Genomic DNA, 56,508 nt, shown 5'->3' with positions numbered 1-56,508 from the left:
CGTGTTCAATTCCAGCTTCATCCAGCCGGACATCGCCAGCGCCGCCGGCCTGGTACGCAGCAAGACCCAGGGCGTGGTCAATATCGCCGTACTCAAGGCCGGCAAGGCCAGCACCGCGCAGGTCAGCGGCCAGGTGAAGAACCTGCTGGGGCAGAGCAGCGCACTGACCTTCAGGCAGGTCACCGAGAGCGGCGCCATCTACTACCTGGCGCAGTTCCCCTTCTCCAGCCGAGAGATTCTCAGTTTCACCCTCGATGTGCGCCAGGGCGACGACGCGCACCGCATCACCTTCAACCAGGAAATGTTCCCGGATGACTGATGCCGCAGGCGCTGCCGGCATCTTTGCGTAGGCGCCCCGCCCCAGGGCGAAGCTTTCAGGGCGCTGCCGTCCTGGTTCGCGGCGGGGCGCCGCTCCTACAGATTCTGTAATTCAACGTACAACTGACAGGCAATATCCGCATGATCGACCTCAAGGAACTGGTACTGGCCAGCCATAACGCCGGCAAGCTCAAAGAGTTGCAGGCCATGCTCGGCGATGCGGTACGCGTGCGCTCGATCGGCGAGTTCTCCAGCGTCGAACCGGAAGAGACCGGCCTGTCGTTCGTCGAGAACGCCATCCTCAAGGCACGCAACGCCGCGCGCATCTCCGGCCTGCCGGCGCTGGCCGACGATTCCGGCCTGGCGGTGGATTTTCTCGGCGGCGCGCCCGGCATCTACTCGGCGCGCTATGCCGATGGCCAGGGCGACGCAGCGAACAACGCCAAGCTGCTCGCTGCCCTGAAAGACGTGCCGGACGCAGAGCGCGGCGCCCAGTTCGTCTGCGCCCTGGCGCTGGTGCGGCACGCCGACGATCCGCTGCCGATCCTCTGTGAAGGCCTGTGGCACGGGCACATCCTGCACGAAGCCCGTGGCGAGCAAGGCTTCGGCTACGACCCGCTGTTCTGGGTGCCGGAAACCAGCTGCTCCAGTGCCGAACTGCCTGCCGAACAGAAGAATCGCCTCAGCCACCGCGCCCGCGCCATGGCCCTGCTCAAGCAGCGTCTGGGGCTGGCATGAGCAATACCGCTGGCGGGAGTTTCCTGCTCCCGCCCCTGGCGCTCTATATCCACATCCCGTGGTGTGTGCGCAAATGCCCTTACTGCGACTTCAACTCCCATGCCGCCGGGCCGACGCTGCCTGAAGAGGAATACGTCGACGCGCTGCTGGCCGATCTCGATGCCGACCTGCAGCACGTCCATGGCCGGCCACTGACTTCGATCTTCTTCGGTGGCGGCACGCCCAGCCTGTTCTCCGACCGCGCCCTGGGCCGTTTGCTGGAAGGCGTCGAGCGGCGTGTGGCCTTCGCTGGTGACATCGAGATCACCCTGGAAGCCAACCCCGGCACTTTCGAGCAGGCCAAGTTCAAGGGCTACCGCAGCCTCGGCATCAACCGTCTGTCCATCGGTGTGCAGAGTTTCCAGCAGACCAAGCTCAAGGCACTGGGGCGTATCCACGATGGCGACGAGGCCATTCGCGCCGCCGACATGGCCCGCGCTGCCGGCTTCGACAATTTCAACCTTGACCTGATGCACGGCCTACCCGAGCAGAGCATCGAGGACGCCCTGTTCGACCTGCGCACGGCCATCAGCCAGGGGCCGACACACCTGTCCTGGTACCAGCTGACCATGGAGCCGAATACGGTGTTCTGGAGCCAGCCACCCGAGCTGCCCGAAGACGATCTGCTGTGGGACATCCAGGAAGCCGGCCAGGCGCTGCTCGCCGCCGAGGGCTACGCGCAGTACGAGGTGTCCGCCTACACCCAGGCCGGCAAACAGGCGCGGCACAACCTCAACTACTGGACCTTCGGCGACTTTCTCGGCATCGGTGCTGGCGCCCACGCCAAGCTGAGCACACCCGCAGGGCGCATCCAGCGCACCTGGAAAACCCGCCTGCCGAAGGACTACCTCGACCCGGCCAAGGCATTCCAGGCCGGCGAACGCCTGCTGGCAGCCGACGAGTTGCCCTTCGAATTTCTGATGAACGTGCTGCGCCTGAGCGAAGGCGCGCCAGCCGAGCTGTTCAGCCAGCGCACCGGCCTGCCGTTGCAGCAACTCGAACAGGCGCGCCGCGAAGCCGAACGCCAGGGCCTGCTGCAAGCCGATGAAACTCGACTGGTCGCCACGGCCAAGGGCCAGCTGTTTCTCAATGATCTGCTGCAGCAGTTCCTGGCCTAGTTCACCCACAGCGCGGCATGAATCCGGTAGGCTAACGCGCCATTCGCGCGGCCATCGCTCACGTCGCGCTGTACTGAAGGAGCCTGCATGGATCTGCTACTGGACCTGATCGTCACCCTCTCGCGCTGGAGCCGCAGCCACCTCGGCGATATCTCCCTGGCCATCATGGCCACTTTGCTGGTGCTGTTCGGCCCAGCCATCAACGCCTGGGTTCAACGCACCATCGGCAACCTCAATTTCGTCCTGCGCACCCTACTGTTCGTGGTGTTCTGCGCGGTCGGCTATGGCCTGGCGATCGTCTTCCTCACGCCCTGGCTGGCCAAGGGGCTGGCGCAGTTCAACAACTTCACCCTGGCGCCAGTACTGATCCTGATCTTCGTGGTAATCGGCATCCTCGCCGACCGCAACTAGATCGTCCTGCGCGTCATCAGCGACGCGCAGGACGAAGGCTTCAGAATGGCTTGATCGCCACCTTGAGTACGCCGTCGCGCTGATTGGCGAACAGGTCGTAGGCCTCGACGATGTTCTCCAAGCGATACTGGTGAGTGACCAACGCGCCGAGGTCGACGCGCTCGGAGGCCACCACATTGAGCAAACGGCGCATGCGTTCCTTGCCCCCCGGGCACAGCGAGGTAACGATACGGTGGTCGCCCAGCCCGGCGTGGAAGGCACCCAGTGGAATGGTCAGGTCGCTGGAGTAAACCCCCAGACTGGACAGCGTGCCGCCCGGCTTGAGCACCCGCAACGCCTGTTCGAAGGTGCTCTGCAGGCCCAGCGCCTCGATCGAGGCATCCACGCCACGGCCGCCGGTGAGCTTGAAGATCTCGTCCACCACGTCCACTTCGCGGAAATTCAGGGTGACGTCGGCGCCGAGCTGGCGGGCAATACGCAGGCGTTCGTCGACACCATCGATGGCGATGATCGTGCTGGCCCCGCGCAACTTGGCTCCGGCGGTGGCGCACAGGCCAATCGGCCCCTGGGCGAACACCGCCACCACATCGCCGATCTTGATATTGGCCGCCTCGGCACCGGCAAAACCGGTGGACATGATGTCCGGACACATCAGCACCTGCTCGTCGCTCAGGCCATCCGGTACCGGCGCCAGATTGGCCTGGGCGTCGGGAACCAGCACATATTCGGCCTGGGTGCCGTCGATGCTGTTGCCGAAGCGCCAGCCGCCCATGGGTTTGTAACCGTGGCACTGGCAGCCACCATCCTGGGCCGGATAACCATCCTGGCAGGCGTAGGAGGTGAAGCTGGGACAGATGGCGCCGGCGATGACCCGCTGGCCTTCCTGATAGCCCTGCACATTGGCGCCCAGCTTCTCGATCACCCCCACCGGCTCGTGACCCACGGTCAGCCCACTGGCCACCGGGTACTCCCCCTTGAGAATGTGTACGTCGGTGCCGCAGATGGTGGTAGTGGTGATACGCACCAGCGCATCGTTGGCCCCGACTGGTGGAATCGGTTTGTCCACCAGTTCGATACGCCCGGGTTCGATAAACACAGCCGCTTTCATCAGGCTCATGGCCTTGCCCTCATTAGAGTCCGAGATATCTGACTCTAGCCCAACGGGCGGCGGCGGTATTGCCACGGATCAAACAGCGGAGCAGCACAGCACAGGCCGCCAGTGCAGCCCGTGGCTCAGTTGCCTTCGCGGCGCAGGGCCTGCGGGGTGAAGTCGCGCGGGCTCAGCCGGGCATTGAAGTCGTACATCTTCTCGTTGTTGTCCAGACCATCGGCGAAGTAGCGCCCGCCCTTGAAGTCATAGACGGTTTCAAGCGTGGAACCGAACATGGGCACGTCGTAATAGCTGATCGGATGCGCTTCCTGCAGGCCAATCAGATTGCCGCTGCGGTCGTACAGGTCGACGGCAAGAATCTGCCAGCTGTCTTCGTCCAGGTAAAAGCGGCGCTTGGCATATGGATGGCTGAAGCCCGTGCGCAGATCCGCCTCCACCACCCAAACGCGGTGCAATTCATAGCGCAGCAGCGCGGGGTTGATGTGCCGGGCCTGAAGAATATCGGCGTAGGGGATGCCCTGCTGGTGCACGGCATAACTGTTGTACGGCACCAGCATCTCGCGCTTGCCCAGCAGTTGCCATGCGTAGCGATCCGGTGCGCCGTTGTAGGCGTCCACCTGGTCGGCCGTGGCCATGCCGTTGGTATCGGGCTGCAGGGTGTCGTAGGCAAGCATCGGCAGACGGCGCACACGGCGCTCACCACGATTGAAGCGCCAGGCCTTGCGAATCGCCAGCACCTGGTCGAGGGTCTCCTGCACCACCAGCGCCGAACCGGCCAGCTTGGCCGGCGCCACCACCTTGTACTTGTAGTAGAACAGAGTGTTGTCCAGATCCTGCGGGGCCACACCTTCGCGACCGTAGAGGAAATAGATGTCGCGCTCGAGCTTGAGCAAGTTGTAGCCGCCGTTGGCGAGCACCGCTGCCTGGTTGGTGACCATGCTGATCTGGTCGCCACGGTAGCGCATGATGTGGTTCCAGATGGCCTCCTGGCCATTCTGCGGTATCGGAAACGGCACACCGGCCGCAGCGCCCTGAACACCGTTACCGCCAGAAATCAGCTCGGCATTCAGTGCATTGAAGCGGGTGGCGTCGTAGATGCGCTGCGGCGCAGCTGCACTGCGGCGAGTCGGGAATACGCGCAAATAGAAGCTTGGGTTCTGCTGCAGCAGCGTCTTGAGGCCGACCGGCAACTGTTGCTCGTACTGCGCCAGATTCTGGCTGTCGACGCGATACAACAGGTTGTCATCCGCGTAAGGATCCGGGTGGTGCATACCCGGCTGGTAGTTGGCCGGCGGCGTGGCCAGGCCACCCGTCCAGGCTGGGATGGTGCCACTGGCATTGGCAGCGCGCTCGCCGCCCAGCGGGGTCAGTTCCTGACCCAGACGTGCAGCCTGGCTGGCATCGACGCTGGCCTGGGCCTGAAACGCCAGGGCGCTCAGCAGAAGTAGGGAAACCGATCTCAACGCAATGCTCTCCTCGCGACGACATGACAGCGGCGCCGCTATTGTCCGCGCACCTTGCAGGTGCGCTTGTCTTTGTTGTGTTCTGAGAGCCTGCTCACGATCTCGCGAGCTAGAGCGATACAACACCGATGGCGGCCCCGCAAAAACAAGCGAGGAACGGTCGGAGTCGCGCTCGACTTTACGAGTGGTAAATGAGCATTCCGAGCTTGTTTTTAACGCAGTAGCGCCGACGCGCAGCAGATCGTGAGCAGGTTCTGAGGTGAGGCGCCGTCCTGGCCGTCGGGTTATCCCGATCTAATCGTGCATCCTGCCGGTTCTATATACGGGCGATCCCTACGGACAGGATCGTTCGGCAATCACTCCTGACGCTGAAACTTCAGATCCCACACGCCATGGCCGAGACGCTCGCCACGACGTTCGAACTTGGTCACCGGACGCTCCTCGGGACGCGGCACGTAGGTGCCATCGGCCGCCAGGTTGCGATAGCCCGGCGCTGCATTCATCACTTCGAGCATGTGCTCGGCGTAGTTCTCCCAATCGGTAGCCATGTGCAGCACACCACCGATCTTCAACTTGCTGCGCACCAGCTCGGCAAAAGCCGGCTGGACGATGCGGCGCTTGTGGTGGCGCGACTTGTGCCAGGGGTCGGGGAAGAACAGCAGCACGCGATCGAGGCTGGCGTCGGCCACGCAGTCACGCAGCACCTCCAGCGCATCGCAGCTGTAGACCCGCAGGTTGCTGAGGCCCTGCGTCATCGCACCGTTGAGCAGCGCACCCACGCCAGGCTTGTGTACCTCGACACCGATGAAATCCTGTTCAGGCGCAGCAGCAGCCATCTCCAGGGTGGAGTGGCCCATACCGAAGCCGATCTCGAAGGTGCGCGGCGCACTGCGACCGAACACTTGGTCGAAGTCGCGCAGACCATCTTCCAGCTCCAGGCCGAACAACGGCCAGCCCTTGTCGATGCCGCGCTGCTGGCCCTCGGTCATGCGCCCGGCACGCATCACGAAGCTCTTGATGGTACGGCGCTGGCGACCGTCTTCGGTCAGTTCGGGCTGTTGGGTATCGGTCATGCTGGACTCTTGTAGATTGCGTTACGACTGGCGCGCCGGCGGACCGGCACGCAGCCAATCGTCATCCTTAGTTGATCAGGCCAGTCAGCGGCGACGACGCACTGGCATAGAGTTTCTTCGGCATGCGACCGGCCAGGTAGGCCAGGCGGCCAGCCTCGACGGCATACTGCATGGCGCGCGCCATCAGCACCGGATTCTGCGCTTCGGCGATGGCGCTGTTCATCAGCACGGCCTCGCAGCCCAGTTCCATGGCGATGGTGGCGTCGGAGGCCGTGCCCACGCCGGCATCGACCAGCACCGGCACCTTCGACTCCTCGAGGATGATGCGCAGGTTGTAGGGGTTGCAGATACCCAGGCCCGAGCCGATCAGGCCGGCCAGCGGCATCACCGCGATGCAGCCGATCTCGGCCAGTTGGCGGGCGATGATCGGGTCGTCACTGGTGTAGACCATGACGTCGAAACCGTCCTTGACCAGCACTTCGGCGGCCTTGATGGTTTCGATGACGTTGGGGAACAGGGTTTTCTGGTCGGCCAGCACTTCCAGCTTGACCAGGTTGCGGCCATCGAGCAGCTCACGCGCCAGGCGGCAGGTGCGCACGGCCTCGACAGCGTCATAGCAGCCGGCGGTATTGGGCAGGATGGTGTACTGGTCCGGGCTGATCACGTCGAGCAGGTTCGGTTCACCGGGGTTCTGGCCGATGTTGGTGCGACGCACGGCCACGGTGACGATCTCGGCACCGGAAGCCGCGATGGCGTCACGGGTCTCGTCCATATCCTTGTACTTGCCGGTACCGACCAGCAGGCGCGACTGGAACGTACGACCGGCCAGGGTGAAGGGCTTGTCGCTGCGAACTTGGCTCATGGAATACTCCTCGTGAGGTCAGCCGCCGCCGATGGCGTGCACCACTTCCACCTGATCGCCCTCGGCGAGCTGAGTGCTGTCGTGCTGGCTGCGTGGAACGATGTCCAGATTGAGCTCGACCGCCACACGGCGCCCGGTCAGGTCGAGGCGAACCAACAGGTCGGCGACGCTCTGGTTATCCGGCAGTTCGAAGGGTTCACCATTCAACTGGATACGCATGACGACTCGGTCACAACTGGAAAGAGGGCCGGCATTCTAGCCCGTTAACTGGCCACGACCAAGGCTAAAAGGCGCCATTCGTCCTCATTTCTGACGCCAGGGTCAGGCCAGTCTCCAGGCCGCCAAACCCAGGCATAGCCAGCCGATCAGGAAGGCAACGCCGCCGAACGGGGTGATCATGCCAAGCTTGCCGATACCGCTGAGCGTCAGCAGGTAGAGGCTGCCAGAGAACAGCAGGATACCCACGGCGAAAGCGCCACCGGCCAGGTTTACCAAGCGTCCGGGCATATGCAGCGCCAGCAGACCGACACCGAACAGAGCCAGCGCATGGATGAGCTGATAGTGCGTACCGGTCTGGAACACCGCCAGATACTCGGGCGTCAGGCGGCTCTTCAGACCGTGAGCGGCAAAGGCGCCCAGAGCGACACCGGTAAAGCCGGCAAAAGCGGATAGCAACAGCCAGAGACGAGCCATGGAAACTCCTGGATAGATCGACCAGAGCGCAGTTTAACCACTGGCTCGTGTGGCGAGATGGTCGTTATTGTCACACCGGCGCCCAAGCCTGTGGTGTCGCGGAAATGTACAAGCCGATGTCAAAAATCGCTGCCGGCGATTTTTTGCTACCTGCCATCCCTGGCGGTAACCCTAGCGGGCCGTCGGCAGAGCCGACGTCAAAAATCGCTCCCGGCGATTTTTTGCTGCCTGCCATCCCTGGCGGCAACCCTGTGGGCCGTCGGCAGAGCCGACGTCAAAAATCGCTCCCGGCGATTTTTTGTTTTAATAGCGCCACGCCCAATCATTGCGAGACCCCATGCTTCGAGCCCTGACCCGCCGCCTGCTGAAACTGCTGCTCTGGCTGATGCTGGCCAGCGCCTTGCTGGTGCTCGTGTTGCGCTGGGTGCCGCCGCCCGGCACGGCCTTGATGATCGAGCGCAAGATCGAATCCTGGGGCAGCGAACAGCCCATCGAGCTGAAGCGCCAGTGGCGCCCCTGGAAAGAACTCCCGGATCACCTGAAGATGGCGGTGATCGCCGCTGAAGACCAGAAATTCGCCGAACACTGGGGGTTCGATGTCGGCGCGATTCAGGCGGCGCTGGCGCATAACCAGAGCGGCGGCTCACTAAGAGGCGCCAGCACCCTCAGCCAGCAGGTGGCGAAGAACCTGTTTCTCTGGTCCGGACGCAGTTGGCTGCGCAAAGGGCTGGAAGCCTGGTTCACCGCACTGATCGAAGTGCTCTGGTCGAAAGAACGCATCCTTGAGGTGTACCTCAATAGCGTCGAGTGGGGCGATGGCATCTTTGGCGCCGAAGCCGCGGCACAACACCATTTCGGTGTCGGCGCGCCTTATCTCAATCGCCAGCAGGCCAGCCAGCTGGCAGCGGTGCTACCTAACCCGCTGCGTTGGAGCGCAGGCCGACCGGACGCCTACGTCAATCGCCGCGCAGCCTGGATTCGCCAGCAAATGAATCAGTTGGGGGGCAGCCACTACCTCAATCAACTCAAGCCGCAGCGCCCCGATTGGTGGCCGCGCTGGCTGTAAGCTAGCGGGTAGCGCGAAAAGCCTTGCGCGGGACGGCGTGCAACAGCTCGACCTCGTCGCCCTGCAGATGCACGGTCAGCCCCCATTGTGGATAGACCCAGGCCTGGCCTTCGGCCAGCTCCAACGTCAAGCGTGGCTGCCCGAGACTGGCAGCCAGGCGGTCGCTGGCCAGCGCTTGCGGGGCACTCAGATTGAGGCTGGCGATGGAAAAACCAGCCATCTGATCGACCAGTGATTGACCAAGGGCCAACTCGGCATCACCGGCCTGAAGGCCCTGCGCCGCCATCAGACTGTTGCGCTGCTCAAGGCTTAACCTAACCTCCGCCTCGAGCAACCAGTCGCCCTCTTCCCCGTCGAGCGACGCACGATAGAAAAGCCGTGCGCAGTCCAGGCGCGGCGCCAGCCACAGCTCGCCTGGCGCTGACGCCTGCACCTCACGCAGCATCAACTCGTCTTCGGCCAGCGGCTGCAACAGCACATCACGCCACTGCTGCAGATTGGCCACCGGCTCAACCTCGGTACTGCGCATCAGCCAGGCACCCCAGGCGAAGAACAGCGCGGCGACGAGCGCGAATATCAGCCAGTGCTGCGCTTTCAGTGGGGCTTTGTTCAAGGCAATCGCTCCAGACAGAAAAAAGCCGCACCAGGGTGCGGCTTTTCGGGGTAACGGCAGACTCAGGCGGCGATATAGCCTTTGAGCTTGTTCATCGCGTTCTTTTCAAGCTGACGAATACGCTCGGCCGACACATTGTACTTGGCGGCTAGGTCGTGCAGCGTCGCCTTCTCCTCGGCCAGCCAGCGCTGGTAGAGGATGTCGCGGCTGCGCTCGTCCAGGCTTTCCAGCGCTTCGTGCAGGTTGCTGCTGGAACTGTCGCTCCAATCGGCATCCTCGAGCTGACGAGCCGGGTCGTAACGATGGTCTTCCAGATAATGCGCGGGTGACTGGAAGGCACTGTCATCGTCGGCATCGGCAGCCGGGTCGAAGGCCATGTCCTGGCCGGTCAGGCGACTTTCCATCTCGCGCACTTCGTGCAGCTCGACGCCCAGGCTTGCGGCCACGGCGGTCACTTCATCGTTGTTCAGCCAGGCCAGACGCTTCTTCTGGCTGCGCAGGTTGAAGAACAGTTTGCGCTGGGCCTTGGTGGTGGCCACTTTGACGATGCGCCAGTTCTTCAGGATGAACTCGTGGATCTCGGCACGGATCCAGTGCACGGCGAAGGACACCAGACGCACGCCCATTTCCGGATTGAAGCGCTTGACCGCCTTCATCAGGCCGACATTGCCTTCCTGGATCAGGTCGGCCTGGGCCAGACCATAGCCGGAGTAGCTGCGCGCGATATGCACCACGAAACGCAGGTGGGCCAACACCATCTGGCGGGCGGCCTCGAGATCCTGCTGGTAAAAGAGATTTTCGGCCAGTTCACGCTCCTGCTCAGGCGTCAGCAGCGGAATGCTGTTGACCGCATGCACGTACGCTTCCAGGTTGGCGCCTGGAACCAGAGCATGGACAGATTGCAAGGAAGTGGACATTCGAATCCTCCGATTCACGAAACTCGTGCAGTGTAGCACTGAGCCATCTGATGCAAAACCTGTGGATAAGTTCCCTGAGAGATAGTCAATATCAACCAAAACAATGACTTGTCAGCCTGCGTTCAGCCTTACCGAACAACGCCCTAACGGGGTGCAAGTTCGTTCAGATGACGCGCCACCGCCAGCCAGGCGCCAATATAGCCCAACAGCACGGCGCCAAACAGCAGCGAAAAACCATCAGAAGAAGGTACGCCACCCAGCGCGAAATCGCTACCGTAAAGACCGGCCAAACGTACTACAGCATCGTTCAGCCAATCCAGCCCGAAGGCCAGCAGCAACCAGGCGAAGATGCCTGCGCCAAAACCGTACAACGCGCCCATATAAAGGAAGGGACGGCGTACATAGCCATCGGTGCCGCCCACCAGCTTGATCACTTCGATCTCGGCACGGCGGTTTTCGATATGCAGGCGGATGGTGTTACCGATCACCAGCAGCAGCGCCAGAATCAGCAGCAGGCTGAGGCCGAAGACGAAACGATCACCCAGTTTGAGGATGGCAGTCAGGCGCTCGACCCAGACCAGATCGAGCTGCGCCTGCTCTACCTTGGGCAGCTCCGCCAGGCGCTGGCGCAGGGCCTCAAGCTTGGCCTTGTCGACTTCCTTGGGCGTTACCAGCACCACGCCGGGCAGCGGATTATCCGGCAACTCCTTGAGCGCCTGACCCAGACCGGACAGCTGCTGGAACTCTTCCAGTGCCTGTTCGCGGCTGATCCATTCGGCCTCGGCAACGTCATCCATCGCCGCGATCTGCCCGCGCAGTGCCTGACCATCGCGCTCGCCGGCCGACATGTCGAGGAACAGGGAAATCTGCGCCGCACGCTGCCAGGAGCCGCCGAGCTTCTCGACGTTGTCCAACAGCAGCGACAGACCCATGGGCAGGCTCAACGCCACGGCCATCACCAGGCAGGTGAAGAAACTGCCGATGGGCTGACGCGCCAGGCGGCGCAGGCTGTCGACCAGGCTGGCGCGGTGGCTTTCCAGCCAGGCATGGAACAGCGTGCGAAAATCCGGCTCGTCCGCCGGGCCGTCGACCACCTTGTTGCGCGGCGCCGCGCCGACCCGTTCGGCCGGTTGCGGCGTGGGCATTTTCGATGCGCTCATCAGGCAGCCTCCCCGTCACCGATCAGGCGACCGCGTTGCAGGGTGAGCATGCGCTGGCGCATGCGTGCGATCAGCGCCAGGTCGTGACTGGCGATCAGCACGGTGGTGCCCAACTGGTTGATGTCTTCGAACACCCCCATGATCTCGGCGGCCAGGCGCGGGTCGAGGTTACCGGTGGGCTCATCCGCCAGCAGCAGGGCCGGACGGTGGACGATGGCGCGGGCGATGCCGACACGCTGCTGCTGACCGGTGGACAGATCGCCAGGCGATTGCGCCGCCTTGTCACTGAGGCTGACGCGCTCCAGCGCCGCGCCGACGCGCTTGGCGATCTCCGGCTTGGACAGGCCGAGAATCTGCAGCGGCAGCGCTACGTTGTCGTACACAGTGCGGTCGAACAGCAACTGGTGGTTCTGGAACACCACACCGATCTGCCGGCGCAGGAAGGGAATCTGCGCATTGGTGATGGTCGACAGGTCCTGCCCGGCCAGCAGCAACTTGCCGCTGGTGGGCCGTTCCATCGCCAGCAGCAAACGCAGCAGCGTGCTCTTGCCGGCGCCGGAGTGACCGGTGACGAAGAGAAATTCGCCCGGGCGAACGCGGAAAGTCAGCTCGTGCAGCCCGACATGGCCATTGGGGTAACGCTTGGCGACCTGCTCGAATCGGATCATGCCCGCTCGCGCTCCTCGAAGAGTGCCTGGACGAAAGCCTGCGCCTGGAACGGACGCAGGTCATCGATGCCTTCACCCACGCCGATATAGCGAATCGGCAGACCGAACTGCTTGGCCAGGGCGAAGATAACGCCGCCCTTGGCGGTGCCGTCGAGTTTGGTCAGTGCCAGACCGGTGAGGTTCACGGTCTGGTTGAACTGCTTGGCCTGGTTGATGGCGTTCTGCCCGGTGCCGGCATCGAGTACCAGCAGCACCTCATGCGGCGCGGTTTCGTCCAGCTTGCCGATCACCCGACGGACCTTCTTCAACTCTTCCATCAGGTTGTCTTTGGTGTGCAGGCGCCCGGCGGTGTCGGCGATAAGCACGTCGATGCCACGCGACTTGGCGGCCTGCACCGCATCGAAGATCACCGAAGCCGAATCGGCGCCGGTGTGCTGAGCGATGACCGCAATGTTGTTGCGCTCGCCCCAGACCTGCAGTTGCTCCACCGCAGCGGCGCGGAAGGTGTCGCCCGCGGCGAGCATGACCTTCTTGCCTTCGAGCTGCAGCTTCTTGGCCAGCTTGCCGATGGTGGTGGTCTTGCCCACGCCGTTCACACCTACGACGAGAATCACGTAAGGCTGTTTGGCAGTGTCGATGACCAGCGGCTGCTCGACCGGCTTGAGCAGGCTGACCAACTCTTCCTGCAGTGCCTTGTACAGGGCGCCGCTGTCGGCGAGCTCCTTGCGCGCCACGCGCTTGGTCAGGTTGCCGATGATCGCGGTGGTCGCCTCGACGCCAACGTCGGCGGTGAGCAGGCGGGTTTCCAGATCGTCGAGCAGGTCATCGTCGATGGCCTTCTTGCCGAGGAACAGGCTGGCCATGCCTTCACCGAGGCTGGCGCTGGTTTTGGACAGGCCTTGCTTGAGGCGGGCGAAAAAGCTCGGCTTTTCCTGAGTGACTGGCGCCGCGACGAGAGCTGGCGCAGCCACGACGGGTGCGGTCTCGACAGCAGGCTCGGACACGACCAGCGGCGGTTCAATAACGACAGGGGCGGCTGGGGGTTCAGCAGCCTGCGCTTCAGGCTGTGGTGCTGGAGCGGACGCGACCTCAGCCACTTCAGGCTCGGCTACAGCCGCGGGCTCAAGCGTCGTCGACTCGACAGGCTCCTGGGTAACAGTTTGCTCGATGGGCGCGGATTGAGTCGACTTGGCAGCAGTTTCTGCGGGTTTCTTGCGCCACCAACTGAACAGGGATTTCTTCTCTTCACTCATAGGCTGAGCCTGAGTATCGGCCTCAGCCGGTGGATTCTTGTCGTCTTTGGAACCAAACATGGGTCTTCTCAAAGGGGCGAGCAGTCATCGCAGGCAGTCGGTGCCGCGTGCCGCATCCAGAAAAATTCGCTTGCCAGGTATGTCCCGGGGCAACCGCCCGCACGGGCACATCAAAGGGCTTGCGCTGTACGAAACAGCCCGAGACTTTACCACTTTAGAGCGCTACCGCGCAGCGTTGCAGCCTGCCAGTTTCCTGCCGCTGATCAGGCGCCTGCGGTAATCACCATCGCCAGCGCGAGACCCGACAGTAGCGCGCCCAAAAACCTATGCAAAAGCTGTACAGTCTGACACGCCATTGTCGAACATCTTCCTCAGCTCATCCTTTGCGGGGTCGCCAGCATGCTTGTCCGCCTTACCTATGCCAGCCGCGCCAGCCATGGCATGTCTTCACAACTGATCCGCGATATTCTCGAAAGCTCGCAACGCAACAACCCGATACGCGGCCTCACTGGCATCCTGTGCTGTAACGCCGACACCTTTGTTCAAGCACTGGAAGGACCACGAACGGCCATCAACGTGTTGTACAACCGTTTGGCAGAGGATAACCGCCACAAGGACCTGACGATTTTCGACTACGAAGAGATCCACGTTCGCCGCTACGCCAGCTGGAGCATGGGCTGGGCCGGCGCCAAGCAGGTCAACCGAGAACTTTTTCTGAAATACTCCTGCAGCGACCGCCTGGACCCTTTCGGCATGAGCGCCGAACAGGTCAATGGCTTGCTACTGGAACTGTCGGCAAGCGTGAGCACCATCAGCGCGCCGATTATCGACTGAATCCAATTCGCTGCGACGCAGAACCTAATCGCTTGTTCCGATATCCCAAGGGCGGTGCTTCGTAGTATGGATGGAGTATCCTGACACCCTCTTGTCAACGGCGGTTAGACCGCCTCGGCCATCCAAACAGGACGACACCCGATGATTGTCACTGCACGCCGCACCCTCGGCCTGATTCTGGGAGTGTTTTGTTGCCTGCCGCTGGCGGCGTTCGCTGCTGCGCCGCAGCCCACTCATGAATTTACACTCGACAATGGCCTCAAGGTCATCGTTCGCGAGGATCACCGCGCCCCCGTGGTGGTCAGCCAGCTTTGGTACAAGGTCGGCTCCAGCTACGAGACGCCCGGTTCCACCGGCCTCTCTCACGCACTGGAACACATGATGTTCAAGGGCAGCGGCAAGCTCGGCCCCGGCGAAGCCTCGCGCATCCTGCGGGAGCTGGGCGCCGAGGAAAACGCCTTTACCAGCGACGACTACACCGCCTATTACCAGGTGCTGGCCAGCGACCGTCTGGGCGTGGCGCTGGAGCTGGAAGCCGACCGCCTGGCCAGCCTGAAGCTGCCAGCCGACGAGTTCGCCAAGGAAATCGAAGTCATCAAGGAAGAACGCCGCCTGCGCACCGACGACCGCCCGTCTTCGCTGGCCTACGAGCGCTTCAAGGCCATGGCTTACCCGGCCAGCGGTTACAGCATCCCCACCATCGGCTGGATGGCCGACCTCGAGCGCATGCATATCGATGACCTGCGTGCCTGGCACCAGAAGTGGTACGCACCGAACAACGCCACCCTGGTGGTGGTCGGTGACGTCAGCGTGGATGAGGTCAAGACCCAGGTGCAGCGCTACTTCGGCGACATTCCGCGCGGTGACGTGCCGACCGCCAAACTGCCGCTGGAGCTGGCCGCGCCGGGCGAACGCCGCACCACGCTGCACCTCAAGACGCAGTTGCCGAGCCTGCTCATGGGCTTCAACGTACCGGGTCTGGCCACCGCCGAAACGCCGCGCCAGGTCTATGCCCTGCGCCTGGCCGCCGCCCTGCTCGACGGCGGCTACAGCGCACGCCTGTCCACCCGCCTGGAACGCGGCGAAGAACTCGTCTCGGGCGCCAGCGCCTGGTACAACGCCTTCACCCGTGGCGACAGCCTGTTCATCGTCTCGGCCACGCCCAACGTACAGAAGGGCAAGACCCTGGAGCAGGCCGAGGCCGGCCTGTGGCGCGAACTGGAAGAACTGAAGAAAGCCCCGCCGTCCGCCGCCGAACTGGCCCGCGTACGTGCCCAGGTGATCGCCGGCCTGGTATTCGAGCGCGATTCGATCACCAGCCAGGCCACCAGCATCGGCCAACTGGAAACCGTCGGCCTGTCCTGGCAACTGATCGACCAGGAGCTGGCCGAGCTGGAGGCCGTCACCCCGGCCGACATCCAGCAGGCCGCACGCACCTTCTTCGTCCGCGAGCGCCTGAGCGTCGCCAACGTACTGCCCGAAGAGTCCCGCAATAAGGAGTCCCGCCCATGAAGACTGAGCACCGCCGCCTGGGCCTGCTCGGCCTGATCCTGTCCAGCGCCCTGGCACTGGGCGCCTGCGCCAACCTGTCCGACAGCACCGTGACTGGCGATGCCGCCAAGCTGCAGTCGCTGGCCGCACTCGACGGCAAGGCGCCAACCCGCCGCACCCTGGATATCCAGACCTGGCAGACCGCGCAAGGCGCCAAGGTGCTGTTCGTCGAAGCACATGAGCTACCGATGTTCGACCTGCGCCTGACCTTCGCCGCCGGCAGCAGTCAGGACGGCGGCGTGCCAGGCCTGGCCACCCTGACCAACGCCATGCTCAACGAAGGCGTACCGGGCAAGGACGTCGGCGCCATCGCCGCCGGCTTCGAGGGGCTCGGTGCCGAGTTCGGCAACGGCGCCTACCGCGACATGGCGGTGGCCAGCCTGCGCAGCCTGAGCGCGCAGGAGCAGCGCGAACCGGCACTAGCCCTGTTCGCTGAGGTGCTGGGCAAGCCCACCTTCCCCGCCGACTCGCTGGCACGGATCAAGAACCAGTTGCTGGCCGGCTTCGAGCTCCAGAAGCAGAACCCGGGCAAACTGGCCAGCCTCGAATTGTTCGAGCGCCTGTACGGTCAGCACCCCTACGCTCACCCGAGCGAAGGCACGGCGCAATCGATCCCGGCCATCACCCGCCAGCAGCTGCAGGCTTTCCATGCCCGTGCCTATGCCGCCGGCAATGCGGTGATCGCGCTGGTTGGCGATCTGTCGCGCGCCGAGGCCGAGGCCATCGCCGACCAGGTATCCGCCGCCCTGCCGCCAGGCCCGGCGCTGGCCAAGATCGCCCAGCCGCAGACGCCCAAGCCCGGCGCCAGCCATATCGAGTACCCGTCCAACCAGACCCACCTGATGATCGCCCAGCTCGGCATCGATAGGCGCGACCCGGACTATACCGCGCTGTACCTGGGCAACCAGATTTTCGGCGGCGGCGGTTTCGGCACTCGCCTGATGAGCGAAGTGCGCGAGAAGCGTGGCCTGACCTACGGCGTCTACTCCGGTTTCAGCGCCATGCAGGCACGCGGCCCGTTCATGATCAACCTGCAGACCCGAGCGGACTTGAGCGAAGGCACCCTGGCGCTGGTCAAGCAACTGCTCGCCGACTACCTGCGTGACGGCCCTACCCAGCAGGAACTGGACAACGCCAAGCGTGAGCTGGCCGGCAGCTTCCCGCTGTCCACCGCGAGCAACGCTGCCATCGTCGGCCAACTGGCCTCGATGGGTTTCTACGACCTGCCACTGAGCTATCTGGACGACTTCATGCGTGACGTGCAGAACCTCACGACCGATCAAGTGAAAGCGGCAATGGCCAAACACCTCGACCCCGAGGCGCTGGTGGTGGTCACTGCCGGCCCGACGGTGCCGCAAAAAGAGCTCCCGCCGCCCACCGAGCGCCCGGCCGAACTGCCCAGCGCGGTGCCGCACTGATGCGTGGTCGCACACAGCCAAAACCGGCCGCCAAGGCTCACGGCGGCCAGGGTCAGTTGCGCATCATCGGCGGGCAGTGGCGTTCGCGGCGCTTTGCTTTCCCCGACGGGCCAGGCCTGCGCCCGACCCCGGATCGGGTGCGTGAGACGCTGTTCAACTGGCTGGCGCCCTATGTCGAGGGCGCTTATGTGCTCGACCCCTTCGCCGGCAGCGGCGCACTGCTGCTCGAAGCGCTGTCGCGTGGTGCTGCCAGCGGTCTGGCCTGCGACCTCAACCCGGCCTCGGTGAGCGCCTTGCGCGGCCACCTGGCGACGCTGCAATGCAGCACGGGCGAGATTCATCTGGGCGATGCCCTGCAACTGTTGGCGCGTCCGGCGCCGCGCCGCTTCGATATCGTTCTGCTCGACCCGCCGTTCCACAAGAACCTGCTGCAGGACGCCTGCAACCTGCTGGAAGCGCAGGGCTGGCTGAGCGACGACGCCTGGGTCTATACCGAAAGCGAAACCGCGCCCTCGACGCTGGGTCTGCCCGGCAACTGGCGCCTGCACCGCGAAAAACACACCGGTCAGGTGCATTATGCGCTTTGGCAGAGGAGTGCGTAGGGCGGACTCAGGAGCGCCAGCGAACAGTCCGCCTGGATCATGCCAGAGCTTGCCACCTCCCTGCCCTGGCACCGGCGTCACGATAGATTCCGCGACGGCGTACTGTTTCGCGACGACTGCATGGATGCAGGAGGTAAAACGACGCAGGAAGCCAAAGCCGAGTACGCCCTACACCAGAATAACGACCGGCCACCCGATGAACACTGACTTTCGCCCCGCCTGGTGGCTCCCCGGCCCGCATCTGCAGACGCTGTGGAACCCCTTCTGTCGCAAGCCGCCGCAACTGGAACGGCAGCGCGAGCGGCTGTGGCTGGACGATGGCGATTTTCTCGACCTCGACTGGTACGGCCCGCATGACACCCATGCGCCGCTGGTGCTGGTGCTGCACGGCCTGACCGGCAGTTCCAACTCGCTCTACGTGCTGGGGCTGCAACAGGCGCTGGCCGCGCGCGGCTGGGCCAGCGTGGCGCTGAACTGGCGCGGCTGCTCCGGCGAGCCCAACCTGTTGCCGCGTGGCTATCACTCCGGCGCCAGCGAGGATCTGGCATCGGCCGTGGCCCACCTGCGCGCGCAACGGCCGATGGCGCCGCTGTACGCGGTGGGCTACTCGCTGGGCGGCAACGTGCTGCTCAAGTACCTGGGCGAGTCGGGCGAGGCCTCGGGCTTGCAGGCTGCGGTGGCGGTATCGGTGCCGTTTCGCCTGGACCACTGCGCCGAGCGCATCGACCGCGGTTTCTCCAAGGTCTACCAGGCGCATTTCATGCGCGCGCTGGTCGCCTATGTGCGCGACAAGCAGCAGCGCTTCACTGACGAAGGCCATCATGAGCGCCTGGCAGCGCTGCAGCAGCTGGGTCCGCTGGAGGGCATGCGCACCTTCTGGGATTTCGATGCACGCTTCACCGCGCCGCTGCACGGCTATGCCGACGCCGAGGACTACTACCGGCGCGCCTCCAGCCGTTACTACCTCGGGCAGATCCGCACGCGCACGCTGATCATCCAGTCCAGCGACGACCCCTTCGTCTTCCCGCACAGCGTGCCGCAGGCCCACGAGCTGTCTTCCAGCACCCTGCTGGAACTGCACGGACGCGGCGGCCATGTCGGCTTTATCGGCGGCTCACCGCGGCGACCGGAGTTCTACCTGGAGCGGCGCATTCCTGCCTGGCTCGCCGGCGGGCGTTAGTCGGCCCAGGCCTCGAGCCAGGGCCAGCGATGCGGGAAATGCGCGGTCAGCGCCAGGTGATGGATACGCCAGTACGCGGGAAGCGGCGCGTCCAGTCGGGCCACCACCTTCAGGCTGCGGGTTGGCGGACTGAAGGCCGGACGCAGTTCCTGCGGCACCGGCACGGCGTCGTCGACGGCCCGCTCCACCCGCGCCCCCAGCCAGCTTCCGTCAGGCAGGGGCAGGCGCAGCGCCTGCCCCTGCAACGCATAGCGAGTGTGCCGCGCGTTCAGGTAGATCAGCACCTGCGGCTCATCCTCAGCGTTCAGGCTCAGCAGTGGCGTACCGGGACCGACGTTCTCGCCTTCGGCCACCAGCAGCTCGCTGACCACGCCGGCGGCCGGTGCCGCCAGGGCCAGACCCTCCAGGCGCGCCTGCAGCCAGGCGCGCTCGATCAGGCGCTGCTGCTGGGCAGCATCCGGCGCCACCACGACCGCCTGCTGGCGCTCGAACTGCAGCAGGTCGCGTTGGCGACGGTCACGCTCGTCACGCGCCACCTGCACCTCGCCACGGGTGGCGGCGCCGGCGGCCTGCAGGGCGGAGAGCTGGGCCAGGCGCTGCTCGGCGCTGGCCAGCAGGCGCAGCAGGGTGTCACGCTCGCGACCGCTCAGCGCAGCGCTGTCCGGTGTGGCGACCGGCGCCTCCGGTTCGGCCAGCAAGGCCAGGCGCGCGCGCCACTCCGGGTTGTCCAGCCGCACCAGCACCTGGCCCGCCTCCACCCGCTCGCCCGGACGCACCAGGATCTGCTGCACCTGGGCCGGCTCACGGGCGCGCAGCTCAGTGTTCGCCAGCACCAGCTGGGCTGGCGCCTCCACCAGCAACGCGCCGAGCAACCAGCTGCCCAGCAACCACAGCAGGGGGCTGAGCACCGCCAGCAGGATCAGGTACCAGCGCAGCTTGAAGGCCAGGCGCTTGCCTGGCGCATAGAGCACCTGCAGCCCCTGGTCCTGGGTGGGTTGTTGTTCCTTCGAACTGCTGAAACGGATCTTCATGAAAGACTCAGTGGGGGTAATAGGACCAATCCTGCCAGTCGATACCGGTGACACCCACCGGTTGCAGGCGCGTGCGCCAGCGTTCGACTTGCTGCTGCAGCTGGCGGCTCGGCACGCCGGCCCAGCTTTCCGTCGCCGGCAGCTGCGGCTCGACGCTCTGTGCCAGACGGAAGTTCAGCGCCGGCCAGCGCTGGGCGATCTGCTCGGCCAGCTCGGCGCTGCGCTCAGCATTGCGCGTGTAGATCATCAGGCTGACCTGCTGTACGCCGCGCTGCGGCAGGGCGCAGGGCACGCAAGTCTGCCCCGGCTGCGGCTCAGCGAACCAGCGGTGGTGGCTGGACAGCTCCAGCGGCCAGGGGTTGAGACTGGCCACTGCGGCCAGGGTATCGAGCCAGTCCTGCAGGCGGCTGTCCGGCACCGGCCAGCCCAGCTGCTCGACTTCCAGATCCAGGTGCAGGGCATCGAACGGCAGGCCCTGTAGCTGACCGAGCAGATTCAACAGCCCCTGGCGACCGGCCGGTTCCAGCCAGGCCGGGTCGCCCAGCAGCAGCCCCACCTCTAGCCCCTGGCCGTGGGCCTCGTCGAGGCTGTCCTGCAGGCGCTGGCGCAAGGTCGGGATATCCGCCACCTGGGCACCGGACAGGCCAAGGTAGATCCGCTGCATGCCGGCGCGGCGCAGGTCGCGCAGCTCGCCGCGACGACTGGAGGCCTGCAGCAGGCGCCGGCTGTCCCAGACATACACCCCCTGGCGCCACTCGCCGGCACTGGTACTGGTGGCCGTCAGGCTCCAGTGTTCCTGACCCTCGCCGAGCAGCGCGACCAGACCGGCATCGTCCTCGACAAACAGGCGCAGCGCCGCCTCGCGCAGCCAGGCCGCATGCCAGGCAGCGATCAGCCGCAGGCCTGCACCGTAGCGGCCCAGCTCGGCAGCCAGCTCGCTCTGTAGCCCATTCTCCAGTTCGGCATCGCGGCGCAGGCCCTGTTCGTGGCGCACCTGCTCGGCGACAGCCAGCTCCTCACGCGCCGCACTCAGCTCGTCGATGGCCGCACGCTGGGCGCGCAGGGCCTGCCCCAGGCCGAGCAGCAGTTGCTCGCGCTCGACCTCCAGGCGCTGCAGCGCAGCCTGGTGTCGGGCTTCACCTTCGCGGTCACGGGCGTTGCCGTAGTTGAGCAGGTCGAATGGTGCACTCAGGCTGATACTGGCCACCAGGCCATCGCCCGGCTTGTCCGCACCGCTGCGGTCTTCATAGCTCTGCGCCAGGCTGAAGCTGGAATCCACCCCGGCATACCAGGGCGACTGGCGATTGCGTTCGGCATGGCGCAGCTCATCCTGGCGCTCGCGCAGGCGCGGATGAGCCTCCAGCGCCTGCTTCCAGGCTGCCAGCGGACGCACCTGCGGCGACAGTGGCTCAGCCACAGCCTGCTGCTGCGCGGCGATGGACTGCCCGGCCAGGCCGGAGAGTGTCGCGCGCGTCCCGTCGAGCAGCTCCGGCGTGCGCTGGCAGCGGCGCTCCAGGCTCTGCCACTGGGCCTGCTGCAGGCGCGCCTCGGAAGCCAGCAGCCAGCCTTCGTGCTGGCGCCGCTGTAGCCGTGCACGGGCCTCGCTGGCGGCGGGCAGCAAGGCCGCACACCAGCGCTGCTCCTGCTCGGCGCGCCACCAGTCGGCGTAGGCGCTGCGCAGGGCCAGGCGCTGCTCGGCACGGCGCAGCAGATCGCGGGCGTGCTGGCGCTGCTGTTCCAGCTCCACCGCCTCAACCGCCTGCACCTGGCGCCGCAGGCTGCCGAGCAGAGGATGGCGCAGCCCCAGGGCCATGTCGCGGCCGTAGTAATCATCGCGCACCTCTTCGGTGACCAGCTCGCGATAGTGGCCGGTACCGGCCGAGGCGAACCACTGCCAGCCAGCTTCGGCTTCGCGCTGGCTGCGCTGCGCCGCCAGCACGTCCTGCTCGGCCTGCCCAACGCGCGCCACGGCGCTGCCGTCGAGATCGTCCAGCAGGATGGCCAGCGGCAGCGGCTCGGCATGCAACGGCAGAACGGCCAGCAACAGACCGATCAGGGAAAGTGAACGCACCATCTCAGAACCTCTTGGCCTTCTTCAGCACCCACCAGGGTGCCATGCTGGACTCCTCGTGACCGCGGCGCAGCGCCTCGTTGAGCATCGCCACGGCGCTCCAGCAGCGCATCACCAGCATGAACAGAGGGAACAGAAACACGATAGGCAACAATCGCAGGTCCTGGCGCGGCCGCTCGGAGACCATGGCCAGCATGGCCAGGTACATCAGCAGCGTCATCAGCAGGTAGACCAGGTACACCAGCAGGCCCAACACCAGGAAGCTCACCCAGGGGATGGTGAGCGCGCCGACCACCAGATAGCCGAAGATGATGAACGGCAGCACCAGCTGAAAGAAGAAGCCGCTGATCAGGATCATGAGGAAATTCGGCCAGCCGAGCAGACGCGGGTTGAAGCTGTGGCGGTGCTTGCGGATGTAGAGGAAATACAGGTCACCGTCCCAGCGCAGGCGCTGCATGAGGAACTGCCGAAAGGTGGTCGGCGCGTCGGTATGGCCGATGGCACAGGGCTCGAAGGGAATACGCAGGGGCTGGCGGCCGAAGTAGTTTTTGATCCGCAGGGTGATGTCGAGGTCCTCGGCGGTGTGTGTGTCCCAGCCGCCGATCTTGTCGAGGAAACTGCGGCGGAACGCACCGAAGGCCCCGGAAACGTTGTTCACCAGGTTCCACTCGCTGAGGCCGATCTTCGCCATGTGGATCGACAGCAGGTATTCCAGCGCCTGCATGGCGGTGGTCAGCGAGGCCTTCCAGTTGCGCACCCGCAGGCTGCCGGCCACGGCCGGCACGTTGGGGTCGGCGAAGTGGCGGACGATGTTGACTACCATGTCGTTGTCGAAGGAGGTGTCGCCGTCCAGGGACATGACGATCTCGCCGGTGCAGTGGGCCAGGCCGGCATTGAGCGAGGACACCCGGCCGCCGCGCTGCCACTTGGCGATCGGCCGCAGCAGCCGGCGCGGGTAGAGCACGCGGTCGAGGCGAAAATCGCGCACCGCCTGCATGGTTGTCTTGTTCACCGCGGCGCCGTCGACCACCGGGATCATCTCGATGTCGCCCAGGTAGGTCTGCTCGCACAGGCTGCGCAGGGTGGTCTGCACGTCCAGCCCTTCGCTGTAGCAGGTAATGATGCAGGACACCCGCGGCCGGTAAGCGTTGTCGGGCGGCAGCTCGTAGGGCTTGCGCAGGAACCAGCGCAGCACGCCGAGCAGCACCAGCAGGTTGAGCGGCACCTCCAGCAGCAACAGCGCCGGGAACACGGTGACGAAGAGGCTGGCCAGGCCGCCATTGCGGCGCGCTTCCTCGACAATCCCCAGTGCTTGCTCGATTACCGCTTCCACAGCGTCTCCCGCGTCAGGCCAGCAGGCCGCCCAGGCGGGCGAGGAGCAGTGCGGCGTCTTCCTGGTCGACCAGTTCCTCGGGGGCGACGAAGCCGACCTGGCGCATCTCGATATGGGTGTCGGCATCGTTGGCCAGGCGTTCGGCGCCCTTGGCCAGGCGTTTCTTCACCACCTCGAGGCCGGCCGCGTCGGTGTGCGGCATCAGCAGCCACAGCACTTCCTCACTCAGCCGGCAGCAGCGGTCGGTCTCGCGCACGGCCTCCTGCAGGCGCTCAACCAGGCCGTCGATCAGCGCATGACCGCGCATTTCGCCGAGTCGCTCAAGGGCCTCCAGGAGGTTGACGAAGCGCACGCCAAGCAGGGCGAAGGGTGGCCTCTTGTGCCGACGCACCAACTGCAGCTGCCACTCCAGCAGCTCATGGAAGCTGCGCCGCGACATTAGGTTGAGGCGACCGAACTGGTCATTGTCCGCCGGGCTGGTATTGAAGCCCTGGCGACAGCGCAGGCGTCCGGCCTCGGCCAAACGGAAGTGACGCACCTCGCGCACACGCAACTTGTCCGGAGCGTGACGCTCGCCACAGTCCAGGCAGCGCGCTTCCACGGCGGCATCGACGAAGAACGCCTGGCAACTGCGGCAACGGTAGTTTTCCAGCGGCCGGTCGTAGTCGCTGCCGATATGGCGCAGGCGGCTCAGACAGTTGGGACAGAGCAGCAGGCCGTCCTTGAGGAAATGCTCCTGGGCGCCGACGTGGCCGCAGGTGAAGCAGTGCAGCGAAGGCTGACGGGAGATGTCCAGGGCCTGACACTCGGGGCAGACGTCGACATAGTTGAGCCGGCCGGAGCCGCAGTCGGTGCACAGGCGCAGGCGGTCGAGCAGCACGCCTTCTTCCAGCCAGCCCTGCTGCGTCATCAACTGCAGCCAGGAGAAGTCGCTGATCGTCTCCCCGTCGCTAAGGGCCTCCAGCAGCGGGTAGCGGTAGTGCTGGGCCACGCCGGCATCGCGCACCGCATGCACGTCACCGCGCGAGCGCAGCCACAGCCAGGCCAGCACGCGCGCCTCGAAGCGCTCCGGCGCGGCGCCACGGTTGAACAGGTTGAAGCGCTCCTGCCACAGGCGCCAAAGGGGCGTAATGGCGCCGAGATCAGCGGGCGGGCGACCGTCGCCAAGGGCCTCGCACCAGGCATCCTGGTCCTGGCAGCAGTAGATCAGGGCGAAGCGGTACTGCTGGTCGAGACGCAGGCTGCGCAGCAGCTGGCCGGCAGAGACACCGGGCAGGTCGATCAGCAGCACATCGTAGACGGGCGCGGCCAGCAGGCCATTCAGGTCGGCGAAACGGTCCGGCTCCAACCCATGAAAACGGGAAAAGGCAGCGCCCAGGACTGCGACTCGGGGCGTATTGGTCGGCATCGGTGCAACTCGGAAATCGACACTAGGCAGCAGAATGCCACCATTTAGTTAGGCAAATTTAACATACTGTCGAATTAATGACGCCACTTTCAGACGAAGCGTTCAAGTCTTGACAGAGTCGACACAAAGTTGATGCACCTCTGCGTCACTTCACCACCGCGCTCATCGGCACATGTAGGCGTTGCAGCAGCGCCTGCACCGCCGGGCGCGCCGAGTCGGTAACGTAGCCGCCCTCCAGCGCCAGGATCTGGTACACGCCGCGGCGCATCAGCTCCTCGCTGAGGTCGCCGGGGTTGCTGCGCACGGTGCACAGGAAGCGCACCCAAGAGGTCAGAATGATCCAGCTGTTGAGTACCAGCGCCTCGATCTGCTGGTCGTTCATCGCCAGGATGTCGGCGGCGGCAAAGCCGCGGTAGATCTCGGCGGCGGCCTGCATGCAGCGCGCGGCAAACGCGCGATAGCGCTCGGCCAGCTGCACGTCGGTTTCCAGCAGGTGCTCCAGGTCGCGATGGAGGAAACGGTAGTGCCACATCGCCGCCAGCAGGGCTTCTAGGTAGAAAGTCTTGTCCGCCACCGTCAGCGCGCGCCCCTCGGGGCGGCGCAGGAAGGCGTCGACGCGGCTTTCGTACTGGGCGAACAGCTCGGCGATGATCGCCTGCTTGTTGCGGAAGTGGTAATACAGATTGCCCGGCGACATCCCCAGGTGGGCGGCGATGTGATTGGTGGTGACGCTGCGTTCGCCCTGGGCATTGAACAGCTCCAGGCTGGCTTCGACGATGCGGTCGCGGGTCTTGTTCTTCGGGGCCATGGTTCGGCTCGGCGCACGGAAAGGGCTAAAAGTACAGGGAAGCGCCCGATCTGACGACCGGCGCAGGCCTCGATTGACAGTTTAGAGCAATTACTCTAAAAGTCATTCCACTCCATTCCGCCGCTCCCCGAGAGGACGCCACCATGGTCGCCGACGTTGCCTATCTCCAACAAAACCAACAACAGATAGAGGCCCTGGAGCCGCTGCTGGCCGCCCAGCGCGCCGCCTACCGCGCCAACCCGATGCCCTCCGCCGAGCAGCGCCGCGCCTGGCTCAAGGCACTACGCGGGCTGATCCTGGAAAACCGCCAGGCGCTGATCGACGCCGTTTCCCGCGATTTCAGCAACCGCTCGGCCGACGAAACCCTGCTGGCCGAACTGATGCCCAGCCTGCATGGCATCCATTACGCGAGCAAACGCATCAAGAAATGGATGAAACCCTCGCGGCGCAGCGTCGGCCTGCAATTCATGCCGGCGTCGGCCAAGGTCATCTACCAGCCGCTGGGCGTGGTCGGCATCATCGTGCCGTGGAACTACCCGCTGTTCCTCGCCATCGGCCCGCTGACCGGCGCACTGGCCGCCGGCAACCGGGTGATGATCAAGATGAGCGAGTCCACCCCGGCCACCTCGCAACTGGTCAAGGATCTGCTGGCGCGCATCTTTCCCGAGGATCTGGTCAGCGTCGCCCTGGGTGAAGCGGAAGTCGGCATGGCCTTCTCCAAGCTGCCGTTCGACCACCTGCTGTTCACTGGCGCCACCAGCATCGGCAAGCATGTGATGCGCGCCGCCGCCGAAAATCTCACGCCGGTGACCCTGGAGCTGGGCGGCAAGTCGCCGGCCATCGTTTCCGCCGACGTGCCGCTGGAGCACGCCGCAGAGCGCATCGCCTTCGGTAAGACCCTCAACGCCGGGCAGACCTGCGTGGCGCCGGACTATGTGCTGGTGCCGAGGGATCGGGTGGAGGGCTTCGTCGCCGCCTACCGCGACGTCGTGCAGCGCTTCTACCCGCAGCTCAAGGACAACCCCGACTACACCGCGATCATCAACGAGCGCCAGCTGGCGCGCCTCAACGGCTATCTGCAGGACGCCCAGGCCAAGGGCGCGCGTATCGTCCCTATCTACCCCGAGACCCAGGGCCGGCGCCTGCCGCAGAGCCTGGTGCTGGACGTCAGCGACGACATGAAGCTGATGCAGGACGAGATCTTCGGTCCGCTGCTGCCCGTGGTGCCCTACGACCGTATCGAAGACGCCTTCGCCTACGTCAACGCGCGGCCACGGCCGCTGGCGCTGTACTACTTCGGCTACGACAAGCGCGAGCAGCAGCGCGTGCTGCACGAGACCCATTCCGGCGGCGTGTGCCTGAACGACACCCTGCTGCACGTGGCCCAGGACGACATGCCGTTCGGCGGCATCGGCCCCTCCGGCATGGGCCATTACCACGGTCACGAAGGCTTCCTGACCTTCAGCAAGGCCAAGGGCGTGTTTATCAAGCAGCGCTTCAACGCCGCGCGGCTGATCTACCCGCCCTATGGCAAGGCGATCCAGAAGCTGGTCTACAAGTTGTTCGTACGCTGATCCACACGGGCAAGGCCCGTTTACATCTGGTGATAACAATAATGAACGACACCACACTCGAAGCGCCGCACCTATCGCGGCGCAACCTGCTCAAGGTCGGTCTGCTGGGCACCGCGCTGCTCGGCACCGCAGGGCTGACTGCCACCCTCAGCGGCTGCTCGGCCAGTACGCCGGCCAGCGGCTACCTGATCCTGCGCAGCAGCGATATGCCCTTTCTGCGCGCGCTGATCCCGGTGATGCTCGACGGCGCCGTGACCGCGCAGCAGATGCCGCAGGCCATCGACGGCACGCTGAAGAGCCTCGACACCAGCCTGGCACACCTGTCGCCGGAGATGCGGAGGCTCACCGTGCAGCTGTTCGACGTACTCACCCTGCCCATCACCCGCGGCCCGCTGACCGGGGTGTGGGGCAGGTGGGACAAGGCCAGTGGCGACGACGTGCGGCAGTTCCTCACCCGCTGGCAGAACAGCAGCCTGAGCCTGCTACGCATGGGCCACGCCTCGCTGTTGCAGCTGGTGATGATGGCCTGGTACAGCCGCCAGGAAGCCTGGGCGCATTGCGGCTATCCGGGGCCACCTACGGTCTAGTTGTAGGAGCCGGCTTGCCGGCGATTGCTGGATCGCCGGCAAGCCGGCTCCTACCAGGGCTGCGCTGTCCATAACAACAAGAGAATTCGAAATGCCCGTACCCGATTTATTCAAGCAAGGCCTGGCCCGCGGCTGGAAGACCCATGACGGTTCGCGTCTGGAAAACGACCTGACCCTGGAAGTCGATGTCGCCATCGTCGGCAGCGGCGCCGGTGGTGGCACCACCGCGGAAATCCTCAGCGCGGCGGGTTACAAGGTGCTGCTGATCGAGGAAGGCCCACTCAAGACCAGCGACGACTTCAAGATGCAGGAAGCCGACGCCTACCCGACCCTCTATCAGGAAGGCATCGGCCGCATGAGCAAGGACGGCGCGATCACCATCCTCCAGGGCCGCGCGGTCGGTGGCACCACCCTGATCAACTGGACCAGCAGCTTCCGCACGCCGCCACAGACCCTGGCGCATTGGGCCGAGGTCCACGGCGTGAAGGGCCATGACGTCGAGTCCATGGCGCCCTGGTTCGAGCAGATGGAACAGCGCCTGGGCGTGGCGCCCTGGGCGGTGCCACCGAATGCCAACAACGAGGTGCTGCGCAGCGGCTGCGACACGCTCGGCTATCACTGGGCGCCGATCCCGCGCAACGTGCGCGGCTGCTGGAACCTCGGTTATTGCGGCATGGGCTGCCCGACCAACGCCAAGCAGTCGATGCTGGTCACCACCATCCCCGCCACCCTCGACGCCGGCGGCGAGCTGCTCTACCTGGCACGCGCCGACAAGCTGCTGATCGAAGGCGACCAGGTGGTCGGCATCGACTGCCTGGGCATGGACGAACGCTGCGTAGCGCCCAACGGCAAGCGCATCCGGGTCAAGGCGCGGCATTACGTGCTGGCCGGCGGCGGCATCAACACGCCCGGTATCCTGCTGCGTTCCAATGTGCCCGACCCACACCAGCGCGTCGGCCGGCGCACCTACCTGCACCTGGCGAACTTCTCCGCGGCGCAGTTCGAGCAGGTCATCAACCCCTTTTACGGTGCGCCGCAGTCGGTCTACTCGGATCATTTTCAGTGGGACGACGGCACCGGTGGGCGCCTCTCCTACAAACTTGAAGTGCCGCCGCTGCAACCGGCGCTGACCGCCACTCTGCTCGGCGACTTTGGTCGCGAGAATGCCCTGCGCATGGCGCAACTGCCGCACACCAACGTGATGCTCGCCCTGCTGCGCGACGGTTTCCACGAAGACAGCGCCGAAGGGCGCGTCGAGCTGCGGGGCGATGGCAGCCCGGTGCTCGACTACCAGATGACCGACTACACCTGGGATGGCGTGCGCCGCGCCTACCTGACCATGGCGGAAATCCAGTTCGCCGCCGGTGCCAAGGCGGTGATGCCGACCCATGCCGATGCGCGTTACGTCGGCAGTTGGAAGGAGGCCCGGGACATGATCGAGAACCTCGACCTGGCGCTGTACCGCACCCGCCTGGGCAGTGCTCACGTGATGGGCGGCTGCGCCATGGGCGAGGATGCACAGCAGGCAGTGGTCGACAGCCTGGGCCGGCACCATCACCTGGCCAACCTGTCGATCCACGACGGTTCGCTATTTCCCACCAGCATCGGCGCCAACCCCCAACTGTCGATCTACGGCCTGACCGCCAAGCTTGCGACGCTGCTGGCCGAGCGGCTGAAAAGCCCGAGCTAGACGCTACTGCCCTGGCATGGGAGAACGCAACGCAGGCCGTGGCTTGGCCGCTGGCATGCGCTGCGCTACCATCCGACTCCTTTTCGACCCGCCAGGACGTCCCGATGAATCGAGTGTTATACCCCGGCACCTTCGACCCCATCACCAAGGGCCACGGTGATCTGGTCGAACGCGCCGCGCGCCTGTTCGATCACGTTATCATCGCCGTCGCCGCCAGCCCCAAGAAGAACCCTCTGTTTTCCCTGGAGCAACGCGTCGAGCTGGCCCGCGAGGTGACCAAGCACCTGCCCAACGTCGAAGTGATGGGTTTTTCGTCGCTGCTGGCGCACTTCGTCAAGGAGCAGAACGCCAATGTTTTCCTGCGCGGCCTGCGCGCGGTGTCGGACTTCGAATATGAATTCCAGCTGGCCAACATGAACCGTCAACTGGCGCCGGACGTGGAAAGCCTGTTCCTCACGCCATCGGAAAAGTATTCCTTCATCTCCTCGACCCTGGTGCGCGAGATCGCAGCCCTGGGCGGCGATATCACCAAGTTCGTGCACCCTGCCGTGGCCGACGCGCTGAACGAGCGTTTTCGCAAAAGCTAAGCAAGATCGACTTTTAGCAGGAGCCCCACCCCGGGGCGAAGCTTGTCTGGCGAAACTCAGATTCGCGGCGCGGCGCCGCTCCTACAGTGAGCGGTGCCTAACTGTCCAGCCTCATGGCACAAGCCGCACCAATCCGGCACAATTGCGCCATTGTTGTCTGCCAGTGTCGAAGCCTGCGCCTCGACAGGAGTTGCCCCATGTCCCTGATCATCACCGACGATTGCATCAACTGCGACGTCTGCGAACCCGAGTGCCCCAACGGCGCCATTTCCCAGGGTGAGGAGATCTACGTGATCGACCCCAACCTGTGCACCGAGTGCGTTGGCCACTACGATGAGCCGCAATGCCAGCAGGTGTGCCCGGTGGACTGCATCCCGCTCGACGAGAACAATGTCGAGAGCAAGGATGAGCTGATGCACAAATACCGCATCATCACCGGCAAGGCCTGATTCTCCCCGGGAGGCCGCCGGTCTCCCGTTTCCTCCGCGCCCATTGTGCCCCCTCGCCCGAGCGAGGCTGTTAAGCTTCCAGCCTCCTTCAGCCGCCTCAGGTAGATCGCATGTTGCGCAAACTCCTGCTATCAACCTTGCTGCTCGGCGCCAGCCTGCTGGCCCATGCCGCCCCGCAGCAACCCGCCATTGCCACCGCTCACCCCGCCGCCACAGCCGCTGCGCAGCAGATGCTCGACGCCGGCGGCAATGCCTTCGACGCCGCCGTCGCCGCCAGTGCTGCCCTGGCAGTGGTCGAACCCTACGGCTCAGGCCTTGGCGGCGGCGGCTTCTTCCTGCTGCGTACTGCCGGCGATACGCCAGGCTATGACTTCCTCGATGCGCGCGAACGCGCACCGCTGGAAGCCAAACCGAATCTGTATGTCCGCGATGGCAAGGTGCAGCGCGAGTTGTCGCTCAACGGCGCACTGGCTGCCGCCATTCCAGGGCTGCCAGCAGCATTGGTCGAGCTGGCGGAGAAGCACGGCCGTCTGCCGCTGAAAACCAGCCTGGCACCGGCAATCCACCTGGCCAACGAGGGCTTCGCGGTGGACCGTGTCTACCGCGAGCGTGCGACCTGGCGCCTGGCAGCGCTGCGTGACGATGCCGAAAGCGCCAAGCTCTTTCTTGACCGGGGCGAAATCCCCGCCGAGGGCCATCTACTGCGTCAGACGGATCTGGCTGCCACCCTGCAGGCGTTGGCCGAACATGGCCGGGAGGGTTTCTATAACGGCCCGATAGCCGAGCGCCTGATCAAAGGCGTGCGCCATGCCGGCGGTATCTGGACCGAGGATGACCTGCATGAGTACCGTATTGCCCGCCGTGCGCCGCTACATTTCTCCCTGGAAGATGGCCGCGAGCTGATCAGCGCACCGCCGCCCTCGGCGGGCGGTATAGCCCTGGCGCAGAGCCTGGCGATTCTCGAACAACTGCCCTGGCGCGACGCCGAGCCCGTACAGCGCGTGCACTATGTGGTCGAAGCCCTGCGCCGCGCCTACCGTGACCGGGGCCTGCTCGGCGACCCGGACTTCGTCAAGAATCCGGTCGAGCAACTGCTTTCGCCTGGGCATCTGGCTGTACTGGCCGGCAGCATCGACCCCGAGCGCGCCACACCCAGCGCCAGCCTGCCGCCGGCCGGCACCTGGCACGAGGGCGACCACACCACCCACTTTGCCGTGCTCGATGCCGAAGGCAATGCTGTCGCTGCAACGCTGTCGATCAACCTGCCCTTTGGCGCCGCCTTCACCGTACCCGGCACCGGTGTACTGCTCAACGACGAGATGGACGACTTCGCCGCCGACGTGCAGGGCGCCAACGCCTACGGCCTGACCGGCAGCCAGGCCAATGCGATTGCCGGAGGCAAGCGGCCGCTGTCGTCGATGAGCCCCAGCTTTATCGAGAGCAGCGACGAGTTCGCTGCCTTCGGCACGCCGGGCGGCAGCCGTATCCCCAGCATGGTGCTGCTGTCGATGCTCGAGTACCTGGACGATCAGCCCATCGAGCGCTGGCCAGCCGTGGCACGCTATCACCACCAGTTCCTGCCCGACGTGATCGAGCACGAGCCGGACACCTTCAGCGATGAGCAGATCGCCGAGCTGCAACGGCGTGGCCATGAACTCAAGCGCCTGGATCGGCATTACGGTAATCAGCAGGTGCTGTTCTGGGACAAGGTCAGCGGCGAAGTGAAGGCCGCGAGCGATCCTCGCGGGATTGGCACAGCGACGCCTTGAAGCGCAGCGCCCGAATGTGACCGTGGCCCGGATGCAATCCGGGGAAACTGCACAACCGCTCCCGGATTTCATCCGGCTACGGGCTACGCCTTGTGTCAGGAGAGCCTGATCAGGCTCTCCTGCTCCTCACCGAACTTGCGCAATTCGCGGAACAGCGCCTGCTCGTTGCTCAGCATCAGCACGTTGCGCAGGCTCTGGAAAATACGGCTGACATAACCCAGGTCGTTCATCAGCGAGCTGGTCTGCAGGCCATCCAGACGGCCGTCGCGTACCTCGGCGAACAGGCGCTGACGAAACCTCGCATCGAAGCTCGCCGCCTGCTCATCCAACCAACGCAGGCGTGACTGCCACATTTCGTCAGGCATGTCCGAGCGTGCCAACTCACGCACCTCGTGCAGGGTGGTGAGCAAATGGCGACGCAGCTCCACATAGGCATCACGCACCGCCGAGGGTGGTGCGTCCAGATAATGGCCAAGATTCTTCTGCAGGTGCTTGGCGTCCTTGACCGCATCCACCAGTTGCAGCGCCGCCAACTGGCAACTGACCCAGAACTGCTGATGCGCTTCGTCCATGGGCAGTTCCATGCGCCCCATGAAGCTCAGCAGATCGCCATACACACCCTTGATATGGAATTGATACAAGTGCTCCGCATCGAAGCCGCCCTGCGTGGGCTTGGCCTGCAGCAGTTGCTCATCCGCCCGTGCACGCGCCAACTGATCAACCGGCAGATAGAGTGCATGGCAGATCACCTCGAGGCTCAAGCGGCCAAGGTGCCCCAGCTCCTGCACCACCGCGCAGGAGGCGGCATCCACCGAATCCAACGCCCGTTCGTTGAGGTAGCGCGCTCGCGTTCGCTCGGGCTCGGCGACTTTCTCGCTCGCCAGTTCGGTGATCAGTACCTGTGGCTCGCTACGTTCCGGCAGCCAGCGGATCAACAACTGCGCCAGACGCCCCTGCAGCGGCCAGAACAGCGCAACGCCCATGGCATTGAACAGGGTGTGGAACATCGCCAGTTGGATCAGGCTGTTTTCGCCAAGCCCCAGCGGTTCGGCCAGCGCGTGCACCAGCCAGGTCAGCGGCTCGAGCAGGATGAATGCCAGCACGCCAGTGACCACGTTGAACAGCACATGGGCCAGGGCAAGGCGCTGCCCGCTGCGGTTGCCGCCCAGCGAGCCGACGAAGCCGGTGGTCACACTGCTGCCGATATTGGAGCCAATGGCAATGGCCAGACTCTGGCTCAACTCCAGCTGACCGCCAGCCAACGCTGCGAGAGTCAGCATCAGGGTCGCATGGCTGGATTGCAGCACCACGGTGATGGCCATGCCTATTGCGGTGAACAGCAGCGCGCCGCGTAGCCCGCCTTCCTGGTATGCACTCATGTCCAGACCATCGCCAAAGCTGGCGAAGCCTTCCTTGATCTGATCGATCCCCAGGAAGATGAAGGCAACGCCTAACACGATACGCCCGGCCGCCTTGCTCTTCGCCCCGAAGAAACCGGCCAGCACACCGAACACCAGCAATGGCAAGGCCAGCGGACTGAGGCTGAGGTTCTGTCCCGCCAGCGCCAGCAACCAGATACCGCTGGTGGCGCCGAGGTTGGCACCGAACAGAATGGCGATACCGCCGGCCAGCTGGATCAGGCCGGTACTGATAAAGGCGATGGTCAGCAGCGACACCAGGGTGCTGGACTGCAGCAACAGGGTGCCGCCGACGCCGAACAACAGGCTCTTGAAGGGCGTGGACGTACTGCGCCCGAGTATCTGCTCCAGCTTGCTGCCTGCCAGCTGACGCAGGCCGTCTTCCAGGCACTGCATGCCAAACAGGAAGATCGCCAGCCCGGCGCAGAGTTGCAGCCAGCCCTGGCTGAACCAGAACGAGGCGATCAGCCCCATTACCACCAGCAGCAATATCACCCAGCGCAGGTACTTCATCACTACCGCTTCTTCCTTTTCTCGGCGTTAAAACGTAAACGGCCCCTCGCCTCGATGAGGAGGAGAGAGGAGGAGAGAGGCCGCGACAAGCAGTGCAGCGAATCAGTCTTGCTTGTAGCCGCTGCTGGTGCAGCCCAGGCAGCGTACGAAGGCTTCTTTGCCCGGCGCTACCACGAGGGATTGCGCTGCCTCGCCGACGTTACCGCCCAGCGCGGTGAACGGCAGGCTGACGATGAAGGCTGCAGCACCGATCGCAGTGGCGCCGATCAGCAGGGGGCGGGCGATGACCAGATCACCAATCATGGCATAGCCCTTGGGCGCCTCGACGGTGTACAACGGATCACCGCTGGCGTTCTGCTGAACCACTTCCGCTTGCGCCGATAGCGCCAGCAGGCCAGAGGTCAGCGCCAGGACAGCGGCGGAAGTGCGGAGCGCTTTCATGGATCGATCCTTCAGATTATTCGGGAAAGTGCCAGTAACTATAACAGCGCATTGATAATTGTCAGCGTGACGGACGTCAATCGCCGTGAAAGGCATACTCCGGCTTTTTCGGCACGTAAGGACGAAAGAACGCCAGCATGGCTGCCAGGTCGGCTTGCTCGTCACCTGTTGGCAAAAAGGTCGGAGCGATCACCACCCGCCGATTCTGGTAATCCAGCGCGCCCAGCACTATGGGTACGCCCGCGCCCAGCGCAATATGGTAGAAGCCCATCTTCCAGCGCTCGACCTTCTTGCGCGTGCCTTCGGGCGACAGCCCCAGAATGAACTCGTCATGCTCGCGAAAGGCCTGAATGGCCTGTTCGACGGTGTTCAACTTGCGGTCCAGGCGAATCGCAATGCCGCCCCAACTGCGCATGAGGCCGCCGAAGGGCCAGCGAAAGATGCTGTGCTTGCCGAACCAGCGCGCGTTGAGGCGCAGCACGAACTTCAGCGCAATGAAGATCACGAAGGCCCAGTTGGACGTGTGGTGAGCGCCGATGGCGACGAACTTGTCGAGTTTGGGCAACTGCCCAACGATGCGCCAGCCCATGAGTTTCAGCACGCCGCGCCCCAGCCATTCGGCAGCTGGATTGCGCGGTAGATAGTTGCCGGACATCTAACACCTTCGTTTTTCTTATTTTTATGCCGTAGGGCGGGTGCAACCCGCCATTGAAATCCCGGCGGGTTTCACCCGCCCTACGACTCACCCATATCCAGCGGATCGTTATCTGCTCAGCGCTGGCACTTGGGACAGTAGACACTCGCCCGCTGGCCCAGCTTGACCTCACGTAGCGTGCTGCCGCAGACCTTGCAGAACTCGCCGCCGCGCCCGTAGGCGAACAGCTCCTGCTGGAAGTAGCCCGGCTGGCCATCGCCACCGACGAAGTCGCGCAAGGTGGTGCCGCCACGCTCGATGGCATGAGCGAGGATACGCTTGATCTCATCGGCCAGGCGCAGGTAGCGCGCCCGCGAAATCGAGCCGGCTTCGCGGCGCGGGTCGATACCGGCGGCGAACAGCGCTTCGCTGGCGTAGATATTGCCCACGCCGACGACCACGGCGTTATCCATGATGAAGGGCTTGACCGCCATGCTGCGCCCGCGCGACATCTGGAACAGACGCTCACCGTCGAACAACCCGCCCAACGGCTCAGGGCCGAGTTTGCTGAGCAATACGTGAGTCAGCGGGTCCTCACTCCACAGCAGTGCACCGAAACGCCGCGGATCGGTGTAACGCAGGGCAAGGCCGGACTCCAGCTCGATATCCACATGCTCATGCTTGGCCGCAGCCAGGCCACATTCGACCAGGCGCAGACTGCCGGACATGCCCAGATGACTGATCAGACTGCCGACTTCGGCCTTGATCAGCAGGTACTTGGCGCGGCGCTCGACGCACTCGATTCGCTGGCCGGACAGACGCACGTCCAGGTCTTCGGGGATGGGCCAGCGCAGACGGCGCTCACGCACGATCACGCGGCTGACGCGCTGACCCTCGAGATAGGGGGCGATACCGCGGCGGGTAGTTTCGACTTCGGGTAATTCAGGCATGGCAATACGACAGGAAAACGGCGGTGCGCCACCTTAGCAGGAGCTGCGCAGCAAGCGGTAGGGTAAGCCGCCTACCCGCTCAGTTGCCCGGCGGCGCAACCTCATGAAGACTCAGAGCACCGCCAGGTCACGGATGCTTTCGCGCAGGTTCTCGAAGTCATACTCCGACAACCCCAGATACTCGAGAATCGGCTGCGCGATGTGCTGCCACTCCATGTCGATGGCCTGCCCAGCCTGCACGCGATGCGTCTCGCAGATGTGCTCGGCCATCTTGAGAATGCCCAGCAGCGTCTTCAACTGAGCGTCACACCCCGAGTCATCGCTGAAGATCGCCAAGGCGTTGTGGTGGTTGGCAATGACCTCGCAGAGGTGCTCAGGCAGGCGCCAGGAGCGCGCGGTGAAATAGCCGACCACGGCATGATTGGTGGTCAGCAGGCGGTTCTCGGTATCGACCACACGCCGCTCATCACTGGCGCTGGCATAGGCCTCCTCCAGCACCTGCATGTAGTTGGGGAAGCGCTTGAGCATCAGCGGAATGCCGCAATCGTGGAACAGCCCCAGGCTGTAGGCTTCGTCAGGCGAGTGATAACCGAGGCGCTTGGCCAGGGTCAGGCAGGTCATTGCCACATCCTGGGCGCTGTCCCAGAAACGGTTCAGCACCAGGATCGCTTCGTCGGTCAGCTCACCTTTGATCGACTGCGCATTGATCAGGTTGATCACCGTGTTGCAGCCCATCAGATTGACCGCCTGCTGGATCGAAGCGATGCGGTTGGCCAGGCCGAAGTGTGGCGAGTTGACGATCTTCAGCAGCGCGCCGGACAGCCCCGGGTCCTGACTGATCAGCTTGGCGATGCTGCGCAGATCGGGGCTGGGCATGATCTGTTCCATCTGCAGATCGACCATGATCTGTGGTTGCGGCGGTACGCTGATCCCCTGCAGGACTTGCTGGATCTGTTCGGCGGTAAGTTCGTAGGTCATGAAAGAGGGATCGTGCAGGGTGAGAAGTAGCGCACAGTCTAGCCAAAGCACCGACCTGCTCGCAGCCGACTTTTGTAAACGCCGGCCCGGCGCGCAAACCGCTATAATCCCGCTCTTTCCCCGCGGAGCCCGAACTCATGTCTTCCCTGCCCAGTCTGCGCCTGAAAGCCAACGCCGACCGACGCCTGCGCGCCGGCCACCTGTGGGTCTACAGCAACGAGATCGATGTCGCTGCCACCCCGCTGCATGGTTTCGCTGCCGGCGACCAGGCCGTCCTGGAAGCGGCCGGCGGCAAGCCGCTGGGCATCGTCGCCATGAGTCCGAACAACCTGATCTGCGCCCGCCTGCTGTCGCGCGACGTCAAGCATGTGCTGGACAAGTCACTGCTGGTGCATCGCCTCAACGTCGCCCTGAGCCTGCGCGAGCGCCTGTTCGACCAGCCCTGCTACCGCCTGGTGTATGGCGACTCCGACCTGCTGCCGGGGCTGGTGGTCGACCGTTTCTTCGACATTCTGGTGGTCCAACTGGCTTCCGCCACTATGGAGGCGCGCAAGGATGACGTGCTCGCCGCGCTGATCCAGGTGTGCAAGCCCAGCGGCATCCTGTTCAAGAACGACTCCGCTGCGCGCGACGCCGAAGGCCTCGAGCGCTACGTCGACACCGCCTTCGGCGTGGTGCCGGAGTGGGTAGCGCTGGAAGAGAACGGCGTTAAGTTCGAAGCCCCGGTGATCGAAGGACAGAAGACCGGCTGGTTCTACGATCACCGCATGAACCGCGCGCGCCTGGCGCCCTACGTCAAAGGCAAGCGCGTACTCGACCTGTTCAGCTACATCGGCGGCTGGGGCGTGCAGGCCGCGGCGTTCGGCGCCAGCGAAGTGTTCTGCGTAGATGCCTCGGCCTTCGCCCTCGACGGCGTTGAGCGTAATGCCACGCTCAACGGTTTCACCGAGAAGGTCACCTGCGTCGAAGGTGATGTGTTCGCCGCGCTACGCGAGCTGAAATCCGCAGAAGAGCGCTTCGATGTGGTGATCGCCGATCCACCCGCCTTCATCAAGCGCAAGAAGGACATCAAGAACGGCGAGGCCGCCTACCGCCGCCTCAACGAAACCGCCATGCGCCTGCTGAACAAGGACGGCATCCTGGTCAGCGCCAGCTGCTCCATGCACCTGGAGGAAGACAACCTGCAGAACATCCTGCTGACCAGCGCGCGTCACCTGGACCGCAACATCCAGCTGCTCGAGCGCGGCGCCCAGGGCCCCGATCATCCGGTACACCCGGCCATCGCTGAAACTCGCTACATCAAGAGTCTCACCGTTCGCCTGCTGCCCAACAGCTGAGCAAGCTGCACCTGCCGAGTGCGTTTCGGCAGGTGCCTCTTCCCCCCTCTCGCTGTTACCTCCCCCCACACCCGCCTCGCATCTCGCCCAGCATCGACTAGGCTTGAACCTGCATAGCAGAGCGCTATCAGCCGGCCATCAGTCATCTGGCTTGCTTATTGCTTTTGGCTATCAACATAACGAACGTCCCCCACGAAGGGGGCGAATCGACTCAGAAGTTGGAGCCTTGGCCACGAGCTGACTCCATATTGCCGATAGCGGGGAGGACTATGACTGCGCAGGCTGGGAACGACGCGTTCCTGCGATTCACCAACGTCAAGAAGACCTACGATCACAAGACCCTGGTGGTCAAGGACTTCAACCTCAACGTGGCCAAGGGCGAATTCATCACCCTGCTCGGCCCCTCCGGCTCAGGCAAGACCACCTGCCTAATGATGCTCGCCGGCTTCGAGGACGTGACCAGCGGCGAGATCCTGATCAACGGCCGCAACGTCACCAGCATCGCCCCCTACGATCGCAACATCGGCATGGTCTTCCAGCAGTACGCGCTGTTCCCGCACATGACCATCCGCGAGAACCTGGCCTACCCGCTGAAGATCCGCAAACTACCCAAGGACGAGATTCGCACCAAGGTCGAGGAGTACCTCGCCCTGGTCGAACTGCAGGCCTTTGGCGGTCGCTACCCCGGCCAGCTCTCCGGTGGCCAGCGCCAGCGTGTGGCCCTGGCCCGCGCGCTGATCTTCGCCCCGGACATCGTGCTGATGGACGAGCCACTCGGCGCGCTGGACAAGAAACTGCGCGAACAGATGCAGTTCGAGATCAAGCGCCTGCACGAGCAGCTCGGCTTCACCGTGATCTACGTGACCCACGACCAGACCGAAGCCCTGACCATGAGCGACCGCATCGCCGTGTTCAACAACGGCGTGGTGCAGCAATGCGCGCCGCCCCACGTACTTTACGAGCGCCCGGCCAACATGTTCGTCGCCGACTTCATCGGTGAAAGCAACAAGCTGCCCGGCGTGATCGAGGCGGTCGAGGCTGATCGCGTCCAGGTGCGTCTCGACGATGGTGGCCTGGTCCGCACGCTGAAAGCCAATTGCACCGAAGTCGGCCAACCCACCACGGTGTCGGTACGCCCGGAAAAGCTCAACTTCACCGACCGCCTTGGCGGCGCCGGCAACCAGGTCAAGGCCCGCTTCGTCACCCGCCACTACGTCGGCGAATACATCCGCTACCACTTCGAAACCGCCAGCGGCAGCGAGCTGGTGGTGAAGAACCTGAACGACAGTTCAGCCCCGCAACTCAGCGCTCAGCAGGAAATCGCCCTCGCCTGGCTGCCGGAAGACAGCCAGGCGCTGGATCGATCGGAAGTCCCACCCCACAACTAGTAGAAGCACATGGAGCACAACAATGGCTAGATCACTGACTACCAGCGTTTCCACCTTCGCCCTGGTGGCGGCACTGGGACTCACCGCTGGCAACGCCACGGCCCAGGACAGCCTCACCGTAGTGTCCTGGGGCGGCGCCTATGGGGCGGCGCAGAAGAAGCACGTCATCGACCCGTACCAGGCAGAAACCGGGGTCAAGGTATTGTTCGAGGATTACTCGGGCGGCGTCGCCGAGATCAAGGCCCAGGTCGAATCCGGCAACATCCAGTGGGACGTGGTCGACTTCGAGGTGATCGACCTCGAACGCGCCTGCTCCGAAGGCTTGCTGGAAACCCTCGACCACAGCGTACTGCCGGCCGGCATCGACGGCACCCCGGCCGCACAGGACTTCATCCCCGAAGCCCTGGCCAGCGAATGCGCGGTGGGTAACATCGTCTGGTCGGTGGTATTCGCCTACAACCAGAACACCATCGGTGATACCAAGGCAGCCAGCATCGACGACTTCTTCGACACCGCCAAGATTCCCGGCAAGCGCGCCCTGCGCAAACGCCCGCAGGTGAACATGGAATGGGCACTGCTGGCCGATGGCGTGGCGCCCGATGAAGTGTACGACGTGCTGGCCACCCCCGAAGGCCAGCAACGCGCCTTCGACAAGCTGGACAGCATCAAGAAGGACATCGTCTGGTTCGACTCCTGGTCGCAGGCGCCACAACTGCTCAATGACGGCGGTGCGGTGCTGGTGCAATCGGCCAACGGCCGCTTCTACGACGCCATCGTGCAGGAGAAGAAACCCTTCGAAATCGTCTGGGACGGCCACGTCTACGACCTCGACGCCTGGGCCATCGTCAAAGGCTCGAAGAAGAAAGACCTAGCTATGGAATTCATCAAGTACGCCACCGGCTCCAAGCCGCTGGCCGGCATGCCGGACGTCGCCTACGGCCCGACCCGCAAGTCGTCCATGCCGCTGGCAGACCAGACTGCGACGCCGCACCTGCCGACCGCTCACCTGGATAAAGGCATCCAGGCTGGCTCCGAGTTCTGGGCTGACTATGGCGAGTCGTTGGGTGAGAAATTCAACGAGTGGTTGTTGAAGTAAAGGCCATCAGCTCCCCTCTCCCACTTGTGGGAGAGGGGTTGGGGGAGAGGGTGAATCTGTCACCCTCTCCCCAGCCCTCTCCCGTAAACGGGAGAGGGAGCTACTGATCGACACTTGCTGTGCGCCCTGTTTTACGGAGTAACACCTTGTCATCCCTGACCACCAGCGAAGCCGGCCAAGCCGCCAGCGCCCGCCGCAAGAAACGCCTCGCCGCCTTTCTCTTCGTGGTGCCGCTGCTGCTGTTCATCCTCGTCACCTTCGTCGCCCCCATCGGGACCATGCTGTGGCGCAGCGTGTATCACCCGACCGTGGCCGAACTGATTCCGCAGACCCTGGCCGAGCTCGAACGCTGGGACGATCACAAGCAACTGCCGGACGAGAAGACCCTGCAGGTATTCGTCAGCGAACTGCACGCGCTCAACGAGCAACGCCTGTCCGGCAAGCTCTCCGAAGAACTCAACCGCGCCTATACCGGCATGTCCAGCGTGGTCAAAGCCACTGCCCGGCGCGTTGGCCGACTGGACGCCCAGGCGCTGCAAAGCCAAGGCGTGCAGACGCTGCTCGAGGCCCACCGCAACTGGAGCAAGCCCGAGCTGTGGTACGCCATCGAGCGCGCCGGCAAGGTTTACACCTACGATTACTACCTGACCGCACTGGATCTGGAGATGCACCCCGACGAGGGCATCCAGGCGCGCCAGGACACCCAGATCTACCTGCAGCTGTATTCCAAGACCCTGAACATGGCGCTGGTCATCACCCTGCTCTGCGCCCTGCTCGGCTACCCGCTGGCCTACTACCTCGCCGGCCTGCCGTCGAACCGCGCCAACCTGCTGCTGGTGCTGGTGCTGCTGCCGTTCTGGACCTCGCTGCTGGTGCGCACCACCTCGTGGATCGCGCTGCTGCAGACCAACGGCGTGATCAACTCCTTCCTCATGGGCATCGGCCTGATCAGTCAGCCCTTCGAGATGCTCTATACCTCGTTCGCCACCGTGGTGGCGATGACCCACATCCTGCTGCCGTTCATGATTCTGCCGCTGTACAGTGTGATGCGCGGCATCGACCCCAGCTACATGCGCGCCGCACTCAGCCTCGGCGACAAACCGATCCCGGCCTTCGTCCGCATCTACTTCCCGATGACCCTGCCCGGCCTGAGTGCCGGGGCGCTGCTGGTGTTCATCATCTCGGTCGGCTACTACATCACCCCGGCACTGGTCGGTGGCACCGACGGGCAGATGATCAGCAACATCATCGCCTTCCATATGCAGCGTTCGAACAACTGGGAGCTGGCCGCCGCACTGGGCTCGTTGCTGCTCGGGCTGATCCTGCTGCTGTACTGGGTGTACGACCGCTTCGTCGGCGCCAGCAACATCAAGTTGGGATGATGAGACGATGAAGATCCCCGCCTACTACGGCTTCTGGCACCACCTCGGACACTGGCTGCTCAAGGCCAGCTCCTGGCTGGTGCTGCTGTTTCTGATTCTGCCGATCCTGGTGATCGTGCCGCTGTCGTTCAACGCAGAGCCGTTCTTCAGCTTCACCGAAGGCATGCTCACCCTCGACCCCGAGGCCTATTCGCTGCGCTGGTACCGGGAGATATTCAACGATCCGAAGTGGATACTGGCGATCAAGAACAGCTTCTTCATCGGCATCCTCTCGACCATCCTCGCCACCATTCTGGGCACCTGCGCCGCCATAGGCCTGGCCCGCGATGAGATGCCGTTTCGCCGCTTCATCACCGCCCTGCTGCTATCGCCGATGATCGTGCCACTGATCATCACCGCCGCCGGCATGTTCTTCTTCTACTCCAACCTCGGCCTGGCCGGTGGCTACCTGGGCGTGATCCTGGCCCATGCCGCACTTGGTACGCCGTTCGTCATTATCACTGTCACCGCCACCCTCACCGGTTTCGACTACAGCCTGGCGCGTGCTGCGCTGAACCTCGGCGCCACGCCGATTCGCGTGTTCTTCGACGTGATCATGCCGCTGATTCGCCCCGGCGTGATCAGCGGTGCGCTGTTCGCCTTCATCACCTCGTTCGATGAAGTGGTGGTGATCCTGTTCATGGCCGGCCCACAGCAACGCACCATTCCCCGGCAGATGTTCTCGGGCCTGCGCGAGCAGATCAACCCGAGCATCCTGGCCATCGCCACACTGCTGATCCTGGTCTCCATCGCCCTGCTGGTCACCCTGGAACTGCTTCGCCGACGTGCCGAGCGGATGCGCGGGATCGAAATACCGCATTGAGCCGTCACGGGCCTGCGCACGACCGGCAACCTTCCCCCGCCAGCCCTGGCGGGCGTAGAATCGCCCCATTCCCCGCCCGGCATCCTCCGGCGGGCCTGTGAGCCCTGGCCGCACGAACGGCGATCCCGTTTCGTCATGCAGCCTCCTGACACCGCGGCGATCTGCCGCTCGACGACGCTCACCGCACACACAACCGAATTAGTCGCAGGAATACCGTCATGCCCGATTACCGCTCGAAGACCTCCACCCACGGCCGCAACATGGCCGGCGCCCGCGCCCTGTGGCGCGCCACCGGGATGAAGGACGAAGACTTCAAGAAACCGATCATCGCCATCGCCAACTCCTTCACCCAGTTCGTGCCCGGCCACGTGCACCTGAAGGATCTCGGCCAACTGGTCGCCCGCGAGATCGAGAAGCACGGCGGCGTGGCCAAGGAATTCAATACCATCGCCGTCGATGACGGCATCGCCATGGGCCACGACGGCATGCTCTATTCGCTGCCGAGCCGCGAGATCATCGCCGACTCCGTGGAATACATGGTCAACGCCCACTGCGCCGATGCCATCGTCTGCATCAGCAACTGCGACAAGATCACCCCCGGCATGCTGATGGCCGCCCTGCGCCTGAACATCCCGGTGGTGTTCGTCTCCGGCGGCCCGATGGAAGCCGGCAAGACCAAGCTGGCCAGCCACGGCCTGGATCTGGTCGATGCCATGGTCATCGCCGCCGACTCGACCGCCTCCGACGAGAAAGTCGCCGAGTACGAGCGCAGCGCCTGCCCGACCTGCGGCAGCTGCTCCGGCATGTTCACCGCCAACTCGATGAACTGCCTGACCGAAGCCCTCGGCCTGTCCCTGCCGGGCAACGGCTCGACCCTGGCCACCCACAGCGACCGCGAGCAGCTGTTCCTGCGCGCCGGCCGCCTGGCCGTCGAGCTGTGCCAGCGCTACTACGGCGAAGGCGACGAGTCGGTACTGCCGCGCAACATCGCCAACTTCAAGGCGTTCGAAAACGCCATGATGCTGGACATCGCCATGGGCGGTTCGACCAACACCATCCTGCACCTGCTGGCCGCCGCCCAGGAAGCCGAGATCGAGTTCGACCTGCGCGACATCGATCGCCTGTCGCGCAAGGTGCCGCAGCTGTGCAAGGTGGCGCCGAACATCCAGAAGTACCACATGGAAGACGTGCACCGCGCTGGCGGCATTTTCTCCATCCTCGGCGAGCTGGCCCGTGGCGGCCTGCTGCACACCGATGTGCCCACCGTGCACAGCCCGAGCATGGCCGACGCCATCGCCCAGTGGGACATCACCCAGACCCGCGACGAAGCCGTGCACCACTTCTTCAAGGCCGGCCCGGCCGGTATCCCGACCCAGACCGCATTCAGCCAGAGCACCCGCTGGGAAACCCTCGACGACGACCGTGCCGAAGGCTGCATTCGCAGCGTCGAGCACGCGTACTCCCAGGAAGGCGGACTTGCGGTGCTGTACGGCAACATCGCCCTCGATGGCTGCGTGGTGAAGACCGCGGGTGTGGACGAATCGATCCATGTCTTCGAGGGCAACGCCAAGGTCTTCGAGAGCCAGGACAGCGCGGTCAAGGGCATCCTCAATGACGAAGTGAAGGAAGGTGACATCGTCATCATCCGTTACGAAGGTCCGAAAGGTGGCCCTGGCATGCAGGAGATGCTCTATCCGACCAGCTACCTGAAGTCCAAGGGTCTGGGCAAGGCCTGCGCCCTGCTCACCGACGGCCGTTTCTCCGGTGGCACCAGCGGCCTGTCCATCGGCCACGCCTCGCCGGAAGCGGCAGCAGGCGGCGCCATTGGCCTGGTCAACGACGGCGACAAGATCCTCATCGACATCCCCAATCGCAGCATCAACCTGCTGGTCAGCGATGAAGAACTGGCCGCCCGCCGTGCCGAACAGGACAAGAAAGGCTGGAAGCCGGCCGCACCACGCGCGCGCAAGGTAACCACCGCACTCAAGGCCTACGCCCTGCTCGCCACCAGCGCCGACAAGGGTGCGGTGCGCAACAAGGCCATGCTGGACGGCTGATACCCGCCCCCTGCCTAAACTAAGCCCGGCCATGTGCCGGGCTTGGTCGTTTTATCGATAGCCACTACCATTTGCCCTCCGTCAGGTTGCCAGAGCCCCGTTCTTATGCCCAAGTCACCCGTCGCGTTTGAAGCCTTGCCGTATCACTTGCAATCGGTGCTATTCAACCTGGCGCCCTGTGTCATGGGGCAGAACAAAACCGCATTGCTCAAACACCTGCGCGCGCTCAACGTGCGCCTCTCCAGCTCACGGCAGCTTGATCACACATGCTTCAGCGAGGTGGCCAAGGAACTCATCGCAACCGGCTGGCTAACCCAGGGGCAAAGCGACAGGCACACCTTGTTTGGCATCACGCCGAATCTACGCAACGACGTACTGCTGCGTCTGTTCAAGTCAGAGGATCGCGTCGCATTGCTCAAGGCACATGTGCAACAGCTAACCCCGCTCGACACCTGGTCATCACCGTCCAGCAAACGGCTCATGGAGGAAGTCTGGCTGGCGATCATCGCTGACGATGCCGATTACCTGGCACAGGCGCTGGAGCAACTGGACGATGTGGTCCCCATCCATGAATCGCTGGAATGGCACCCGATCCGGCAGATGCTCAACGACGAAGCCGGGCAGACCCTCTTGGCCAGACTGTCCCTGCCGGTTCGCCAGCTACTGCTCGACGACCACCTGCAACTGGCCGCGATAGCCTGCTCACCGGCCGAGCAGAGCTATCGAATGGCCCTGCAGAGCCTGCAACAGCACAACGATATGGAGCTTGGCTTGCAGGTACTGCTGCACGCCCTGTGGCGCGGCGATCAGGCAACCCTCGAGCAGATGGCCCTTGAGACGCGCAGCCTGATGCATGTGATCATCAGCCTGTTCGCCAAGGGCGCCTTACGCGACATGCTGGCCGTGCTACGTGAGTGGATGGCCGATCTGCGCAAGCAGACCAAAAAGCGCAAGATCGACCTCCCGCCGACACTCAACGCGCTGTACTGCCTGGCGCTGATTCAGGAAAACGATCCCAAGCAGTTACCGACGCTCAAACAAGCCCTACAACTGGGCAGCAAACAGGGGTATGGCATCGCCTATCAGCTGCTGCTGAGTTTTCTCGACCTGCGCCAAGGCAGTCGACCGCCGCAGTTGCACAAACTGCCGCCACTGGCTCCGGGCCTGGATGGGTTGCTGCTGGGCCTGGCGCTGTACTGGCTGGATGAGCCGCTGGCCAGGCAAAAGGCTTGGCGTAACGCCTTGCAGGAACAGGCGCAGCAGCTATGTGAAAATGGCTATCGTTGGCTCGCCGATGAATACGAAGCGCTGATCAGCCGCCAATTCGGCGGCAGCGCGCCACTGCCTGATGGTGCGCTGCCCCTGGTAGACCTGTATCAGCGTCAGGAAAGCTGGCAACTGGCACTCAACGCACTGAGCCTGATCCGCTCACCGGCCAACCCGGTCAAGAGCGCCGAGCAACAAACGCGCCTGGCCTGGCTGCTCCACATGGACCGCTACAGCGGTCTGATGCTCGAGCCCCGCGAGCAAAAACGCAACGCCAAGGGGCAATGGAGCAAGGGCCGCCCGGTTGCCCTCAAGCGTCTGCTCGAGGACGGCGGCAGCCTGGACTTTCTCTGCGATCAAGACCGTGAGGCCAGTCGTCTGATCCAGGTCGAGAACAGCTATTACGGTGGTCGCCAGTACAGCCTGCCGGCTGCCATTGCACTGCAGCGCCTGGTGGGCCATCCCCATCTGTTCTGGCAGGACGCACCGGAGGTAAGAGTCGACGTCAGCCTGGGCGAGCCCGGCCTGCAACTCAAGGAAGACAAAGGCCAGATCAGCCTGCGGCTTCAGCCCGAGGGCATCGCCGACGGTGAGCTGCTGCTGGAGAAGGAAACCCCCACGCGGCTGAAGATCTACCCGGCCAGCAAGGAGCTGCGGCAGATCGCCGATATCATCGGTGACGGCCTCAACGTGCCGCTGTCGGCCAAGGCGCAACTGGTCGAAGCCATTAGCAGTATCGCCCCGTTGCTGCCCATCCACTCGGATATCCCGGAACTGACCGCGCACGTCGAAGAGATAGCCGCCGATACCCGCCTCTACGCCCACCTGCTGCCGTTGGCCGAGGGGCTGCGCTTGCAATTGCTGGTGCGGCCGCTGGCCGAAGGCGGCTGGTTCCGGCCAGGGCATGGCAGCGAGCGCCTGCTGGGTGAGCGCGACGGCAAAACCGTGCAAGTGGCGCGTAATCTCAAGCACGAACGCCAAGCCCTGCAACAGATCCTCGACGCCTGCCCAGCCCTGGCCAATGCCGACAGCGACGGTCAGGAGTGGCAACTGGAAAACCCGCAGGACGCCCTGCAGGTGCTCAGCGAGCTGCAGGCCATCGACGGCCAGCTACTCGAATGCGTATGGCCGGAAGGCGAGCGCATGCGCATCAAGGGCCGCAGCGAGATCCAGCACCTCAAGCTTGGCCTCAAGCAACAAGGCGACTGGTTCCAGCTTCAAGGCGAGCTGACCCTGGATGACGGCCGGGTGCTGCAGCTACGCCAATTGCTGGAGCTGCTCAAGGCCAGCCCTGGCCGCTTCATCACACTGGGCAGCAATGACTGGCTGGCCATCGGCAACAGCCTGCGCAAGCGCCTGGACGAACTGAGCCACCTGGCCGAACGGATCAACGACGACGGCCTGCGCCTGAGCCCGCTGACCACCCCGCTGCTCGCCGAACTGGCCGAGGAAGCTGGCGAATTCAAGGCCGGTCAGGACTGGCAGGCCCACCTGCAACGCCTGCAGTCCCTGCGGGATTATCAGCCAGCGGTGCCAAGCACCTTGCAGGCCGAGCTGCGTGATTACCAGCAAGAAGGCTTTGCCTGGCTGGCACGCCTGGCACAGTGGGGCGTGGGCGCCTGCCTGGCCGACGACATGGGCCTCGGTAAAACCGTACAAACCCTGGCCCTGCTGCTGTTGCGCGCCGCACAAGGCCCACAGTTGGTGGTGGCGCCGACCTCGGTAACCCTTAACTGGCAGGCGGAAAGCAATCGCTTCGCCCCGACCCTCAACATCCGCGACTACCAACGCACGCGCACCCTGGAAGGTCTAGGCCCACGGGATCTGGTCATCGTCAGTTACGGCCTGCTGCAACAGGATGCCGACGCATTCAGCAAACAGCCCTGGATCAGCGTGGTGCTCGATGAGGCGCAAGCGATCAAGAACGCCCAGACCAAACGTTCGCAGGCTGCCATGGCCCTGCAGGCCGACTTCCGCCTGATCGCCACCGGCACCCCACTGGAAAACCACCTGGGCGAGTTGTGGAACCTGTTCCGCTTCATCAACCCCAGCTTGCTCGGCAGCCAGGACAGCTTTAGCCAACGCTTCGCCACCCCCATCGAACAGGGCGATGCCTCGGCGCGGCGAGCTCTGAAGAACCTGATCCAACCCTTCATCCTGCGTCGCCTGAAAAGCCAGGTACTCGATGAGCTGCCCGCGCGTACCGAGATTACCTACAAGGTGCCGCTGTCCGAGGCCGAAGCCCATCAGTACGAAGCCCTGCGCCAGCAGGCCGTAGACAACCTCAGCGCCCCCGACGAAGAGCGCAGCCCGCTTCAGGTGCTGACCGAGATCACCCGCCTGCGCCGCTTCTGCTGCCATCCCTCACTGGTGATTCCGGGTAGCCCCCTGAGCAGCAGCAAACTCCAGGCCTTCGCGGAAATCGTCGAAGAGCTGTTGGAAAACCGTCACAAGGCGCTGGTCTTCAGCCAATTCGTCGACCACCTGAACATCGTCCGCGCCTGGCTGGATGAGCGCGGCATCCACTACCAGTACCTCGATGGCGCCACCCCAGCCAAGGAGCGCCAGAAGCGGGTCAACGCCTTCCAGGCCGGTGAAGGCGAGATATTCCTGATCAGCCTCAAGGCCGGTGGCAGCGGCCTCAACCTGACCGCCGCCGACTACGTCATCCACCTCGACCCCTGGTGGAATCCGGCAGTGGAAGACCAGGCCAGCGACCGCGCTCACCGCATGGGCCAACAACGCCCGGTGACCATCTACCGACTGGTTACGGAAAACACCATCGAGGAACAAATCGTCAGCCTGCACGCCCGCAAACGCGACCTTGCCAGCAGCCTGCTCGAAGGCGGTGAGATGAGCGGCAAGCTCGATGCCGATGCCTTGCTGGCACTGCTCAAGGGGCAGTGATGCGCATCGGCCTGATCGCCGACACCCACAACCTGCTGCGCCCCGAAGCGCTAGCAGCGTTGCAAGGCGTCGCTCACCTGATCCATGCCGGCGATATCGGCGGGCCGCACATTCTGGCCGATCTGGAACGCATCGCACCGCTGTCGGTGGTGCGCGGCAACAATGATCAGGACAGCTGGGCCGACGCCATCCCCGAGCGCCTGACGCTGACGCTTGGCGGCGTCACACTGCATGTACTGCACGATCTCAAGCAACTGGATATCGACCCGGCTGAGCAAGGCATCGACGTGGTGATCACCGGCCACTCACACAAGCCGCTGCACGAGGAACGTAACGGCGTGCTCTACCTCAACCCTGGCAGCGCCGGGCCGCGACGTTTCAAGCTACCCATCAGCGTGGGCATTGTGCATATCGAGGATGGCCGGGCACGGGCCAAGCTGATCACGCTGGAGGTGTAATGCGGGTGCTGGAATTGGTGGGCTGAAGCGGATCGCTGCCCGGCCCACCCTGCTCGATCGGGCATGGCTGTAGGGTGGGCTTCAGCCCACCAATCAAGACACCACGCTAGCAAGGCAGATGAAAGAGTCTCATCCACCCTGCTGTGACATTCGACCTTGAAAAACGCCATGGACTAAGCCATATAGGTAGACACGACCTTTCCGTGCCCTCCCCTTTTCCCGCCTGATGGAGAACTCCATGACCCTCGACGAGCTCAACGCCATCCCCGGCGTGACCGCCAAACCCGACGCAGCCACCGCCGACTTCGTCTACAACCACACCATGATCCGTGTGAAGGATCTGCAGAAGTCGCTGGATTTCTACACCCGCGTGCTGGGTTTCACCCTGCTGGAGAAGAAGGACTTCCCCGACGCCGAGTTCAGCCTGTACTTCCTCGCGCTGATCAATGACAAGTCGCAGATTCCGACCGATCCGGCTGCTCGCCATCAGTGGCGCAAGTCCATGCCCGGCGTGCTGGAGCTGACCTACAACTACGGCACCGAGAAGGACCCGGAATTCGCCTACCACAGCGGCAACAGCGACCCACGCGGCTTCGGCCACCTGTGCGTATCGGTGCCGGATATCAAGGCGGCCTGCCAGCGTTTCGAAGACCTCGGCGTGGACTTCCAGAAACGCCTGACCGACGGGCGCATGCGCGACATCGCCTTCATCAAGGACCCGGACGGCTACTGGGTGGAGATCATCCAATTCACCGAAGTGATCTGATTCTCGCCTCCGCGAATAACGAAACAACGAGGGGCTGCCTCCAGCGAGGCAGCCCCTCGTTCGTTGCGGGGTTCAGCTGACGCCGACGTAGCGGCCCGCCCGGTGATTGATCGCCAGCACCAGGTTGAGCATCACCGCCCCCAGTACCGATAGCAGCACCTTGTCTGGCGACACCACGAAGATCGCCGCCAGCACGATGCTCGCATCGATGGCCATCTGCACGGCCCCCGCACGCAGACCGAAGCGCTCCTGCATGTACAGCGCGAGAATGTTCACCCCGCCCAGGCTGGCGCGGTGGCGGAACAGCATGAGCAACCCCAGCCCCATGGCGGCACCACCGAACAGCGCGGCATACACGGAGCTGAGATGGGCAAAGGCGACCCACTGCGGCGTCAACTCGGCCAGTAGCGAAACCAGCAATACCGCGCAGCCTGTGCGCAAGGTGAAACCCCAGCCCATGCGCCAGATACCCAGCAAATAGAACGGCAGGTTGACCAGACAGAACACCAGACCGAACGACCAACCAGCCTGGTAGTTGGCGAGAAAAGCGAGGCCGACGGTGCCGCCCGTCAGCAACCCGGCATGGGTGTAGAAGGCGATGCCCAGCGCCACCAGAGCGGTGCCGAACAGCAGGGCCAGTGCATCTTCCCAGAGTGGATGGCGCACGAAGAGTGCAGCGACGGCGCTCGGACGCTCGTCGAGGGGCGATTGCTCAGACATGTAAAAACCTGCATCAGGATGCACGAAAGAGAATGACGGCAGAGGCAAGGCAGTGGCCATCACGGCGCGCAGGGGAGTCTGGCGGCAGAGACGGCCGGAAAGCGCGGCAGGATTATGCGCCGCGGCGCTCCCACACTTCGAAGGCGTAGAACGGTGTCTCGGCCGAAGCCGGGTGCTCGACGCTGGAGGTCATGCGCCAGGTAGCCTCGTCGATCTCGGGGAAGAAGGCATCGCCATCAGGCTCGAGGCCGACACGCGTCAGGTACAGACGATCGGCCTGGGCCAGGCCCAGCTCATAAAGCTGCGCGCCGCCGATCAGCATCAGTTCCTCGGCATCCTCTTCGCGCGCCCAGGCGTCGGCTCGTTCGATGGCCTCTTCCAGCGTCGCGAATACCTCGGCACCTTCCAGGGTCAGGCCCGCCTGGCGACTGACCACGATGTTGAGCCTGCCGAGCAATGGCCGACCGAGCGAGTCCCAGGTCTTGCGCCCCATGATGATCGGCTTGCCGAGCGTCAGCGCCTTGAAATGCTTGAGGTCCGCCGGCAGGTGCCAGGGCAGCTGGTTGTCGCGACCGATCACACGGTTGTGCGCGAGCGCGGCGATCAGGGAAAGGGGTAGAGTCATTTTCATGGCCGCGAGCATAGCAGAGCACCCAGCGGCCTCGCAGCCCACCTGTGGCCGAAGCAACGCTGTCGTCGTATCGTCACCTTCGCCGTAGCAGGCTAGCGGCTACATCCACGAGCAAGGAGCTAGCGTCATGTCTAAATCACTCTCTGCCTGGATATTGGGCGTCACACTGCTGCCACTGTCGGTCTTCGCCAGCCCTACTCAGGATAACGTCCAGGCCGCCATCGACTGGGCCCAGCAGCAACCCAGCGCCAAGCAACCCCAGACCTGGGACACCAAGGCTCCACTGGTGATCGCCCACCGGGGCGCCAGCGGTTACGCGCCCGAGCACACCCTGGCCGCCTACGCGTTGGCGGCCTTGCAAGGCGCCGACTACATCGAGCCCGACCTGGTGATGACGCGCGACGGCCAACTGGTCGCCCGTCACGACAACGAACTGGGATTGACCACCGACGTGGCGCAGCGCCCCGAATTCGCTGACCGCAAACGCACCCAGAGCGTCGACGGGCGCAGCCTGGAAGGCTGGTTCAGTGAGGACTTCACCCTGGCCGAGCTGAAAACCCTGCGCGCCATCGAACGCATCCCGCAGCAGCGGCCGGGCAATACCCGCTTCGATGGCCAGTTCGAGATTCCCACGCTGCAGGAGATCATTCAGCAACGAACCCTGGGTTTGTACCCGGAAACCAAGCACCCCACCCACTTCCAGCAACTCGACCTGGCCATGGAGAAACCGCTGCTGGCGGTGCTCGAACGCAACGGCTATGACAGCGCCGACGCGCCCGTTTTCATCCAGTCCTTCGAAGTGGATAACCTCAAGACGCTGAGCAAACTGACCCCAATCCGCCTGGTGCAGCTGCTCTGGATAGAGGGCCAACCCTACGATCAGCAGGTACTGGGCAGTGACCTTGGCTATCAACAGATGATCACGCCAGAAGGCCTGAAAAACATCGCGAGTTACGCCGCCGGCATCGGTCCGGAGAAAGGCATGATCATCCCGCGTGATGCCGCCGGTAACCTGACCGCGCCGACCAGCCTGGTACGTGACGCCCATGCTGCCGGGCTCAAGGTGCACCCCTATACCTTCCGCGCCGAGAACGCCTTCCTGCCCACCCGTCTGCGTAACGGCAGCGAACCGAGCGAGCGCGGCGATATCAACGCCGAGCTGCGCGCCTTCCTCGCCACCGGCATCGACGGCCTGTTCATCGACCAGCCGGATATCGCCGTGCGTTTGCGCGAGCAGCGCTGATTCGCACCGAGACGGATCAGGGGTTATTCTCAACCCCTGATCCGAATGACGAGACGCCGCGTGACAGACGCCTCCTCCCCTACACCCTTCCAACGCCTCTGGCTCAGCGAGACCATTCGCCTGCGCGAGGAACATGCCGGCCCACTCGAGGACGCCGAAGCCAATCGCCTGGCCCGTGCCGAGCAGGCTGAACTGACCGAGCGCATCCAGCACCGCGCCCTGCTGCTCGCCCGTCGTGATGGTCAGTGGCAGGCGCTGCTGCACTGGCTGCAGGGCGCACGCCTGGCCGGTCTGCTGCTGGCGCTGTTGGCCCTGCTCAGCGGCTTCGGTCTGGCTCTGGCCGCGTTGGGTGACGGGCGCCAACCCGTCAATGTGTTCTGGGCGCTGGGCAGCCTGCTTGGGCTCAACCTGCTGATGCTGCTTGGCTGGCTGCTGGGTCTGCTGCTGACCCGCGACCACCCTGGCGCGCTCGGTCGCCTGTGGCTGTGGCTTAGCGAGAAGCTGGCACGCGACGCCAGCGCCGCGCAGTTGGCCCCGGCCCTGCTGCTGATGCTGCAACGCCAACGCCTGACCCGCTGGGGGCTCGGCCTGATGGTCAACGGCCTGTGGACGCTGGCCATGCTCGCGGCATTGGCCACCTTGCTGCTGCTGCTCGCCACGCGCCGCTACGGCTTCGTCTGGGAAACCACCATCCTTGGTGGCGACACCTTCATCGCCCTGACCCAAACCATAGGCGCCCTGCCCGCGCTGCTCGGCTTCAGCCTGCCGGATATCGAGGTCATTCGTGCCAGCGGCGATACCGCCATCGCCAGTGAAGCGGCCCGGCAGAGCTGGGCCGGCTGGCTGGTCGGCGTGCTGCTGGTCTACGGCCTGCTGCCACGCCTGCTGCTGGCGCTGCTGTGCCTGTGGCGCTGGCAATCCGGCAAAGGCGCGCTGCGCCTGGATCTCGACCTACCGGGCTACAGCCTGCTGCGCCAGCGCCTGCAACCGGACAGCGAACGTCTCGGCGTCTGCGACCTGGCGCCAGCAGCTCTGCATCAGCCGCAAGGCGGCACCAATTCCCAAGCCGGCAGCGGCGCCCTCCTGCTCGGCATCGAACTGGACGAGCGCCGCCCCTGGCCGCCCGCGCCGCTGCCCAAGGGCGTGGCCGATGCCGGGGTGATTGACAGCCGCGAACAGCGCCGCCAGTTGCTCGAACAACTGACCCGCTTCCCGCCCGAACGCCTGGCCATCGCTTGCGACCCACGGCGCTCACCGGATCGCGGCACCCTGGCGCTGCTCGGCGAACTGGCACGTTGTGCGAGCGCCACGCGCATCTGGCTGCTACCGCCGACGCCCGGTGAGAGCCTGGACAGCGCGCGCCTGACGGACTGGCACCAGGCCCTCGGCACCCTAGGGCTGACCCACGGTGATACGGCGCCGCTGAACTGGCTGGAGAGCGGACATGACTAGAGAGCCGCAGGCACACAGGCTTCATGTAGGAGCGAGCTCTGCTCGCGAAGCTTTTGCCGTTTGCCATGGTTCGCGAGCAGAGCTCGCTCCTACCTCAATGCACGCTCTGCTTCCGGGCTACCCGGCCGAGACCACGCCATGAGCGCACCACTGAAACTGGCCCTGGTCGGCCACACCAATGTCGGCAAGACCTCGCTGCTGCGCACCCTGACCCGCGACGTGGAGTTCGGCGAAGTCTCACCGCGCGCCAGCACCACCCGCCATGTCGAGGGTGCGCGCCTGTCGGTGGACGGCCAGGCGTTGCTGGAGCTGTACGACACCCCCGGCCTGGAAGACGCCATCACCCTGCTCGACTACCTGGAACGCCTCGACCGCCCCGGCGAGCGCCTGGACGGCCCGGCACGCCTGGCCCGCTTTCTCGAAAGCAGCGAAGCGCGCCAGCGTTACGAGCAGGAAGCCAAGGTGCTGCGCCAGCTCATGGCCTCCGACGCCGGCCTGTATGTGATTGATGTGCGTGAGCCGGTGCTGGCCAAGTACCGCGACGAACTGGCGGTGCTGACCATGTGCGGCCGGCCGCTGCTGCCGGTGCTCAATTTCGTCGCCAGCGCCAGCCATCGCGAAGGTGAATGGCGCGAAGCCCTGGCTCGCCTCGGCCTGCATGCCCTGGTGGCCTTCGACAGCGTGGCGCCACCGGAAGATGGCGAACGACGCCTGTACGAAAGCCTGGCCCTGCTGCTGGAGCGTTCGCGTTCCCAGTTGCAACGCCTGATCGAGGATCACGAAGCGCAGCGCCAGGCCCGTCGTCAGGCAGGCAACCGACTGATCGCCGAACTGCTGATCGACTGCGCCGCCTGCCGCCGCAGCGTCGCCGCCCAGCCGGCGCTGGAACAGGGCGCCATTTCTGAGCTGCGCGATGCGATTCGCCAACGCGAGCAGCGCTGCGTCGAGGCTCTATTGCGCCTGTATGCCTTCCGCAGCAGCGATGCCAAGGCGGCCGACCTGCCGCTGCTCCACGGCCGCTGGGGCGACGACCTGTTCAACCCGGAAACGCTGAAGCAGCTCGGCATCAAGGTCGGTGGCGGCATGGCGGCCGGCGCCGCCACGGGCGTCGGCGTCGACCTGCTGGTCGGCGGCATCACCCTGGGCGCTGCCGCAGCGCTGGGCGCGGTGATCGGCGGCAGTGCGCAGACCCTGCGCAACTACGGGGAACGACTGAAGGGAAAACTCAAGGGCCAGCGCGAGCTGACCGTCGACGACGCCGTGCTGCGCCTGCTCGCCCTGCGTCAGCAGCAACTGCTGGCTGCACTGAACGTACGTGGACACGCCGCGATGGACGCCATCACCCTCAACGCACCTCAGGAAACCCTGTGGCGCCAGGGCAAGCTACCGGCGCCACTTAACGTGGCACGGGCGCATCCCGAATGGTCATCACTCAACCCCGGCGCGCGCCTGGAAGAGGCCGAGCGCGCCGAACAGGTAGAGCGTTTGTGCAGTGAAATCGCCATGCAATTGGTGGGCTGAAGCCCACCCTACAGGAGCGTATCGAAACCTCGCGTAGGGTGGGCTTTAGCCCACCACCTCACCGCCCACACCTCCCCGCTACTCCCCAAACTC

52 protein-coding genes (1 of these 52 only partly in view) are annotated in these 56,508 nt (G+C 64.4%); 29 read left to right on the top strand and 23 right to left on the bottom strand.

The annotated features are described in order from the left end of the window. The 4 genes from PSOLE_RS08665 to PSOLE_RS08650 all read left to right on the top strand — a co-directional run. On the top strand, positions 1 to 319 hold the 3' portion of the coding sequence (locus tag PSOLE_RS08665; RefSeq protein ID WP_003463950.1) for a DUF4426 domain-containing protein. Its footprint begins 98 nt before the window's first position; only the last 319 of its 417 coding nucleotides appear in the window; the start codon falls outside the window, past its left edge; its stop codon occupies positions 317 to 319. Positions 320 to 459: 140 nt separating this feature from the next. Beyond that, positions 460 to 1,056 (top strand): RdgB/HAM1 family non-canonical purine NTP pyrophosphatase, encoded by a 597-nt coding sequence (gene rdgB, locus PSOLE_RS08660; RefSeq protein WP_055984992.1) that lies wholly within the window; start codon positions 460 to 462, stop codon positions 1,054 to 1,056. After that, positions 1,053 to 2,213: a radical SAM family heme chaperone HemW gene (hemW, locus tag PSOLE_RS08655; protein WP_074855383.1), complete on the top strand. Its 1,161-nt coding sequence runs from the start codon at positions 1,053 to 1,055 to the stop codon at positions 2,211 to 2,213. Before rdgB ends, hemW begins: the two co-directional genes overlap by 4 nt. Before the next feature lie 87 nt (positions 2,214 to 2,300). Then, positions 2,301 to 2,624, top strand: coding sequence for a DUF3392 domain-containing protein (locus PSOLE_RS08650; protein ID WP_074855382.1), 324 nt, complete (start codon positions 2,301 to 2,303; stop codon positions 2,622 to 2,624). Positions 2,625 to 2,664: 40 nt separating this feature from the next. Here the strand turns inward: PSOLE_RS08650 and PSOLE_RS08645 are convergent, their stop codons facing one another. The 6 genes from PSOLE_RS08645 to PSOLE_RS08620 form a co-directional block, all read right to left on the bottom strand. Next, a complete protein-coding gene (locus PSOLE_RS08645; protein ID WP_074855381.1) occupies positions 2,665 to 3,741 on the bottom strand; it encodes an NAD(P)-dependent alcohol dehydrogenase in 1,077 nt (358 codons plus the stop codon). A gap of 116 nt (positions 3,742 to 3,857) precedes the next feature. Then, complete coding sequence (locus PSOLE_RS08640) at positions 3,858 to 5,198, bottom strand: DUF1329 domain-containing protein (protein WP_074855380.1); 1,341 nt, start codon at positions 5,196 to 5,198, stop codon at positions 3,858 to 3,860. A 356-nt stretch (positions 5,199 to 5,554) separates the two neighbouring features. Continuing rightward, on the bottom strand, positions 5,555 to 6,271 hold the full coding sequence (trmB, locus tag PSOLE_RS08635; RefSeq protein WP_003463960.1) for a tRNA (guanosine(46)-N7)-methyltransferase TrmB: 717 nt from the start codon (positions 6,269 to 6,271) through the stop codon (positions 5,555 to 5,557). Between the two features lie 67 nt (positions 6,272 to 6,338). Continuing rightward, positions 6,339 to 7,133: a thiazole synthase gene (locus PSOLE_RS08630; protein WP_074855379.1), complete on the bottom strand. Its 795-nt coding sequence runs from the start codon at positions 7,131 to 7,133 to the stop codon at positions 6,339 to 6,341. A gap of 18 nt (positions 7,134 to 7,151) precedes the next feature. Beyond that, positions 7,152 to 7,352: a sulfur carrier protein ThiS gene (gene thiS / locus PSOLE_RS08625; RefSeq protein ID WP_003463964.1), complete on the bottom strand. Its 201-nt coding sequence runs from the start codon at positions 7,350 to 7,352 to the stop codon at positions 7,152 to 7,154. 102 nt (positions 7,353 to 7,454) lie between these two features. Beyond that, on the bottom strand, positions 7,455 to 7,826 hold the full coding sequence (locus PSOLE_RS08620; RefSeq protein ID WP_074855378.1) for a DUF423 domain-containing protein: 372 nt from the start codon (positions 7,824 to 7,826) through the stop codon (positions 7,455 to 7,457). 337 nt (positions 7,827 to 8,163) lie between these two features. Here PSOLE_RS08620 and mtgA point away from each other — a divergent pair, with 337 nt between their 5' ends. Continuing rightward, positions 8,164 to 8,892, top strand: a complete 729-nt coding sequence (mtgA, locus tag PSOLE_RS08615; RefSeq protein WP_074855377.1) for a monofunctional biosynthetic peptidoglycan transglycosylase — start codon at positions 8,164 to 8,166, stop codon at positions 8,890 to 8,892. A 1-nt stretch (position 8,893) separates the two neighbouring features. Here the strand turns inward: mtgA and PSOLE_RS08610 are convergent, their stop codons facing one another. From PSOLE_RS08610 to ftsY, 5 genes are all read right to left on the bottom strand, one after another. After that, a complete protein-coding gene (locus PSOLE_RS08610) occupies positions 8,894 to 9,505 on the bottom strand; it encodes a hypothetical protein (RefSeq protein ID WP_074855376.1) in 612 nt (203 codons plus the stop codon). Between the two features lie 62 nt (positions 9,506 to 9,567). Then, the gene (gene rpoH, locus PSOLE_RS08605; RefSeq protein ID WP_074855375.1) at positions 9,568 to 10,422 is read right to left on the bottom strand and encodes an RNA polymerase sigma factor RpoH; all 855 of its coding nucleotides are present in this window, start codon (positions 10,420 to 10,422) and stop codon (positions 9,568 to 9,570) included. Positions 10,423 to 10,565: 143 nt separating this feature from the next. Next, the gene (gene ftsX, locus PSOLE_RS08600) at positions 10,566 to 11,582 is read right to left on the bottom strand and encodes a permease-like cell division protein FtsX (protein WP_074855374.1); all 1,017 of its coding nucleotides are present in this window, start codon (positions 11,580 to 11,582) and stop codon (positions 10,566 to 10,568) included. Then, positions 11,582 to 12,250, bottom strand: coding sequence for a cell division ATP-binding protein FtsE (gene ftsE / locus PSOLE_RS08595; protein WP_003463983.1), 669 nt, complete (start codon positions 12,248 to 12,250; stop codon positions 11,582 to 11,584). Before ftsE ends, ftsX begins: the two co-directional genes overlap by 1 nt. Then, positions 12,247 to 13,563, bottom strand: a complete 1,317-nt coding sequence (gene ftsY / locus PSOLE_RS08590) for a signal recognition particle-docking protein FtsY (protein ID WP_074855373.1) — start codon at positions 13,561 to 13,563, stop codon at positions 12,247 to 12,249. The genes ftsE and ftsY overlap by 4 nt, the downstream gene beginning before the upstream one ends. Between ftsY and PSOLE_RS23650 the strand changes: the two genes are divergently transcribed. From PSOLE_RS23650 to PSOLE_RS08565, 6 genes are all read left to right on the top strand, one after another. Then, the gene (locus PSOLE_RS23650; protein WP_128578752.1) at positions 13,562 to 13,783 is read left to right on the top strand and encodes a hypothetical protein; all 222 of its coding nucleotides are present in this window, start codon (positions 13,562 to 13,564) and stop codon (positions 13,781 to 13,783) included. The two genes, ftsY and PSOLE_RS23650, sit on opposite strands and share 2 nt — an antisense overlap. Positions 13,784 to 13,902: 119 nt before the next feature. Further along, a complete protein-coding gene (locus PSOLE_RS08585) occupies positions 13,903 to 14,337 on the top strand; it encodes a BLUF domain-containing protein (RefSeq protein ID WP_074855372.1) in 435 nt (144 codons plus the stop codon). Positions 14,338 to 14,478: 141 nt separating this feature from the next. Next, complete coding sequence (locus PSOLE_RS08580) at positions 14,479 to 15,849, top strand: M16 family metallopeptidase (RefSeq protein WP_074855371.1); 1,371 nt, start codon at positions 14,479 to 14,481, stop codon at positions 15,847 to 15,849. Beyond that, a complete protein-coding gene (locus PSOLE_RS08575; protein WP_074855370.1) occupies positions 15,846 to 17,306 on the top strand; it encodes a M16 family metallopeptidase in 1,461 nt (486 codons plus the stop codon). The genes PSOLE_RS08580 and PSOLE_RS08575 overlap by 4 nt, the downstream gene beginning before the upstream one ends. Then, positions 17,306 to 17,908 (top strand): 16S rRNA (guanine(966)-N(2))-methyltransferase RsmD, encoded by a 603-nt coding sequence (gene rsmD, locus PSOLE_RS08570; RefSeq protein WP_074855369.1) that lies wholly within the window; start codon positions 17,306 to 17,308, stop codon positions 17,906 to 17,908. The genes PSOLE_RS08575 and rsmD overlap by 1 nt, the downstream gene beginning before the upstream one ends. 196 nt (positions 17,909 to 18,104) lie before the next feature. After that, positions 18,105 to 19,088: a hydrolase gene (locus PSOLE_RS08565; protein WP_074855368.1), complete on the top strand. Its 984-nt coding sequence runs from the start codon at positions 18,105 to 18,107 to the stop codon at positions 19,086 to 19,088. Here the strand turns inward: PSOLE_RS08565 and PSOLE_RS08560 are convergent. From PSOLE_RS08560 to PSOLE_RS08540, 5 genes are all read right to left on the bottom strand, one after another. Then, a complete protein-coding gene (locus tag PSOLE_RS08560) occupies positions 19,085 to 20,119 on the bottom strand; it encodes an HlyD family efflux transporter periplasmic adaptor subunit (protein ID WP_088339308.1) in 1,035 nt (344 codons plus the stop codon). The genes PSOLE_RS08565 and PSOLE_RS08560 overlap by 4 nt on opposite strands. A 7-nt stretch (positions 20,120 to 20,126) precedes the next feature. Continuing rightward, positions 20,127 to 22,193 (bottom strand): TolC family protein, encoded by a 2,067-nt coding sequence (locus tag PSOLE_RS24925; RefSeq protein WP_074855366.1) that lies wholly within the window; start codon positions 22,191 to 22,193, stop codon positions 20,127 to 20,129. Position 22,194: 1 nt separating this feature from the next. Further along, positions 22,195 to 23,523, bottom strand: coding sequence for a glycosyltransferase family 2 protein (locus tag PSOLE_RS08550; protein ID WP_074855365.1), 1,329 nt, complete (start codon positions 23,521 to 23,523; stop codon positions 22,195 to 22,197). Positions 23,524 to 23,536: 13 nt separating this feature from the next. Next, entirely contained in the window at positions 23,537 to 24,931 is a 1,395-nt protein-coding gene (locus PSOLE_RS08545) for a TackOD1 domain-containing metal-binding protein (RefSeq protein ID WP_074855364.1), read from the bottom strand. A gap of 145 nt (positions 24,932 to 25,076) precedes the next feature. Beyond that, entirely contained in the window at positions 25,077 to 25,739 is a 663-nt protein-coding gene (locus tag PSOLE_RS08540; RefSeq protein ID WP_074855363.1) for a TetR/AcrR family transcriptional regulator, read from the bottom strand. A gap of 143 nt (positions 25,740 to 25,882) precedes the next feature. Here PSOLE_RS08540 and PSOLE_RS08535 point away from each other — a divergent pair, with 143 nt between their 5' ends. The 6 genes from PSOLE_RS08535 (at position 25,883) to ggt (ending at position 32,395) form a co-directional block, all read left to right on the top strand. Further along, positions 25,883 to 27,313, top strand: a complete 1,431-nt coding sequence (locus PSOLE_RS08535) for a coniferyl aldehyde dehydrogenase (protein WP_074855362.1) — start codon at positions 25,883 to 25,885, stop codon at positions 27,311 to 27,313. A 41-nt stretch (positions 27,314 to 27,354) separates the two neighbouring features. Then, on the top strand, positions 27,355 to 27,900 hold the full coding sequence (locus PSOLE_RS08530) for a twin-arginine translocation pathway signal protein (protein ID WP_074855361.1): 546 nt from the start codon (positions 27,355 to 27,357) through the stop codon (positions 27,898 to 27,900). 91 nt (positions 27,901 to 27,991) lie between these two features. Continuing rightward, positions 27,992 to 29,590, top strand: coding sequence for a GMC family oxidoreductase (locus PSOLE_RS08525; protein WP_074855360.1), 1,599 nt, complete (start codon positions 27,992 to 27,994; stop codon positions 29,588 to 29,590). A 104-nt stretch (positions 29,591 to 29,694) separates the two neighbouring features. After that, entirely contained in the window at positions 29,695 to 30,177 is a 483-nt protein-coding gene (gene coaD / locus PSOLE_RS08520; RefSeq protein WP_003464016.1) for a pantetheine-phosphate adenylyltransferase, read from the top strand. A 197-nt stretch (positions 30,178 to 30,374) separates the two neighbouring features. Continuing rightward, a complete protein-coding gene (locus PSOLE_RS08515; RefSeq protein WP_003464019.1) occupies positions 30,375 to 30,626 on the top strand; it encodes a YfhL family 4Fe-4S dicluster ferredoxin in 252 nt (83 codons plus the stop codon). A 110-nt stretch (positions 30,627 to 30,736) separates the two neighbouring features. Beyond that, complete coding sequence (ggt, locus tag PSOLE_RS08510) at positions 30,737 to 32,395, top strand: gamma-glutamyltransferase (RefSeq protein ID WP_074855359.1); 1,659 nt, start codon at positions 30,737 to 30,739, stop codon at positions 32,393 to 32,395. 95 nt (positions 32,396 to 32,490) lie between these two features. On the opposite strand, the gene PSOLE_RS08505 is transcribed toward ggt, so the two are convergent. The 5 genes from PSOLE_RS08505 to PSOLE_RS08485 form a co-directional block, all read right to left on the bottom strand. Beyond that, entirely contained in the window at positions 32,491 to 34,326 is a 1,836-nt protein-coding gene (locus tag PSOLE_RS08505) for a Na/Pi cotransporter family protein (RefSeq protein ID WP_074855358.1), read from the bottom strand. A 102-nt stretch (positions 34,327 to 34,428) separates the two neighbouring features. Then, a complete protein-coding gene (locus PSOLE_RS08500) occupies positions 34,429 to 34,767 on the bottom strand; it encodes a multidrug transporter (RefSeq protein WP_074855357.1) in 339 nt (112 codons plus the stop codon). A gap of 76 nt (positions 34,768 to 34,843) precedes the next feature. Then, complete coding sequence (locus tag PSOLE_RS08495; protein ID WP_074855356.1) at positions 34,844 to 35,422, bottom strand: lysophospholipid acyltransferase family protein; 579 nt, start codon at positions 35,420 to 35,422, stop codon at positions 34,844 to 34,846. A gap of 116 nt (positions 35,423 to 35,538) precedes the next feature. Next, positions 35,539 to 36,351, bottom strand: coding sequence for a bifunctional DNA-formamidopyrimidine glycosylase/DNA-(apurinic or apyrimidinic site) lyase (gene mutM, locus PSOLE_RS08490; protein ID WP_074855355.1), 813 nt, complete (start codon positions 36,349 to 36,351; stop codon positions 35,539 to 35,541). 111 nt (positions 36,352 to 36,462) lie between these two features. Beyond that, entirely contained in the window at positions 36,463 to 37,329 is an 867-nt protein-coding gene (locus PSOLE_RS08485; RefSeq protein WP_074855354.1) for an HDOD domain-containing protein, read from the bottom strand. A 137-nt stretch (positions 37,330 to 37,466) separates the two neighbouring features. On the opposite strand from PSOLE_RS08485, the gene PSOLE_RS08480 reads away from it, so the two are divergent. The 9 genes from PSOLE_RS08480 (at position 37,467) to gloA (ending at position 50,848) form a co-directional block, all read left to right on the top strand. Then, a complete protein-coding gene (locus PSOLE_RS08480; RefSeq protein WP_074855353.1) occupies positions 37,467 to 38,666 on the top strand; it encodes a class I SAM-dependent rRNA methyltransferase in 1,200 nt (399 codons plus the stop codon). Positions 38,667 to 38,935: 269 nt separating this feature from the next. Then, a complete protein-coding gene (locus PSOLE_RS08475) occupies positions 38,936 to 40,054 on the top strand; it encodes an ABC transporter ATP-binding protein (RefSeq protein ID WP_074855352.1) in 1,119 nt (372 codons plus the stop codon). A gap of 22 nt (positions 40,055 to 40,076) precedes the next feature. Further along, a complete protein-coding gene (locus PSOLE_RS08470; protein WP_074855351.1) occupies positions 40,077 to 41,150 on the top strand; it encodes an ABC transporter substrate-binding protein in 1,074 nt (357 codons plus the stop codon). A gap of 146 nt (positions 41,151 to 41,296) precedes the next feature. Further along, entirely contained in the window at positions 41,297 to 42,532 is a 1,236-nt protein-coding gene (locus PSOLE_RS08465; protein ID WP_074855350.1) for an ABC transporter permease, read from the top strand. 7 nt (positions 42,533 to 42,539) lie between these two features. Continuing rightward, positions 42,540 to 43,394 (top strand): ABC transporter permease, encoded by an 855-nt coding sequence (locus tag PSOLE_RS08460; protein ID WP_074855349.1) that lies wholly within the window; start codon positions 42,540 to 42,542, stop codon positions 43,392 to 43,394. A 218-nt stretch (positions 43,395 to 43,612) separates the two neighbouring features. Next, positions 43,613 to 45,451, top strand: a complete 1,839-nt coding sequence (gene ilvD / locus PSOLE_RS08455; RefSeq protein ID WP_074855348.1) for a dihydroxy-acid dehydratase — start codon at positions 43,613 to 43,615, stop codon at positions 45,449 to 45,451. A 105-nt stretch (positions 45,452 to 45,556) separates the two neighbouring features. Next, entirely contained in the window at positions 45,557 to 49,624 is a 4,068-nt protein-coding gene (locus PSOLE_RS08450) for a DEAD/DEAH box helicase (protein WP_074855347.1), read from the top strand. Then, complete coding sequence (locus PSOLE_RS08445; RefSeq protein WP_074855346.1) at positions 49,624 to 50,082, top strand: metallophosphoesterase family protein; 459 nt, start codon at positions 49,624 to 49,626, stop codon at positions 50,080 to 50,082. Before PSOLE_RS08450 ends, PSOLE_RS08445 begins: the two co-directional genes overlap by 1 nt. Positions 50,083 to 50,320: 238 nt before the next feature. After that, complete coding sequence (gene gloA / locus PSOLE_RS08440) at positions 50,321 to 50,848, top strand: lactoylglutathione lyase (protein ID WP_074855345.1); 528 nt, start codon at positions 50,321 to 50,323, stop codon at positions 50,846 to 50,848. A gap of 72 nt (positions 50,849 to 50,920) precedes the next feature. Here the strand turns inward: gloA and PSOLE_RS08435 are convergent, their stop codons facing one another. Continuing rightward, complete coding sequence (locus PSOLE_RS08435; protein ID WP_074855344.1) at positions 50,921 to 51,568, bottom strand: YitT family protein; 648 nt, start codon at positions 51,566 to 51,568, stop codon at positions 50,921 to 50,923. A 112-nt stretch (positions 51,569 to 51,680) separates the two neighbouring features. Next, positions 51,681 to 52,211 (bottom strand): dihydrofolate reductase, encoded by a 531-nt coding sequence (locus tag PSOLE_RS08430; protein WP_074855343.1) that lies wholly within the window; start codon positions 52,209 to 52,211, stop codon positions 51,681 to 51,683. A 115-nt stretch (positions 52,212 to 52,326) separates the two neighbouring features. Here PSOLE_RS08430 and PSOLE_RS08425 point away from each other — a divergent pair, with 115 nt between their 5' ends. From PSOLE_RS08425 to PSOLE_RS08415, 3 genes are all read left to right on the top strand, one after another. Continuing rightward, positions 52,327 to 53,442, top strand: a complete 1,116-nt coding sequence (locus tag PSOLE_RS08425) for a glycerophosphodiester phosphodiesterase (RefSeq protein ID WP_074855342.1) — start codon at positions 52,327 to 52,329, stop codon at positions 53,440 to 53,442. Positions 53,443 to 53,487: 45 nt separating this feature from the next. Further along, the gene (locus tag PSOLE_RS08420; protein WP_172480651.1) at positions 53,488 to 54,894 is read left to right on the top strand and encodes a DUF2868 domain-containing protein; all 1,407 of its coding nucleotides are present in this window, start codon (positions 53,488 to 53,490) and stop codon (positions 54,892 to 54,894) included. Positions 54,895 to 55,032: 138 nt separating this feature from the next. Beyond that, positions 55,033 to 56,415 carry a GTPase/DUF3482 domain-containing protein gene (locus PSOLE_RS08415; protein ID WP_074855340.1) on the top strand — a complete coding sequence of 461 codons (1,383 nt, stop codon included), beginning with the start codon at positions 55,033 to 55,035 and terminating at the stop codon, positions 56,413 to 56,415. Positions 56,416 to 56,508 lie beyond the last annotated feature (93 nt).

This window comes from Pseudomonas oleovorans subsp. oleovorans, assembly GCF_002197815.1.
Taxonomy (GTDB): Bacteria; Pseudomonadota; Gammaproteobacteria; order Pseudomonadales; family Pseudomonadaceae; genus Aquipseudomonas; species Aquipseudomonas oleovorans.
The sequence above is the reverse complement of the archived record's forward strand: the minus strand, read 5'-3'. Positions and strand labels throughout refer to the sequence as shown.

What these genes read in the sequence shown, in the direction of transcription:
- ftsE (WP_003463983.1), bottom strand. Translation starts at nt 12,250, where the DNA reads ATGATCCGATTCGAGCAGGTCGCCAAGCGTTACCCCAATGGCCATGTC.
- PSOLE_RS08475 (WP_074855352.1), top strand. Translation starts at nt 38,936, where the DNA reads ATGACTGCGCAGGCTGGGAACGACGCGTTCCTGCGATTCACCAACGTC.
- PSOLE_RS08415 (WP_074855340.1), top strand. Translation starts at nt 55,033, where the DNA reads ATGAGCGCACCACTGAAACTGGCCCTGGTCGGCCACACCAATGTCGGC.
- coaD (WP_003464016.1), top strand. Translation starts at nt 29,695, where the DNA reads ATGAATCGAGTGTTATACCCCGGCACCTTCGACCCCATCACCAAGGGC.
- PSOLE_RS08620 (WP_074855378.1), bottom strand. Translation starts at nt 7,826, where the DNA reads ATGGCTCGTCTCTGGCTGTTGCTATCCGCTTTTGCCGGCTTTACCGGT.
- PSOLE_RS08575 (WP_074855370.1), top strand. Translation starts at nt 15,846, where the DNA reads ATGAAGACTGAGCACCGCCGCCTGGGCCTGCTCGGCCTGATCCTGTCC.
- rsmD (WP_074855369.1), top strand. Translation starts at nt 17,306, where the DNA reads ATGCGTGGTCGCACACAGCCAAAACCGGCCGCCAAGGCTCACGGCGGC.
- PSOLE_RS08450 (WP_074855347.1), top strand. Translation starts at nt 45,557, where the DNA reads ATGCCCAAGTCACCCGTCGCGTTTGAAGCCTTGCCGTATCACTTGCAA.
- PSOLE_RS08495 (WP_074855356.1), bottom strand. Translation starts at nt 35,422, where the DNA reads ATGTCCGGCAACTATCTACCGCGCAATCCAGCTGCCGAATGGCTGGGG.
- hemW (WP_074855383.1), top strand. Translation starts at nt 1,053, where the DNA reads ATGAGCAATACCGCTGGCGGGAGTTTCCTGCTCCCGCCCCTGGCGCTC.
- PSOLE_RS08650 (WP_074855382.1), top strand. Translation starts at nt 2,301, where the DNA reads ATGGATCTGCTACTGGACCTGATCGTCACCCTCTCGCGCTGGAGCCGC.
- PSOLE_RS08445 (WP_074855346.1), top strand. Translation starts at nt 49,624, where the DNA reads ATGCGCATCGGCCTGATCGCCGACACCCACAACCTGCTGCGCCCCGAA.
- mtgA (WP_074855377.1), top strand. Translation starts at nt 8,164, where the DNA reads ATGCTTCGAGCCCTGACCCGCCGCCTGCTGAAACTGCTGCTCTGGCTG.
- PSOLE_RS08565 (WP_074855368.1), top strand. Translation starts at nt 18,105, where the DNA reads ATGAACACTGACTTTCGCCCCGCCTGGTGGCTCCCCGGCCCGCATCTG.
- PSOLE_RS08470 (WP_074855351.1), top strand. Translation starts at nt 40,077, where the DNA reads ATGGCTAGATCACTGACTACCAGCGTTTCCACCTTCGCCCTGGTGGCG.
- PSOLE_RS08535 (WP_074855362.1), top strand. Translation starts at nt 25,883, where the DNA reads ATGGTCGCCGACGTTGCCTATCTCCAACAAAACCAACAACAGATAGAG.
- rpoH (WP_074855375.1), bottom strand. Translation starts at nt 10,422, where the DNA reads ATGTCCACTTCCTTGCAATCTGTCCATGCTCTGGTTCCAGGCGCCAAC.
- ftsX (WP_074855374.1), bottom strand. Translation starts at nt 11,582, where the DNA reads ATGAGCGCATCGAAAATGCCCACGCCGCAACCGGCCGAACGGGTCGGC.
- PSOLE_RS23650 (WP_128578752.1), top strand. Translation starts at nt 13,562, where the DNA reads ATGGGTCTTCTCAAAGGGGCGAGCAGTCATCGCAGGCAGTCGGTGCCG.
- PSOLE_RS08480 (WP_074855353.1), top strand. Translation starts at nt 37,467, where the DNA reads ATGTCTTCCCTGCCCAGTCTGCGCCTGAAAGCCAACGCCGACCGACGC.
- ilvD (WP_074855348.1), top strand. Translation starts at nt 43,613, where the DNA reads ATGCCCGATTACCGCTCGAAGACCTCCACCCACGGCCGCAACATGGCC.
- ftsY (WP_074855373.1), bottom strand. Translation starts at nt 13,563, where the DNA reads ATGTTTGGTTCCAAAGACGACAAGAATCCACCGGCTGAGGCCGATACT.
- PSOLE_RS08540 (WP_074855363.1), bottom strand. Translation starts at nt 25,739, where the DNA reads ATGGCCCCGAAGAACAAGACCCGCGACCGCATCGTCGAAGCCAGCCTG.
- PSOLE_RS08515 (WP_003464019.1), top strand. Translation starts at nt 30,375, where the DNA reads ATGTCCCTGATCATCACCGACGATTGCATCAACTGCGACGTCTGCGAA.
- PSOLE_RS08645 (WP_074855381.1), bottom strand. Translation starts at nt 3,741, where the DNA reads ATGAGCCTGATGAAAGCGGCTGTGTTTATCGAACCCGGGCGTATCGAA.
- PSOLE_RS08585 (WP_074855372.1), top strand. Translation starts at nt 13,903, where the DNA reads ATGCTTGTCCGCCTTACCTATGCCAGCCGCGCCAGCCATGGCATGTCT.
- PSOLE_RS08420 (WP_172480651.1), top strand. Translation starts at nt 53,488, where the DNA reads ATGACGAGACGCCGCGTGACAGACGCCTCCTCCCCTACACCCTTCCAA.
- PSOLE_RS08430 (WP_074855343.1), bottom strand. Translation starts at nt 52,211, where the DNA reads ATGCTCGCGGCCATGAAAATGACTCTACCCCTTTCCCTGATCGCCGCG.
- trmB (WP_003463960.1), bottom strand. Translation starts at nt 6,271, where the DNA reads ATGACCGATACCCAACAGCCCGAACTGACCGAAGACGGTCGCCAGCGC.
- PSOLE_RS08460 (WP_074855349.1), top strand. Translation starts at nt 42,540, where the DNA reads ATGAAGATCCCCGCCTACTACGGCTTCTGGCACCACCTCGGACACTGG.
- PSOLE_RS08500 (WP_074855357.1), bottom strand. Translation starts at nt 34,767, where the DNA reads ATGAAAGCGCTCCGCACTTCCGCCGCTGTCCTGGCGCTGACCTCTGGC.
- PSOLE_RS08545 (WP_074855364.1), bottom strand. Translation starts at nt 24,931, where the DNA reads ATGCCGACCAATACGCCCCGAGTCGCAGTCCTGGGCGCTGCCTTTTCC.
- gloA (WP_074855345.1), top strand. Translation starts at nt 50,321, where the DNA reads ATGACCCTCGACGAGCTCAACGCCATCCCCGGCGTGACCGCCAAACCC.
- PSOLE_RS08425 (WP_074855342.1), top strand. Translation starts at nt 52,327, where the DNA reads ATGTCTAAATCACTCTCTGCCTGGATATTGGGCGTCACACTGCTGCCA.
- rdgB (WP_055984992.1), top strand. Translation starts at nt 460, where the DNA reads ATGATCGACCTCAAGGAACTGGTACTGGCCAGCCATAACGCCGGCAAG.
- PSOLE_RS08485 (WP_074855354.1), bottom strand. Translation starts at nt 37,329, where the DNA reads ATGACCTACGAACTTACCGCCGAACAGATCCAGCAAGTCCTGCAGGGG.
- thiS (WP_003463964.1), bottom strand. Translation starts at nt 7,352, where the DNA reads ATGCGTATCCAGTTGAATGGTGAACCCTTCGAACTGCCGGATAACCAG.
- PSOLE_RS08630 (WP_074855379.1), bottom strand. Translation starts at nt 7,133, where the DNA reads ATGAGCCAAGTTCGCAGCGACAAGCCCTTCACCCTGGCCGGTCGTACG.
- PSOLE_RS08505 (WP_074855358.1), bottom strand. Translation starts at nt 34,326, where the DNA reads ATGAAGTACCTGCGCTGGGTGATATTGCTGCTGGTGGTAATGGGGCTG.
- PSOLE_RS08560 (WP_088339308.1), bottom strand. Translation starts at nt 20,119, where the DNA reads ATGAAGATCCGTTTCAGCAGTTCGAAGGAACAACAACCCACCCAGGAC.
- ggt (WP_074855359.1), top strand. Translation starts at nt 30,737, where the DNA reads ATGTTGCGCAAACTCCTGCTATCAACCTTGCTGCTCGGCGCCAGCCTG.
- PSOLE_RS24925 (WP_074855366.1), bottom strand. Translation starts at nt 22,193, where the DNA reads ATGGTGCGTTCACTTTCCCTGATCGGTCTGTTGCTGGCCGTTCTGCCG.
- mutM (WP_074855355.1), bottom strand. Translation starts at nt 36,351, where the DNA reads ATGCCTGAATTACCCGAAGTCGAAACTACCCGCCGCGGTATCGCCCCC.
- PSOLE_RS08580 (WP_074855371.1), top strand. Translation starts at nt 14,479, where the DNA reads ATGATTGTCACTGCACGCCGCACCCTCGGCCTGATTCTGGGAGTGTTT.
- PSOLE_RS08435 (WP_074855344.1), bottom strand. Translation starts at nt 51,568, where the DNA reads ATGTCTGAGCAATCGCCCCTCGACGAGCGTCCGAGCGCCGTCGCTGCA.
- PSOLE_RS08530 (WP_074855361.1), top strand. Translation starts at nt 27,355, where the DNA reads ATGAACGACACCACACTCGAAGCGCCGCACCTATCGCGGCGCAACCTG.
- PSOLE_RS08525 (WP_074855360.1), top strand. Translation starts at nt 27,992, where the DNA reads ATGCCCGTACCCGATTTATTCAAGCAAGGCCTGGCCCGCGGCTGGAAG.